This is a genomic window from Alkalicaulis satelles (assembly GCF_008630495.1).
GTDB classification, from domain to species: Bacteria; Pseudomonadota; Alphaproteobacteria; order Caulobacterales; family Maricaulaceae; genus Oceanicaulis; species Oceanicaulis satelles.
This window is the reverse complement of record NZ_VWOJ01000002.1, coordinates 520367-577280: the sequence shown is the minus strand read 5'-3', so window position 1 is coordinate 577280 and position 56914 is coordinate 520367. Positions and strand designations below refer to the sequence as shown.

Sequence of the window (56914 nt, the reverse complement as noted above, 5' to 3'; positions counted from 1 at the left end):
CGCCGGAACCGCTGGCGGCGGGTGAGCGGCTGTATCTCGATGCGCAGGTGCGCCCCAACCGCTCCCTGCCCAATTGGGGCTTTTACGCCCTGATGGCGGCCATCGCCCTGGTCAGCTTCACCGCAGGGATCGCCTTCATGCTCATCGGCGCCTGGCCGGTGCTGGGCTTTTTCGGGCTGGACGTAGCGCTGATCTGGCTGGCCTTCCGCCTGTCCTACCGGGACGGGCGGCGGCTGGAGACCATTCAGATCACGAAGCACGAGATCCGGGTGGGGCGGCGCTATCCCACCGGCCACCAGACCTGGTTCCGCCTGCCGCGGGCCTGGACAAGGGTGGAGATCGCCGGTGAGGGCGAGCCGGATGTGCAGGCGCGCCTGACCGCCAAGGGCAAGAGCCTGATCATCGGCTCCATGCTGTCCGGCCCCGAGCGCGAGAGCCTGGCCGCAGCCGTGCGCGAGGCCATCGAGGCGGCGGGGCAGGCGCCGCTTGCGCAAGAATCAGGTGGCGGCGCCCCTGTATGACAGGGCAGGGTCGCACCCATGAACCCGATTACATCCCCCGCCCCGCTGGACGAGCGCGCGCGCGACTATCCGCGCATCACCGCCGCCCTGGATTTTCTGCACGAAAACTGGCGCGATCAGCCTGATCTGGCCGCCGCGGCGAAGGCGGCAGGCCTGTCGCCGGCGCATTTCCAGCGCGTCTTCACCCGCTGGACCGGGGCCAGCCCCAAGCGGTATGTCCAGGCCCTGACCCACGCCAGCGCGCGCAAGCTGCTGGTGGACGGAGCCAGCGTGCTGGATGCGGCGCTGGAGACCGGTCTGTCCGGCCCTTCGCGCCTGCATGACGTGTTCATCGCCGAAGAAGCCGTGACGCCGGGAGAGGCCAAGGCGGGCGGGGCCGGGCTGGCGTTGCGCTGGGGCTGTGCGCCGACACCGTTCGGGACCGGCGTGTTCCTGATCGCGCCGCGCGGCTTGTCGGCGCTGGCGTTTGCGGGCGCAGACGGCGAGGACGCGGCCCTGGCCGATCTCGCTGCGCGCTTTCCCGGCGCGGCCTTCCACCGCGAGGATGGGCTGGCGCGCCAGTGGGCGGAGCGGATTTTCGACGCGCGCGCCGGTGAGGCGGCCCTGCCGCTGGCGCTCTATGGCACGCCCTGGCGCCGTCAGGTCTGGCGCGCGCTGCTGCGCATTCCGCCCGGCTGCACGGTCAGCTATGGCGATATCGCCCGCACGGTCTGTTCTCAGCGCGCCAGCCGTGCGGTGGGCGCGGCGGTGGGCGCCAATCCGGTCAGCTGGCTGATCCCCTGTCACCGCGTGCTGGCGGGCGACGGGCGCCTGACCGGCTATCACTGGGGGCTGGAACGCAAGCGCGCCATGCTCGCATATGAGGCTGCAAGGCGCTAAATAGCTCCCCATGATCGATGCCGGACTGATTGTTTTCGCCGCCGCCCTCGTGGCGTTTTCCCTGGCCTGCCTTGTGCGCTGGGCGCTGGCGGTGCGCGCCCTGCGCGCCGATGCTGCGGATGAATACGCCGGGCGCGCCCGCGACAAGCCGGCCAGCGTCAAGGGTGTCAGCGAGGACGCATTCATCCGCCTCTATGTGCAAAGCTTTCAGCCGCGCTGGGCGCTGTATGCGGCGCTGGCCACCGGGCTCACCCTGGTGCTGGCGCCGCTGATGATCGTCATCGCCGGGGCGGTCTATCATGTCCTGTGGACGCTGGGCGGAGCGCCCGAATGGGGCGGGCGTATCGGCTATGTGTTTCTGTTCAGCCAGTTTTTCGGCATGATCGCCCTGTGGGCCCTGGTCGCAGGCGTGGTGGCGCGCTTTTACTGGCTGCGCGCGCCCGAGCCCTGGACCCATGCGCTGGCGCGCGCCCGGGGCGAGCCCATCCCCGAGGAGTCCACTTGGCGCCGCCGGCCCAAATGGGCAAGGCGGGTGCGCCCCGATCCCGAACCGGACGCAGACAGCTGAGGACCTGATTAATGGAATATCTGCACGCCATGGTGCGCATCAGCGATGTGGACGCCTCGCTGCGCTTTTTCTGCGAGGGGCTGGGCCTGAAAGAGGTGCGGCGCAAGTCCAGCGAAAAGGGCCGCTTCACGCTGATTTTCCTGGCCGCGCCGGACGATCTGCGCCGGGCGGGGATCGAGGCGCTGGACGAAGGCCCGCTGCCTGCGGGTCTGCCCATGATCGAGCTGACCCATAACTGGGACCCGGAAGACTATGGCGGGGCGCGCAATTTCGGCCATCTGGCCTTCCGGGTGGCCGATATCTACGCCCTGTGCGCCCGGCTGCAGGCCCTGGGCTATGTGATCCACCGCCCGCCGCGCGACGGGCATATGGCGTTTGTGCGCAGCCCGGATGGAATCTCCATCGAGCTTTTGCAGCGCGGCGAGCATCTGGCGCCCGCCGAGCCCTGGGCCAGCATGGACAATACCGGCAGCTGGTAGAGTCCGCGCAAACGGAACATTAACCGAACATCCTTGACAGCGCCGCGTGTTCCGCCTATGTTCTGTTCTGGAAGGAGCAGACTCATGGCTTACAGCGCTTCGAATGGTGGATATGCGCGCAATGCCGGCAAGCGCTGGCGTGGCGAGGATCTGGCGCAATTGCGGGCTCTGGCGCGCAAGGGCGCCCCGGTGCGCCTGATCAGCCTGCGCCTGGGCCGGCCCGACAGCGCCATCCGCGCCAAGGCGGGCGAGCTGGGCCTGACCCTGTCGAACGCCGAGCCGGTGATCGCGCCTGCGCCGTCGCGCACCCTGTCGCGCACCCCGCGCCGGGATATTGCGCCGGCCATGGCGCCTGCGCGCGCCCCCCAGGGCGATCTGTTCGCTCACGCCTGACGCGCCTGCCTCGCACAGATTGCCCCTCCCGGCTGGCGGGCCTAGCTTGGCGTCCCTGCCCTGTTCGCCAGCCGGAGCCCTCCCATGGCCGTAACCCGCCCCGTTGACGCCCAGTCCCATGTCTATCTGGTGGACGGGTCGGGCTTCATCTTCCGCGCCTATCACGCCCTGCCGGCCCTGACCCGCTCCGACGGCGCGCCGGTGGGCGCGGTGCAGGGCTTTTGCGCCATGGTCTGGAAGCTGTTGAAAGACCTCAAGGGCGAGGATGCGCCGACCCATCTGGCGGTGATTTTCGACCATTCCGGCGTCACCTTCCGCAACGCGCTCTATGACGGCTACAAGGCCAACAGGCCCGAGCCGCCCGAAGACCTGGTGCCGCAATTTGCGCTGATCCGGGACGCCACCGGGGCCTTTGACCTGCCCTGCATCGAGCTGGAGGGCTATGAGGCCGATGATCTGATCGCCGCCTATGCGCGCCAGGCCGCCGAGGCCGGGGCGCGCGTCTCCATTGCGTCTTCCGACAAGGACCTCATGCAGCTGGTCAATGACCAGGTGACCCTGCTCGATCCCATGAAAGTACGCCGCATCGGGCGCGAGGAGGTGATCGAGAAATTCGGCGTGCCGCCCGAAAAGGTCATCGATGTGCAGGCCCTGGCCGGCGACAGCGTGGACAATGTGCCCGGCGTGCCGGGCATCGGGATCAAGACCGCCGCCCAGCTGATCACCGAATATGGCGATCTCGATACGCTGTTGGCGCGCGCCGAAGAGATCAAACAGCCCAAACGCCGCGAAAGTCTGATCGAACACGCTGAGAACGCCCGGCTGTCGCGCCAGCTGGTGACCTTGAAGGCCGATACGCCCACGCCTGCGCCGCTGGAGAGTTTTGGCGCCGCCGATCCCGATGGCGAGCGGCTGGTGGGCTTCCTCAGGGCCATGGAATTTCGCACCCTGACGCGCCGGATCGAGGAGGCGCTGGGCGCCGGCCCTGCGGACGAGACCGGCGACGCCACCGCGCCCATCGATCGCTCCGCCTACAAGACCGTTCAGACCCTGGAGGCGCTGGACGCCTGGATCGCGCGCGCCCGAGCAGCGCGCGTCGTGGCGGTGGACGTGGAGACGGACGCCCTGTCGGCGAGTGCGGCGCGCCTGGTGGGCGTATCGCTGGCGGTGCGCCCGGGCGAGGCCTGCTATATCCCGCTGGGCCATTCGGGCGGCGATCTGGCCGACGGGGGCGGGCGGCCCGAGCAGATCGATATGGCCAGTGCGTTGGGCCGTCTCAAGCCGCTCTTGGAAGACCCGGCGATCCTGAAGCTGGGCCAGAATTTCAAATATGATCTGGCGGTGTTCGCCCGCCATGACATCCACCCCGCGCCCTATGACGACACCATGCTGCTCTCCTACGTGCAGGAGGGCGCTTCCGGCGGGCATGGCATGGACGCGCTATCCGAACGCCATCTCGGCCACAAGCCCATGAGTTTCAAGGAGGTGTGCGGGTCTGGCAAGGCGCAGAAATCGTTCGACGAGATCGATCTCAAGACCGCCACGCAGTACGCCGCCGAAGACGCCGACGTGACCTTGCGCCTGTGGGAGATCCTCAAGCCGGCGCTGGCGCGCTCAGGGCTCTCCACCGTCTACGAAACGCTTGAGCGGCCCCTGCCGGCCGTGCTGGCGCGCATGGAGCTGAGCGGAATCAAGGTGGACGTGGCCCAGCTCTCGCGCCTGTCGTCGGAATTCGCCCAGAAAATGGCCGAGGCCGAGGAGGCCGCCTTCGAGGCTGCCGGAACCCGCTTCAATCCGGGCAGCCCCAAGCAGATCGGCGACATATTGTTCGGCGAGATGGGCCTGCCCGGCGGCAAGAAAACCAAGTCGGGCGCCTGGTCCACCGATGCGGCCGTGCTTGAGGAGCTGGCCGCCCAGGGCTATGATCTGCCGCGCGCGCTTCTGACCTGGCGTCAGTTCGCCAAGCTCAAATCCACCTATGCCGACGCCTTGAAAGACGCCATCAATCCCCAGACGGGGCGGGTGCACACCAGCTTTGCCCTGGCGGCCACCAATACCGGGCGTCTGTCGAGCTCCGACCCCAATCTGCAGAACATCCCCATCCGCACCGAGGAGGGGCGCAAGATCCGCGAGGCTTTCGTGGCTGAGCCCGGCCATGTGATCGTGGCGGCGGACTATTCCCAGATCGAGCTGCGCCTGCTGGCCCATATCGCCGGGGTGGAGGCGCTCAAAGACGCCTTCCGCGCCGGGCAGGACATTCACGCCATGACCGCGTCGGAAATGTTCGGCGTGCCGCTGGAGGGCATGGATCCGATGGTGCGGCGCAACGCCAAGGCCATCAATTTCGGCATTATCTACGGCATTTCCGCCTTTGGGCTGGCCAATAATCTGGGCATCTCCCGCGACGAGGCCAAAACCTATATCGACAACTATTTCAAGAAGTTCCCCGGGATCGCCGATTATATGGAGGCGATGAAAGCCGAGGCGCGCGAGCGCGGCTATGTGCAGACCCTGTTCGGGCGGCGCATCCATCTGCCGTCCATACGCGACAAGAACCCGTCCATGCGCCAGTTCGCCGAGCGCCAGGCCATCAATGCGCCCATACAGGGGGCCGCCGCCGACATCATCCGCCGGGCCATGGCGCGCATGGATGCGGCGATGGCGAAGGCGGGCCTGAGCGCGCGCATGCTGTTGCAGGTCCATGACGAGCTGGTGTTCGAAGCGCCCGAGAACGAAGCCGACGCCCTGATCGCGCTGGCCCGCGAGGTCATGAGCCAGGCGCCCTTGCCGGTCATATCCCTGTCCGTGCCGCTGGATGTGGATGCGCGCGCGGCCGCCACCTGGGGCCAGGCGCATTAAAGCCAGGGGTGTTCGCCGGGCGATTGCGCTGGCGCGCGCAAGGCCCTAACTCTTGAATGTGATGAGCGATCCGGTCCGTCTGCCCAGTCTTGCCGAGCTTGATGCGCGCTCGCGCGACGTGTTCCGCGAGCTGGTGGAGACCTATCTGGACACCGGCGAGCCGGTGGGTTCGCGCACCCTGTCGCGCAAGGGCGCTTTCACGCTTTCGCCGGCCTCTATCCGCAACACCATGGCCGATCTGGCCTCGGCAGGGCTGCTGACCGCGCCCCACGCCTCGGCGGGGCGCATGCCCACCCATGCAGGCCTGCGCTTGTTCGTGGACGGGTTGCTGCAGATTGGCGATCTCGATTCCGACGACCGGCGCGAGATTGACGAGCGCGTGGCCGCGGCAGGCCGGCGCACCGAGGACGTGCTGGGCGAGGCCTCAACGCTTCTGTCCGGGCTCGCCGGCGGCGCAGGTCTGGTGGCCTCGCCCGCCAGCGAGGCGCCTTTGCGCCATGTGGAATTCGTCACCCTGGCGCCGGGCGAGGTGCTGGCGGTGCTGGTGAGCGAGGGCGGGTCGGTGGAGAACCGGCTGATGCGCGCGCCGTCCGGCCTGCCGCCCGCAGCCCTGATCGAGGCGGGCAATTATCTCTCCGCGCGCCTGCGCGGGCGCACGCTGGCCGAGGCGCTGGCCGAGATCCAGACCGAGATCGCCGAGCGCCGCGCCCAGCTGGACGAGGCGGCCGCCGAACTGGTGGAGCAGGGCGTGGCCGACTGGAGCGGGCCGGAAACCCGCCAGCTGATCGTGCGCGGCCAGGCGCGCCTGCTGGAATCGGTGGAGGCGGCGGGCGATCTCGAACGCATCCGCATGCTGTTTGAGGATATCGAGCGCAAGGAGGGGCTGCTGGCCCTGCTGGACGAGGCGCGCAACGGCCAGGGCGTGCGCCTGTTCATCGGCTCGGAAAACCCGCTCTTTTCGCTGTCGGGCTCCAGCGTCATCGTGGCGCCCTACCGCAATCGCGATAATCGCATCATCGGCGCCATCGGCGTCATCGGCCCCACCCGGCTGAACTATGCCCGGGTGATCCCGCTGGTCGATTACACCGCCCGCGTCGTCGGTCGGCTGCTCGCCTCACGCTGAGGCACGGCCCTTGACCTCAACGCCTGCTCGCATCAAGACCACATCCCATGACCCAGACCGATCCAGAGACCCCCGACATGGACGCCGCCCCGGAAGAGCTTGAGGCGCAAGACGCTGCGGCCGAAGAGGCTGAGGCGGCTGAGCCTGACGCCGATGAGGCCATGCCGGACCCTGAAGCGGTGATCGCGGGCCTGCGCGATCAGTTGCTGCGGGCGCTGGCCGAAGCCGACAATGCCCGCAAGCGCGCCCAGCGCGATGTGAAGGATGCGCGCGAATACGCCGTCACGGGCTTTGCCCGCGACATGCTGGATATCGCCGACAATCTCGCCCGCGCTCTCGGCGCAGTCAGCGAGGAAGCGCGCGCCTCGGCCGGTCCCGCCCTGACCACGCTGCTGGAGGGGGTGGAGCTGACCGAGCGCCGGCTGGCCAGCACGCTGGAGCGCCATGGCGTGCGCAAGGTGGAGCCCCAGCCGGGCGAGCCGCTGGACCCCAACCGCCATCAGGCCGCCGCCCAGGTCCCCGCGCCCCAGCCCAAGGGCGCCATCGCCCATGTGATGCAGCCGGGCTATGTGATCGGCGAACGCACGCTGCGCGCCGCCATGGTGGTGGTGAGTGCGGGGCCTGCCGAGGGCGAAGCAAGCTCCGCCGACGAGTCCCAGCGCCCCGCCCGCCCCAATGGCGGTGTGGATGTGAGCGCCTGAAGCGCGCCCCGCTACTCAGCCGATCGCTTCTAATGCAAACAGGGCGGCCCTTGAGGGCCGCCCTGTTCACGTCATCGGGGGAGTAAAGCGGCAAAAGCCTCTAGCGGCGGCGGGCTGCAGTGCGCGGTTCGCCGTTCTGCCAGAAGGTGGCGCCGGTGTCGTAATCCTCATACCAGTAGCGGCCCGAATACTGGTCGTAATAGAGCTGCGAGTGGCGCGGATTGTTGGGGTTGTGCGAGCACCCGCCCTGGCGCTGGCAGGCGATGGCCGCGCCGGCGACCGCGCCGCCCACCGCGCCGATCAGGGCGCCGGTGCGTGCGTCGCCGCGGCCGGTATTATTGCCGATGATGGCGCCGCCGGCTGCGCCGATGGCGGCGCCGGTGGCGGCCCCGCCCACGGCGGGGGAGGTGGTGGCGCAGGCCGTCAGCACGAGGGGAGCGGCGGCGGCGAGAGCTAGCATGCGGATCATTGGGACCCTCTTTGTTGGTCGCGAATGGGTTCTCTAGCGGCCGGACGCGCCCGACCGTCAGGGCATACTCTATCACGTCCAAGGCTGAATTGAGGCTGAATGGTTTCACGCGGGCAAAAAACTACCGCACCCGGCGCAGGGTCAGATTGATGCGCCCGGGCCGCCAGGCCTCCGGCAGCAGGGCGGAGCTTGCCGGATAAATCCGGTCCACGCCGTGATGGCAGCGCCGGGCCGCGCCGCCCAGCACCACTACATCGCCTGACGACAGCACCAGCGAGCGCGTGGGATCAGTGCGGCGCAGGCCCCCGATGCGGAACCGGGCCCGGTCGCCCAGGCTCACCGAGACCACCGGCGCATCGCGCGCATCCTCATCAGCGTCCACATGAAGGCCCAGCCGGCTGTCCGCGCCATAGACATTGACCAGGCAGGCCTGCGGCGGGTCCGGCCAGTCCGATACGGCCGCCCAAAGCGCCAGCAGGGCGTCCGGCATGGGCGGCCAGGGCCGGCCGGTCACCGGGTGGGCCGGCTCATAGCGATAGCCGCCCCGGTCGCTGATCCAGCCCAGCGGGCCAAGATTGGTCATCTCGACGCTCAGCGACGCGCCGGTGCGCGGCATGGACGGGCGGTAGAGGGGCGCGTGCGCGATGGCCGCGATCACGTCATCGGCCAGCTTTCGCTGCTCATCAGGACCGAGAAAGCCCGGCAAAAGGCGGAAGCCGTCCGGGGTCTGGAAGCGCGGTCTGTCCGTTTGCGCTCCTGCTTCAGCGGCCATGGCCAATATCTGACAGCACGCGCTGGCGCGGGTAGAGGGCGTCATGGAGGGCGTAGGAATCCGTGCACTGCACAACCGCGCCTGATGTGAGCGCCGCTTTGAGATGCTCATAGAGATAGCGCGCGCGTTCTGGCGTCAGCCATTCGGGCGGCGCTGCGGCGTCCAGCCCGCCCGCCCAGCCGGTCAGGGCCAGCGCATGGCGCTGGACCGGCCGCTCCAGGCAATCGGCGCTGAGCGTGTCGATCTCCGGCGCCAGCGCGAGATCGTCCAGCATCACAACGACCACATCCATGCTGGCGTCCGGCTCGCCCAGCCCGTTGATGTAAAAGGCATGACCCCATCCGTCCGGCATGCCGGGCGCGCTGACGCGCACCGGGGCGGCGTCCGCAAACACCCCGCCGACGCCGAAAATGCGCCGCCGCTCGCCCATGCGCGCGCTCAGGGCAAATGCGCCATCGGGGCCGGTCTGGACAATTTGCGCATCCTCCAGCCCGTCATAGCGCACCTGCGCCCCTTCAACCGGCGCGCCGTCCGGGCCGATGACATGGCCGGCGCTGTTGGGCGCCAGGGCGTATTCATGCTGGCTGAGACAGGCGGTGAGGGCGAAGGCGGCGCTCAGGGATGCGATCAGGACGGGGATGAAGCGGGCGATGGCGGCCTCCCATGCGGTCGAGGGCCAAAGGGTCGGGCTTCAGACCGGTCAAGTCAATCAACCCTGCTTTGACGTTCCGGGTCGCCTTGCCCGTGGCCGTGCGCGCGGCCTAGCTTGGCGCCATGCTCCTGTTCGCTATCCAGTTGGCGCATTTCCTGATCTATGTGGCGGCGCTGGCCATGCTGGCGGGCATGGCGGTTTATGCGCTCAGCGGGCGCCTGGCGCGCTATATCCCGCTGTTTCTGGGATATCCGCTGGCGATCCTGGCGGGCTATCTGGCCAACGGCAATCGCTGCATTCTGCAAACCTGGGCGCGGGCGCTGACCGGCGTGGAGGACGGCTGGGCGCGCGATATCCTCTTCCTGCCCGAGATCGTGGCGGTGAACACCATGGCGGTGTGCATCCCGGTCTTTGTTCTCGCCGCCCTGGCGGTGATCGCGCGCTGGGCGCTGACGCGGCGGGCGCCGATTTCCTGACGGGCTCTTGCGCTGCGGCGCGCTGCTACCTAAATCGCCGCATGACGCGCGTGGGTATTGACTGTTTCATGCCCGCGCCCGAACACGAACGCGAGCCAAACCGGGGGGCGGCTCCCGGCCGGACGCAGGCGCTTCGGGCCTGGCGCACGGCCCCGCCCCGCCGCACAAACAGGAGACACGCACGCGATGAGCAAGGTAATCGGCATTGACCTGGGCACGACCAATTCGTGCGTGGCGGTCATGGAAGGCGGCCAGGCCAAGGTGATCGAGAACGCCGAAGGCATGCGCACCACCCCGTCCGTGGTGGCGTTCAGCGAGGACGGCGAGCGCCTGATCGGCCAGCCCGCCCGGCGCCAGGCGGTGACCAACCCTGATCACACCTTCTTCGCCATCAAGCGCCTGATCGGGCGCAATATGGCTGACCCGATGGTCAAGAAGGACAAGGACATGGTCCCCTACGCCATCGTGGAAGGCGCCAATGGCGACGCCTGGGTGAAGGGGCGCGACAAGTCCTACGCGCCGTCCGAAATTTCCGCCTTCATCCTGCAGAAGATGAAAGAGACCGCCGAGAGCTATCTGGGCGAGAAGGTGGAAAAAGCCGTCATCACGGTTCCCGCCTATTTCAACGACGCCCAGCGTCAGGCCACCAAGGATGCGGGCAAGATCGCCGGCCTTGAGGTGCTGCGCATCATCAACGAGCCGACCGCGGCCGCGCTCGCCTATGGCCTGGACAAGGACGCCAACAAGACCATCGCGGTCTATGACCTGGGCGGGGGCACGTTCGACGTGTCCATCCTGGAGATCGGCGACGGCGTGTTCGAGGTGAAGGCCACCAATGGCGACACCTTCCTGGGCGGCGAGGACTTTGACCTGCGCATCGTGGATTATCTCGCCGACGAGTTCAAAAAGGACAACGGCATTGATCTGCGCAAGGACAAGCTGGCCCTGCAGCGCCTGAAGGAAGAGGCCGAAAAGGCCAAGAAGGAGCTGTCCAGCGCCACCGCCTACGAGGTCAATCTGCCCTTCATCACCGCCGACGCCTCGGGTCCCAAACACCTGACCATGAAGCTGTCGCGCGCCAAGCTGGAAAGCCTGGTGGAGGACCTGATCAAGCGCACCATCGAGCCGTGCAAGGCCGCGCTGAAGGATGCGGGCGTGTCGGCCAGCGATATCGACGAGGTGGTGCTGGTCGGCGGCATGACCCGCATGCCCAAGGTGCAGGAGGCCGTGAAGGGCTTCTTCGGCAAGGAGCCGCACAAGGGCGTCAACCCGGACGAGGTGGTCGCCATGGGCGCGGCCATCCAGGCCGGCGTGCTGCAGGGCGATGTGAAGGACGTGCTGCTGCTCGACGTGACCCCGCTTTCGCTGGGCATCGAGACACTGGGCGGGGTGTTCACCCGGCTCATCGACCGCAACACCACTATCCCCACCAAGAAATCCCAGACCTTCTCCACCGCCGACGACAACCAGACCGCGGTGACCATCCGCGTGTTCCAGGGCGAGCGGGAAATGGCGGCGGACAACAAGCTGCTGGGCCAGTTCGATCTGGTGGGCATTCCGCCCGCCCCGCGCGGCCTGCCCCAGATCGAGGTGACGTTCGACATCGACGCCAACGGCATCGTGAACGTGTCGGCGCGTGACCAGGCCACCGGCAAGGAGCACGCCATCCGCATCCAGGCCTCGGGCGGTCTGTCGGACGCCGATATCGAGAACATGGTCAAGGACGCCGAGGCCAATGCCGAGGCGGACAAGAAGCGCCGGGCGCTAGTGGACGCGCGCAACAATGCCGAAGCGCTGGCTCACCAGACCCGCAAGCAGGTCGAGGAGTTCGGCGACAAGGTCTCGGCCGAGGACAAGTCGGCTATCGAGAGCGCCATTGCCGATCTCGAAAGCGTCAAGGATGGCGAGGATGTGGACGCCATCCAGCAGAAGACCCAGGCCCTGATGCAGGCGGCCATGAAGCTGGGCGAGGCGATGTACGCCGCTCAGCAGCAGGGCGCAGGTGAAGCGGGCGCGTCTGAGGACTCTCCGGCGGAAGACGGCGTGGTCGACGCCGAATTCACCGAGGTCAAGGACGACGACGAGAAGAAGAGCGCTTAAGGGCGTTTCAGGGCAGAGCCTGACGGGCGGCCCCGTCCCGGGTGGGGCGGGGCCGCTCGCCATGACAAGGCTGGCGTGATCGGACGGGTTTATGAGCAAGCGTGATTATTACGAGGTTCTGGGCGTCGCCCGCGATGCGGACGCGAAGGCGGTCAAGAGCGCCTATCGCAAGCTCGCCATGCAGTTCCACCCCGACCAGAACCCGGACAATCCCGAGGCCGAAGCCAGGTTCAAGGAAGTGGGCGAGGCCTATGCGGTCCTGTCCGATGCCGACAAGCGCGCCGCCTATGACCGTATGGGCCATGCCGCCTTCCAGAATGGCGGCGGCGGGCGCGGGCCCTTCGGGGGCGGCGGGGCCTCTGCGGCTGATTTTGCAGACATTTTCGAGCAGGTGTTCGGCGACGCCTTCGGCATGGGCCGGCGCGGCGGCGCCCGGCGCGGCGGGCCGTCGCGCGGCTCGGACCTGCGCTATGACATGGAAATCACGCTGGAAGAGGCGTTCAACGGCAAGGACACCGTGATCCGCGTGCCCACCACGGTGACCTGCGAACGCTGCGAAGGCTCGGGCGCCGAGCCGGGCACGGGCGTGACCACCTGCACCACGTGTTCGGGCACAGGGCGCATCCGGCGCACCCAGGGCTTCTTCACCATGGAGCAGACCTGTCCGACCTGTGGCGGGCGCGGCTCCTATGTGGAAACGCCTTGCCGCGCCTGCGACGGGGCGGGGCGCGTGCGCCAGACCCGCGATCTGCGCGTGCAGATCCCGGCCGGCGTCGAGGACGGCATGCGCATCCGCCTGTCCGGCGAGGGCGAGGCGGGCGCCCAGGGCGGGCCGCGCGGCGATCTCTACATCTTCGTGTCGGTGCGCCCGCACGATCTCTATGAGCGCGACGGGCCCAATCTCTATTGCCGCGCGCCGGTGCCCATGGTCACCGCGGCGCTAGGCGGGAGTATCGATGCGCCCACGATTGATGGCGGCAAGGTGCAGATCAAGGTGCCCGAAGGCGCCCAGACCGGCGAGCGCATGCGCCTGAAACAGAAGGGCATGGTGCGGCTCAATGGCGGCGGCGCGCGCGGCGACATGTATGTGGAGCTGTTCGTGGAGACCCCGCGCAAGCTCACCGAGCGCCAGCGCGAGATCCTGCGCGAGTTCTGTGACATCTCCGGCGAGGGCTGCAATCCCGAAAGCGACGGCTTCCTGCGCAAGGTGCGCCGCTTCTGGGACGATGTGCGCGGCGAAGACCATCCCGACGGGCCGAGGACGGGGGCTTAAGGGCGGCCGCAAGCGCGGGCGGGATACGCTTTCTTCACCGCTTCGGGCGAGGACTTGAGCCTCATGACCTGGTGAGGAGCGCATGACCGACACCCCATTCAAAATCTGCGTCGCCGGCGTGTCCGGGCGGCTGGGCCGCTCCATCGCCCATGAGGTGATCCGCCGGCTCGACACCGTACTGACCGGCGCGCTGGTCAGCGCTGATTCGGTCCATCGCGGGGCCGATGCGGGCGAAATCGCCGGGACCGGCTTTCTCGGGCTGGAGGCGGTAGTGTCGCTGGAAACCGCTTGTGAGGGCGCGGACATGGTGATCGACGCCAGCCTGCCCGATTTCACCGCCGCCATGGCCGGGCGCCTGGCCGCGCGCGGCGGGCCGGGACTGGTGACCGGCGTGACGGGGCTCTCGTCTGAGCAGCAAAAGGCCGTCGAAACGGCGGCGCGCATGATCCCGGTGCTCCAGGCGAGCAATTTCTCGCTGGGCGTGGCGGTGATGGAGCGCCTGCTCGCGGACGCCGCCCGGCTTCTGCCCGCCAGCGAGTTTGATCTGGAAATCGTGGAGACTCATCACCGGCGCAAGACCGATGCGCCCTCGGGCACCGCGCTGATGCTGGGCCGCGCGGCGGCGCGCGCGCGCGGCGAGGCGCTGGAAGACCGGGCCGTCTATGCCCGTCCGCGCACAGGCGGCGCGCGCAAGAGCGGCGAGATCGGGTTCAGCGCGGTGCGCGGCGGCGGCGTGACGGGCGAGCACGAGGCCCGTTTCCTGGCCGCGTTCGAGGAAATCACCCTCACCCACCGCGCGTTTGACCGCTATATCTTTGCGCGCGGGGCCGTGGAGGCCGCGCTTTGGCTGAAGGACCGCCCGGCCGGACTCTATTCCATGCAGGACCTTCTGGGGGCGGCGTGACCGGCGCAGCGCGTCTTTATCATTTCGCCCTCGACCCCGCCTCGCGCCAGGCGCGCCTGGCGCTGGCGGAAAAAGGCGCGGCTTTCGAGCCCGTGCCCGCCTCGCCCTGGGAGGCCGATAGCGCGCTGGCCGCGCTCAACCCGGCCGGCCTGCCGCCGGTGCTGGAGCATGAGGACGAGGGCGGGATGCTGCGCATCTGCGGATCGCGCGCCATTTTGGAATATCTCGAAGAGATCTCGCCCGAGCCTGCGCTCCTGCCCGGCGGGCCGGCCGAGCGCGCCGAGACGCGCCGCCTCATAGACTGGTTTGACCGCAAATATGATGGCGAGGTGAACGCCTGGCTCTTGCACGAGAAGATCGAAAAGCGCCTGCAAGGGCTGGGCGCGCCCGATCCGGCGGCGATCCGGGCGGGCCGCGACGCCCTGCGCTGGCATCTCGATTATGTCGGCGCCCTTCTGGAGACGCGCGAGGGGCTGGCCGGGCCGCGTTTTTCGCTGGCTGATATAGCGGCGGCGGCGCATTTGTCCTGCGCCGATTATCTCGGCGAGGCGCCCTGGGACTCCTGCCCTCCGGCCAAGGCGTGGTATCAACGCATCAAGTGCCGCCCGTCCTTCCGCGCCATCCTGGCCGACCGCCTGCCCGGCCTGGCGCCCGCAGACGGCTATCAGGACCTGGATTTTTGAGGGCTCCAGCAAGGGGGCTTCATACGGCTAGAGAGGGCGGATGAATGTGCAGCCTCTCCATACTGCCTTCCCGGAATCCGCGCAGCGGATATCCGGGACCCATCCCGGCGCATCTGAACCGCTCTGGCGGCGGAGCGGGCTGGTGGATGGATCCCGGCTCTCCCTCCGGTCGGCCGGGAAGACAGTGTGGGCTGACTTTGATGAAGCCACATGACCGCCGCCGCTGAATCCCTCGCCAGCCGCGCCCGCGCCCTCGCGCTGGAGGCCGGCTTCTCCACCGCGCGCATCGCGCGGGCGGACGCGCCCTGGGCGGCGGGGGCGCATTTGCGCGACTTTGTCGCCGCGGGCCGTCACGGCGCCATGGGCTGGATGGAGGAGACGCTGGAGCGGCGCGTCCATCCCACCGCCATGTGGCCGCAGGCGAAATCGGCGCTGGTGGTGGGGCTCGACTACGGGCCCGAGCATGATCCGCTGGAGGCCCTGCAGCGCACGCGCGAGCCGGTGATTTCGGTCTATGCGCAGAACCGCGATTATCACGACCTGATGAAGAAGCGCCTCAAGGCGCTGGCGCGCGCCTTTCACGCCGAGACAGGCGCGGGCGTCAAAGTGTTCGTCGACACCGCCCCGCTGATGGAAAAGCCGCTGGCCCATCGCTCGGGGCTGGGCTGGCAGGGCAAGCACACCAATCTGGTCAGCCGTGAATTCGGCTCCTGGCTGTTTCTGGGCGTCATGCTCACCGAGGCTGATCTGGCGCCCGATGCGCCCGAAACCGATCATTGCGGCTCATGCCGGGCCTGCCTTGATATCTGCCCCACCAACGCCTTTCCGGCCCCCTATCAGCTCGATGCGCGTCTGTGCATCTCCTACCTCACCATCGAGCACAAGGGGCCGGTGGCGCGCCATCTGCGGCCTCTCATGGGCAATCGCATCTATGGCTGTGATGACTGCCTGGCGGTGTGTCCGTGGAACAAGTTCGCCCGCGTCAGCGCCGAGATGGCCTTCCAGCCGCGCGAAAGCCTGACGGGGCTGACCCTGGCGGGGCTCTGCGAGCTCGATGATGCGGGCTTCCGGGCGCTGTTCACGGCGTCTCCGGTCAAGCGCATCGGGCGCGAGCGCTTCGTGCGCAACGTGCTCTATGCGCTGGGCAATTCCGGCGCGGGTGATCTGGCCGATGCGGCGGCGGCGCGTCTTGATGATGAGAGCGCGCTGGTGCGCGGCGCGGCGGTCTGGGCGCTCTCCCGGCTCGATCCTGGGCGCTTCGAGGCCGAGCGCGCAGCGCGGCAGGGCGCTGAAGGCGATCCAGACGTGCGTGAGGAGTGGGCGCTCAGCTCGGCCCCGCCGGGTCCATGATCTGCGGCGGGGGCGCGTCCTCGAATTGCTCGGGCGCCGGCGAGATCACCCGGAACTGACCGCCCTGTATGGTATAGACCGCCAGCGCCCGCTCGATCGTGCCGTCAGGGCGGAAGCGGAACAGCCCGTCCACCCCGTCAAACCCGCTGGGGCGCTCCAGCAGGCTGCGCGGATCCCCGCCCGGCTCCCGCGCCATCATCGCCGCCAGCGCCACGGCGTCATAGCCCAGACCCGCCAGGCGCGAGGGGCGTTCGCCATACATGGACTGAAACACGCTTTCAAAGCGCGCGCGGGCTTCCGGCTCGGGGCCGGCGAACCAGCCATGGGCCAGGGCGGGCTCGCGCACCAGCGCATTATCGCGCCACAGGCCCGTGCCGATGAATTTCACCAGCAGGGGGTCAATGTTTTCAAACACCAGCACCGGCCCCAGCATGCGCAGCCGGTCGCCGCCCTCGGGCAACAGCACCACCTGGAAGGCCGAGCCGGGCGTGGGGGTCCAGTTGGCGCCGCTCATGCGCGCCGCCTCGCGCGGATCCAGCCGCTCCACGCCCAGCCGGGCCAGGCGTCGGGCGGCCTGGGTCATGGAGTCCACCCCGCCTTCATAGAATTCACTGGCCACCAGGCCGGTGCGGAAGCTGCGCTCGATACGGCGCGGCTCAGCGTCCTCCGGCGCCCCGTCGGGCGGGGGGATGGTCACCGTGGAGATTTCCGGCAGCGGGTCGGATCCCAGCCGGGCGGTGATGGTTTGGGCGTAAGCGTCGCGCGCCACCCGGCCATAGGCGGTGTCCGGCGCCACCACGGCGAAGCGGGTTGCACCCTGATCGAGCACATGCTCGGTCACCCGGCGCACCTCTTCCTGGGGCGGAAAGCTCAACAGATAAAGCCCGTCCCCTGCGATGGCCAGATCGGTGGAGAAGGCGATCAGCGGCTTGCGCGCGGCCCGGGCCGCCTCGCCGGCGGCCTCGGCGGCGGCGCTGAACAGCGGTCCGATGATCAGATCGGCGCCATCGGCCAGCGCCGCTTCAGCCGCATCGCGCCCGCCTTCGGCCGTGCCGCGCGTGTCCTTGGGCAGAAGCAGCACGTTATCAGCACCCTGTTCGAACAGGGACAGTTCCGCTGCGCGCAGGATCTGGGAGGCCTCCGAGCGCGCCGCCTCGCTGCGCGCGCCGAACGGCAAGAGCAGGCCCACGCGCAACAGATCGCGCTCGCGCCCGGCCAGATGCGCCGGCGTATAGGCCCGGTCGGTCATCTCCACCGCGGCGACCGCCGGTTCGGGCGGCGCGCCGATCACCGGGCGTACAGGCTCCAGCGGCGTTTGCGCGCCCGGCCCGGCCGCGCCGCAGGCGGACAGCGCCAGCAGCGCGGCGCCCGCCATGATCGCGGTCAGGCTTGGCCGCACGTGCGGAGTGGTGGACACTGGCCCTGTCATGATGCGCATCCCGTCTCGTCTGAGCGCCGTCTGCGCGGCGCGCCCCTGCCGGCCTGAAGCTAACCGCGCGCGCGTTGAGGGGCAACCGCGCGGCGCCCGGGAACGGCGCCCATGAACCGTCCGGCTGGGACACGCAGGGACCGGCGGGCCGCCGAACGCCGGGGCCGGCGCGCCGAGGCGCTGGCCGCACTCTGGCTGCAGCTGACGGGCTGGCGCATTCTGGCCCGGCGCGCGCGCACGGCGGCAGGCGAGCTCGACCTGGTGGCGCGCCGCGGCGATGTGCTGGCTTTCATCGAGGTCAAGGAGCGCGCCACTGTAGAGGCGGGGCTGGAGGCGGTGGGGACGCGCCAGCGTGCGCGCCTGATCCGCGCGGGCTCTCTCTGGCGGGCCCGGCGCGATGATCTGGCCCGCTTGCAGCCGCGCTATGACCTGATGGTGATCGCGCCCTGGCGCTGGCCCTTGCACGTGACCGGCGCGTTTGACGCCGATGCGCCGGGGCTGCGCGATCTGATCTGAGGCGGCGCCCGCCCGCGCCCGCAGGGTGAACAGCGCGTTAACCGCTTTTTCGCGAAGCCGCGCGAGACTGAATTCCGGGGGGAAATGCGCATAGCGCCGGAAGGGTTCACACAAATGCCGCCCAGATTCATGCCATCCAGACCGTTTCTCGTGCTCGCAGCGTGCATATTCATCCTGCCCGCCTGCGCGGCCATGCAGGACCAGCGCTCGGCCGTGCGCCAGGTGGATGACGCCAACGCCTCCATCGCCATCAAGTCGGCGATGCTGCGTGCGGAAGGCTTCGCGCTCTCGGGCGTGGATGTGGAGGTGACCGAAGGCGTGGCGCTGCTGGGCGGGAGCGTCCCGCGCGAGGAAGACCGGGTCTATGCCGAATGCCTGGCCTGGTCCGCCCCGGCGGTGCGCAGCGTGGCCAATCACCTCAAGGTGGGCGAAGGGCGCGGCATGCGCCGGGCGGCGGGGGATGTGTGGATCACCCAGCGCGTGCGCGCGCGCCTGGCCGGGGACGGCTCGGTGCGCTCGGTCAATTACAATATCGAGACCCATCGCGGCGTGGTCTATCTCCTGGGGTTCGCCCGCGACGCCACCGAGCGTGACCGCGCCGCACAGCTGGCCTCGCTGGTGGGCGGGGTGGAGCGGGTGGTGGTGCTGGTGCGCACCGGCGGCGAGGCGCCCGACCTGCCGCCGCGCGGGGAGATGCGCGCGGAGCTGTGCGACGCTGTGGCCCGGGGCGAACCCCTGACGCCGGCGGAAGAATCCGGCGCGCCGGACACAGACGCCGGCACGCCCTGAGGGGGTGAGACCGGGTTAATTTTCCCCCTCGGGTTGACAGGCTCCCGGCTCTGTTCCATTAATGTTCGTGCTTTGATCGCTCCGTGAGGGGCGGGCTGTGGAAAGCTGCGGTGCAGCGCCCACATCTGAAAACACGTTCATTGAACGGAGCGCATGATGAGCTACCGCACCCATTCCGCCGCTTTTGAAGGCGCGCTGGCGCGGCCTGTGGACGTGCAGGTCCAGATCGCAGGCGGTCAGCCGAATTTCATGGTGGTGGGGCTGGGTGACAAGGCGGTGGCCGAAAGCCGCGAACGCATACGCGCGGCCTTCGCGGCCATCGGGCTGGCCCTGCCCAGCAAGCGCCTGATCGTCAATCTCGCCCCGGCCGACCGGCCCAAGGAAGGCGCCCATTACGACCTGCCCATCGCCATGGGCCTGCTGGCGGCCGTGGGCGTCTTGCCGCGCGATGCGCTGGAGGGCCATCTGGTGATGGGCGAGCTGGGGCTGGACGGCTCCATAGCGCCGTGTCCGGGCGCCTTGCCCGCCGCCATGCTGGCCAGCGAGATGGAGCTCGCCTTCATTTGCCCTGAAGCCAGCGGGCCGGAAGCGGCCTGGGCGGGCGGGGATCTGGCCATACTGGCGCCGGGCTCGCTCATCGCGCTGGTCAATCATTTCAAGGGCGCACAGGTGATCGCCCGCCCGGCGCCGGGCGATCTGATCGAGGGCGGTCCGGCGCCCGATCTGTGCGATGTGCGCGGCCAGGAAACCGCCAAACGGTCGCTGGAGATCGCGGCGGCGGGCGGTCATAACCTCTTGATGGTCGGTCCGCCCGGCGCGGGCAAGTCCATGCTGGCGGCCCGCGCGCCGGGCCTGTTGCCGCCGCTGGATGCGCGCGAATTGCTCGAATTGTCCATGATCCAGTCCGTGGCCGGGCTGGTGGAGCGCGGCCGGCTCTCGCGCACCCGGCCCTTCCGCGCGCCGCATCACTCGGCCTCCATGGCCGCCATGGTGGGCGGCGGCTCGCGCATCAGGCCAGGCGAGGCCTCGCTGGCCCATCATGGCGTGCTCTTCCTGGATGAGCTGCCCGAATTTCACCCCCAGGTGCTCGACAGCCTGCGCCAGCCTCTGGAGACCGGAGAGATCGCCGTGGCGCGGGCCAATCAGCGCGTCACTTTTCCGGCGCGTTTCCAGCTCATCGCGGCGATGAATCCCTGCCGCTGCGGCTGGGCCGGCCAGAACGGGCAGGCCTGCGGGCGCGGGCCGCGCTGCGTGGAGTCCTATCAGGCGCGCGTGTCCGGCCCGATGATGGACCGCATCGATCTGCAGATCGACGTGCCGCCGGTGACGCCCGCAGACCTCGCCCTGCCGCCCGCGCAAGAAGGCACGGCGGAGGCGGCGGCCCGGGTCGCCAGGGCGCGCGACGCCCAGACAGAACGCGGCGAGCTCAATGCGCGATTGTCAGGGGAGCTGCTGGACCGCGCCACGGCGCCCGATGCGGCGGGGCGCGATCTGTTGGCCCGGGCCAGCGAGGCCATGGGCCTGACCGCGCGCGCCTATCACCGGGTGCTGCGGGTGGCGCGCACCATCGCCGATCTGGACGGAGCCGGGGGCGTGCGCCGCATTCATGTGGCCGAAGCGCTGAGCGCGCGCCGGGTGCGGTCAGCGCCCCAGGCCGTGTCGAGGCCCGGCATGCCGGCCGCCGCCGCGCCTGCGGGACGGGCCGGATAGGGCCATGGAGCCGGTCACAGGCAGCGATAGGCCGCCTCGATCAGCGCCCTGGCCCGCGCATCGCCCACCAGCACGTCCATCTGGCGGTTCATCACATAGGCGCCCGACAGACCGCGCACCGGATCGGCGAAGGCGCAGCTGCCGCCAAACCCGTAATGGCCCACTGCAGACGGTTCTGGCCCGAAGGCGGCGCTGTCCCGGTTGATCATCACGCCCGCCGCAAAGCTCAGATCAAAGGGCAGCACCCGGTCCGGTCCCGAGATCCGCGGCTTCAGCGCGGCGGCGAGGGTGTCAGCGCCGAGGAAAGTCTCGCCGTCGAGGCGCCCGTTGCAAGCGAAAGGCGCCATCAGCCGGGCCAGCGACAGCGCTGTGGCGTGGGCGTTGGCGGCGGGCAGCTCGGCGCTGCGCCAGGCCGCGGCGCCCCGGCGGCCCGGAGACGCACCCGGGCGCAGGAAGGCGGCGGTCTTTTCCGCATTGATCTTCCCCAGATGGGGCGGGCGCGGCGGCAGGACATGCTCGGCGGCGCGCGCGTGCTCGCTTTCGGGCAGGCCGATATGACAATCAATCGCGCGCGGGCCTGCGATCACCTCGCGCAACAGCTCGCCCACCGTGCGTCCTTCCGGGTCGGCGCGGCGCACGGCGGCGTCGGCCAGCACGCCAAAGCTCAGCGGGTGATAGCCCGACCCCTTGCCCAGCGGCCACATGGGCGCGCGGGCGGCGAAATGGGCTTCCATCTTCTCGCGGTCGAACCAGTCATCGGGCGCGATGTCATCGCCCGGACCGGACAGGCCGGCCTGATGGGACAGCGCCTCGGCAAGCGTCACCGCGCCCTTGCCCTGGGCGGCGAAGTCCGGCCACACCGCGCTCAGCGGCGCGTCATAATCAAGACGCCCCTGATCAACCATCCAGGCCACAACCAGGGCCGTTACCGCCTTGCCGGTGGAGAAGACCGGGACCAGCGTATCGGCGCTCCAGGGCCGGGTGCGGGCCTTGTCGGCCCAGCCGGCGCGCAGATCGCACAGGATCTCCCCGTCACGCATCAGCGCAAAGGCCGCGCCCAGCTCGCCGCGTTCGGCGACATTGTCTTCAAACGCCGCGCGAACCGGCTCGAAGCCGGGCGCCAGCGCGCCATGGACCGTGATGCTCATGGATGCGAGCTAACGCGCGCGCGCGGCCTCTGCAAGCCTTCAGACCCAGATCGCCATGCGCAGGCCCCGGCCATCGCGCGGCGGATCGTCCGGCAGACATATCGCTTGGGCTGCAGCGATGCGCAGGGCGGTCAGCAGGCACAGCCCGGCATCCACCAGGTCATCGGGCCTGGCCTGCCTGGTGTTGAACGGGTGGGGCTCGAACAGGGTGCGCGGCAGGCCGTGCGCCTCCAGAAGCGCCAGCCGTTCGGCCCGGCCTTCGGGCGTGGTCTTGCCGTGTACCGCCGGGGCGCCGGTGAGCACCGCGATCAGGGTTTCGGGGTGGGTCTCGTGCACGCAGCCCTCAAGCTGCGCGGTCATGAGCGCATCGATCTCGCGGATTTTCGAAAACAGGGCGAAGGATTGGGCGGCCACGCCCTTGCCCCCGGCCGCCCGGCTCAGCGCATCGGCTTCCGCCCGGCTGGCGCCCGCGAAGGCGGCGCGCAGGGGCGTAGGGAAGATGGAATTGCGCCGCACGCCCAGACGCTCACGCGCCGCCTGCTCGCACGCCCGCCCCGCCCGGCCATCGGGCAGGGGCTGGTCGGGCAGGCCGATGGGCATGTCCACCGCGATCAGTTGCGCGCCGGTGTCCAGCGCGTCCTGGAAGCGGGCGAAAAGGGCGGTGCGGGGCGGTTCAAGGGCGTTGAGATCATAAAACACCCCGGCCCAGCCGCCCGGCGCGCCGTCCAGTCCCAGCGCATAGGCGGGCCGCGCCGCACGCCCGGTGCGCGCATGGGTAAAGGGCATGGGCCGGAAGACAGCGGGCGCCTCCAGCGTCTCGCGGGAGATCGCCAGCGCCCGATCGCCTGCAGGGGTATGGGCCAGCACATGGCTGACCCGCCCGGCGGCGGCGCGCGCGGCGTCGGTCCAGCTCGCGCCGGCCAGCTGTGCGGCGAGCGCGCTGGCGGCGAACAGATCACCCGTCCCGTTGGGCGCGCGCCCGCCCGGCGCGGCGTCCGGGGTTTCCAGATGCACGCAATCGCCGGGCTCAATGGCGAGCATGCCGATGGCGCCGTCGCGCGCCGGGGCCGAGGTGACAAGGGCGGCGGGCGCCAACGCACGGGCGGCGGCTTCAGCGCCCTCCCGGCTGGTGATGGCGCGTCCGGCCAGCCAGGACAGCTCATAGAGATTGGGCGTGATGATGTCGGCGAGCGGGACGATCTCCTCGGCCAGCGCCCGGGCGGCGTCGCGGCGCAAGTACAGCCCGGCATCGCGCCCGTCCGGCGCGCCGTCACCCAGAATGGGGTCCGCCATCACCAGAACGCCCGGATTGACGGCGCGGGCTGCGCGGATGAAGTCCGCCGCCGCCCGGGCCTGACCCGGGCTGGCGATATAGCCGGTGAGGATGGCGCGGGCGCGTTGCGGCGCGCCGGTGGCCTTGAGCGCGTCCAGAAGGCTCGCAAAGGCCGCGTCGTCCATCACCGCGCCGCCGGGCGCGCCAAGGCCGGGATGGCGGCCGAAACTGACCGTGGGCGCCAGGCAGGTTTCGATCCCGGCGCCATGCAGCACGCGCACGCTCAAACTCCCGCCCACCGGGCTGCCGGCCAGCTGCGAGCTGATCACGATCACCGGACCGGCGGGGCCGGAGGGTGAGGACGGGTGCGGGGGGAGGCTGGCGCGGCTCATCGCCCTCTTGTAATCCTGACAAGGATGACTGGCGAGGCGTTCTCCCCACCCGCGCGGCTGCGCTCGGCGCTTTATGTGCCCGGCGACAAGCCGCGCGCGATTGCAAAGGCGCAGGATCTCGGCGCGGACGCGCTGATCCTGGATCTCGAAGACGCCGTTGCGCCCGAGGCCAAGCATGCAGCGCGCGCTGCGGCGCCGGACGCCATCACGGCGTTTCGCAAGGCGGGCGCCTATAGCGTTCTGCGCATCTGCGCGCCGGGCGAAACCGGCCATGAGGCCGATCTGGCCTGCGCCGCCGCCGCCCGCCCTGATGCGGTCCTTGCCGCCAAGGCCGAGGATGCCGGCGCGCTCGCGCAAGTGCGCCAGCGCCTGCAATCACAGGGCTGGAGCGGCCCGCTCTGGCTGATGATCGAAACCCCTTTGGGGATGTATCTCGCCGACCGGATGGCGACCGATCGTTCGCTCGTTCACGTGCTGGGCGCCAGCGTAATGGTGGCCGGGAGCAATGATCTGGCCGAGGGCCTGCGCCTGCCTGAAGGCGCGGGGCGGCGCGCCGCGCTGCTCCCTCATCTCTCCCGGCTGGTGCTGGCGGCCCGCGTGGCGGGGCTTGGCGTGCTGGACGGGGTATGGAACGCCTATGGTGATGAAGACGGCTTCAGGGCCGAGGCTGCGGAAGGCCGGGCCATGGGATTTGACGGCAAGACGCTGATCCACCCGTCCCAGGCCGGGCCCTGCCACGACGTGTTCGCCCCCTCGCCGGACGAGATCGCGCGGGCGCGCGCCATCATCGCCGCCTTCGCCGCGCCGGGCGCCGCCGGGCGCGGGGCGCTGGCGTTTCGAGGCGGCATGATCGAGCGGCTGCATCTTGACGCTGCGCGGCTGACGCTGGCCGCCGCCGGGCTGGACCCGGACCAGGCACACACAGGAGAGAGCTGATGGAATTCTGGCACAATCCGCGCTGTTCAAAATCGCGCCAGGCGCTGGCCCTCCTGCGCGAGCGCGGGGTGGAGCCCGATGTGCGCGCCTATCTCGACGCCCCGCCCACGGCGGATGAATTGCGCCGGCTGGTGGCCGCGCTGGATCTGGCCAGCGCTCATGATCTCATGCGCACCGGCGAGGCCGAGTACAAGGAGCGCGCCCTGTCGGCCTCGTTGGATGAGGAAACCCTGATCGCGGCCATGGCCGAAGCCCCGCGCCTGATCGAGCGCCCGGTGCTGATCGCCGGCGCGCGCGCCGTGATCGGACGCCCGCCCGAACGGGTGCTGGCGCTGATCTGAGCGCCTAGCTGTCCAGGAAGCTGCGCAGCTTGCGGCTTCGGCTGGGCGTCGCAATTAAACTTTAGCCTTGAGGATTCCTTCGCCCTGGCATTTTTCAACCTGTCTTATCAAGCGCCCTTGGGCGCTCAGGTGCGCTTCATCTCCCATGAAGACGAGAGTTTCGGCTAGGAAGGCGAAGACCTCAGCCTAGGAATTCGCTTTAAATCGGCGTTACGGATTTAGGTCGATGCTACCACTAGTATTGATAGCTCAATATATTGCCAGTGAATTTTTAGGGGTCAATTTTTACGATTTCCGGGTTTCACTGCGCACTCAAACACATCATTCTCTGTCAGTATATGCATGTAATCGACAAATTGGAGATTTTCGATGTCGAGGCCATCTGCATCAGCGGCACTGGCAAGCCTGACTTCGAAGGCTTCCATTTTCTCAATGATTATCTTGTGGCCGTATAGCGCCCTATCCGCCGCGCAGTCCTTGGCTAGGAAATCACGGATATGCTTGCAATAAAGGTCCGAGCGTCCGTCATAGGCATGAAAATCGCTGCCAGCCATATCTGACAGAAAGCGTTGATATTCATAGGCTTTTTCGTGCAGCACCATGGCCTTTTTGGCCTCGTGCTCCGATCCGCCAAAATGGCGCGCCGCCACGAACAATCCCAGTTCAAATGGCATATTGAACCGGATGTCCTCTCCAGTCTTTGCGCGGCAGAGATCGTGGACAGACAGGCGGCATTGGTCGATCAGTCCCAGGATTCCTGTGACTCTCTGTGCTGCAGCGTCACCGAGCTCCCAAGCACAGCGAGGAGTATAGCCGCATGCAAATATCGTAAAGGCTGCAAGGTAGAAAAGCTGCCTGTAGTTCTCATCAAATGGACAATTTATAAATACGAACTTATTTTCGGAAATTCCGTTCATAAATCAACTTCCCGCGCCCACGAGCCTGATAAGGGTTTATAGATGGACGCCCGGAAAGCTTCTTGACCGGCAAGCTGGCGAATTTGGCGTCTATTGACTGATAACGCCCGCGATACTTGCGAACCAGCGCAACCTTTCCATCTTCAAAAGTTACACGATAGATGATGCCAAGGTGGGGATCATGCCGAACACGTTCGACCTTTGCGACTTTTCGCATGCGCTCGGCAACAACAGCAGCAGCGCTCGAGGGCTTTTGATGCTCAAACATAGACGTCACTTTCATGTTCCCATATGACGCGATTCAGTAATGGGGCGCAACTGTAAATTCTTCGTGTTCACCCTAACTATCCAAAAAGCTCCTCAGCTTGCGGCTCCGGCTGGGGTGTTTGAGCTTGCGCAGGGCCTTGGCCTCGATCTGGCGGATGCGCTCGCGCGTCACCGAGAATTGCTGGCCGACCTCTTCGAGTGTGTGATCGGTGTTCATGCCGATGCCGAAGCGCATGCGCAGCACGCGTTCTTCACGCGGGGTGAGGCTGGCGAGGACCAGCGTGGTGGTCTCGCGCAAATTCGAGTGGATCGCCGCATCGATGGGTAGAACCGCGTTCTTGTCCTCGATGAAATCGCCCAGATGGCTGTCTTCCTCGTCCCCGATGGGGGTTTCCAGGGAGATGGGCTCCTTGGCGATCTTCATCACCTTGCGCACTTTTTCCAGCGGCATGGAGAGCTTTTCGGCCAGCTCCTCCGGGGTCGGCTCGCGGCCGATCTCGTGGAGCATCTGACGGCTGGTGCGCACGATCTTGTTGATCGTCTCGATCATGTGGACCGGGATGCGGATGGTGCGCGCCTGGTCGGCGATGGAGCGGGTGATGGCCTGCCGGATCCACCAGGTGGCGTAGGTGGAGAATTTATAGCCGCGCCGGTATTCGAACTTATCGACCGCCTTCATCAGGCCGATATTGCCCTCCTGGATCAGATCTAGGAATTGCAGGCCGCGATTGGTGTATTTCTTGGCGATGGAGATCACCAGGCGCAGATTGGCCTCCACCATCTCCTTCTTGGCGATACGCGCCTCGCGCGCGCCCTTCTGGACGGTGGCGACGATGCGGCGGAAATCATCCACCGGCACGCCTGATTCCTGGGCCAGCGACGAAATCTCGTCGCGGATCACGCCGGCTTCCTTGGCTTCGCGTTCGACAAAGCGCGTCCAGGCCGCCGAGCGCCCGGCCATGTCCTCGATCCAGGCCGGGTCAAGTTCGTGACCCTGATAGGCGGCCAGGAAATCGGTGCGCGCCACGCCATGGGCCTCGGCCATGCGCAACAGCTTGCCTTCCAGGCCCACCAGGCGCTTGTTGATGGCGTCCAGCTGCTCGACCAGCGCCTCGATACGCGCATTGTTCAGGTGCAGCGAGTTGAGATTGGCCACGATGCGCTCGAACACGCCCTCATAGGTCTCGCGGTCCTTCTTGGACAGGTCCTTGCCCTCCAGGCGCAGGCCCACCAGCTTGTCCTGCAGGCGGCGGAAGGCGTCGAAGTCAGAGGCGATGGCGTCCAGCGTGGCCATCACGCCGTCGCGCAGCTCGGCCTCCATGGCCGCCAGCGACATATTGGCGCCGTCATCCTCGTCATCCTCGTCCTCGCTTTCGCGGGCCGAGGCGCCGTCCTCGCTCTCGCCGTCCTTGGCGCTTTCACCCTCTTTGGCGCTGTCGCCGCCCCGGGCCTTGTCTGCGCCGGCTGTGCGGGCCTCGCCGCCAGCGGGCGCTGCGGCGCTGTCTTCGCCCTCGCCGTCCGCGTCCTCGTCTTCGGTTTCGCCCGCGGCTTCGGCGCGCACCCCGCCCAGCGTGGCGTCCAGATCGATAATGTCGCGCAGCAGCACCTGACCGGTCTGCAGCTCGTCGCGCCAGACCATGATGGCTTCAAAGGTCAGCGGGCTCTCGCACAGGCCGCGGATCATGGCGTTGCGGCCGGCCTCGATGCGCTTGGCGATGGCGATCTCGCCCTCGCGCGAAAGCAGTTCCACCGAGCCCATCTCGCGCAGATACATGCGCACGGGGTCGTCGGTGCGGTCCTGGGCCGAGGTGGTGTTCTGGCCGGCAACCTCGGACTTGGTTTTCTTGGCCACGGCGCGCGGGCGCGCCTCTTCATCCTCGTCCTCGCCGTCCTGCGGCGCGGCGTCGTCGGCTTCGAAATCCTCTTCGGAGTCCACCACCGTAATGCCCACTTCAGACAGCTGGGCCAGGATGTCCTCGATCTGCTCGGAGCTGTACTCCTCGCTGGGCAGCACCTTGTTGAGCTCGTCATGGGTGACGTAACCGCGCTTCTTGGCGGTCTTGATCATCGCCTTGACGGTGGAATCGGTCAGATCAAGCAGCGGCCCGTCCTGGGTCTCGGCGGGCGCTTCGGCGGTGTCGGCGGCGGCTTTCGTCATGCGGCGGCGGGCTCCCAGAGGGCGGCTTACAGCGCGGCTGTCGCGCGCTAACGCAGTTTGCCCCGCCGCACGGCGGCGAGGCAGGATTTGAAGGCGTCAGGATCGCCGCTGTTGAACGCATCCTCAAGGCGGGCGCGATCCTCGGCTTTACGGACGTCGTGCGCAACTTGCTCCATATAGGAAGCCGACAGCCTGCGCCAAGCCTCGGCGCGGCTGCGGGCGTCCGATTCCTCACCGCCAAGAGCCGCGCGCGCGGCGGCCCGGTCGGCGGATAAACGCGCCAGAGCGCCCGTCATGCCGCGTGCGGCGAGTCGGGCGCCCAGCCCCTCTTCCGGCGAAAACGCCGGATCGAGGCAGGCGTCTAGAACCGCGTCCCTAAGGCTGTCAAGCGGTCCGAAGTCCAGCTCTGCGAGAGTTTCGGCTTCGCTGCAGGCGATTTCGGGGAATTCGACAGCCCCGGCGAGCAGTTGGCGGGCCAGGGGCGCGGCGCGCTCCGGGCGCGGCTTGCGCGCCGCCTCCACCAGGTCGCGGCTGGGGGCGGCGGGCGGCTGATACTCGCCGGCGCGCCGCCCAGATCCGCCGCGCCGGGCGGGCGTGCGGGCGAACAGCGTATTGAGCCGGGCGTCGAACTCGGCGCGGTATTCGGCGCGCACGTCAGGGTCGGCGATGCGCGCGCACAGGGCGCGCAGGCGCTTGCGGAAGGCGGCGCGCCGGTCGGGATCGTCCAGCGGGCCGGCCTGCACCTCACGCTCCCACAAGACATCAATCAGCGGGCGGGGCTTGGCGAGCGCTGCCTGCAGGGCCTCGGGCCCCTTGTCGCGCAACAAATCGTCGGGGTCCGCTCCGTCAGGCAGGAACACAAAGCGCAGCGTCTTGCCCGGCGCCAGCAAAGGCAGGGCGCGATCGGCGGCCAGCGCCGCGGCGCGCTGACCGGCGCCATCGCCATCCAGGCACACCACCGGCTCGCCGCCCGCGCGCCAGAGCAGCGCCATCTGGTTTTCCGTCAGCGCCGTGCCCAGCGGCGCCACCGCATGGGCGAGCCCGGCGCGGGCGAACGCGATCACGTCCATATAGCCTTCGGCCACAATGAGGCCGCCGGCGCCGGATTTGGGATCGTTCGCCGCCGCGCGCGCCTCGCGATAGCGGTACAGGGTCGAGCCCTTGTGGAACAGGGCGGTCTCGGGCGAGTTGAGATATTTGGCGCGCTGATCCTTGGACAGGGCGCGCGCGCCGAAGGCGGTCAGGCGCCCGCGCGGATCGCGGATGGCGAATGTGATGCGTCCGCGGAACCGGTCATAGGCCTCGCCGCCATCATCGGGCGTAATGATGAGCCCCGCCGTCTGCAGATCGCTGACGCTGGCGCCTTTCTGCATCAGCGCCTGGGTCAGGCCCCGGCGCTGGTCCGGCGCGAAGCCCAGCTCGAAGCGTTCGCAGTCTGCGGGCGTGAGGCCCCGGCTTTCCAGATAGGCGCGCGCATGGGCGCCCGCCGGGCTTTGCAGCTGGCGCGCAAACCAGGCATGGGCGGCCTCCATCCAGTCCAGCGCGCGCTGGCGGCGGGCCTCGCGTTCGGGATCGGCGGGCTGATCCCGGGGCACGTCCAGCCCGGCCTCGCGGGCCAGCGCCTCGACGGCCTCCATGAAGCTCAGCCCTTGGGTCTTTTGCAGCCAGGTGAAGATGTCGCCATGTTCCTGGCTGGCGAAGCAATGATAGAAGCCCTTCTCGTCATTGACGAAAAACGAGGGCGTACGCTCTTTCTTGAACGGCGAGAGCCCGGCGAACTCACGGCCCTGACGCTTGAGCGCCACCGTCCGGCCGATCAGCTCGGACGGGCGGATGCGCGCCTTGATCTCGTCGATGAAACCGTCGGGTATCGCCATGCCTGCCGCCGCTTGCTCTGGCCCAGTATACGCCCGCGCGGGGGCGAGCGCATCCGCGCCGGGTGCGTCAGGACGCGTTTTGCAACAGGGCGCGGATCTCCTTGCCTGCGCGGGAGAAATCCATACGCCCGGCATAGCGCTCTTTCAGGGCGCCCATGCATTTGCCCATATCCTTGAGGCCCTCGGCGCCCAGCTCGTCCACCACAGTGCGGGCCGCTTCAGCGATGGCCTTGCCGTCCATGGGTTCGGGCAGATAGGCGCGTACGATTTCCGCCTCGCGGCGCTCGCGCTCGGCCAGATCGAGCCGTCCGGCGGTCTCGTAAACGCCTGCGCTCTCCTCGCGCTGTTTGACCAGCTTTTGCAGCAGGGCGAGGATTTCCTCATGCCCGCAGCCCTCGCAGCGGTCCTCGGCGCGCGCGGCGATATCGCGATCCTTGATGGCCGCCTGGATCAGGCGCAGGGTCGACAGGCGCACCTCGTCGCGCGCGCGCATGGCGTCCTTGAGGTCGTGGGTGATCTGCTCACGCAGGGTCATGTAAGCGTGTCCGATTTGCGGGTGGCCTGCATATGGCGGCCAAGCCCTTGAAAACCTTGGTGTTCATGCCGGTCAGCCATGCTTGACCGGGGCGCCGTGCGCGCGTAGGTTCCGCGCGTTTGTCCGCGAGGGCGTCCGTCCTTGCGCATCCGGTCGCGGAGGCGGTGAGGTATGGCATCAGCGGTCGAGAATCAAGACCTCAGCACGACTGGCGCGGACGGGGCAGGCCATGCTGGCGCCAGCGCGGCCCTGGTGCTGGCTGACGGCACGGTGTTCTACGGCCAGGGCGCGGGCGCGTCGGGCATGGTCACCGGCGAGCTGTGCTTCAACACAGCCATGACCGGCCATCAGGAAATTCTCGCCGATCCGTCCTATGCCGGCCAGATCGTGTGCTTCACCTTCCCCCATGTGGGTAATGTGGGCGCCAATAGCGAGGACGAGGAAGCCGCCAGCGATCCGGCGCGCCAGGCCGCCGTGGGCATGGTCTCGCGCGCAGCGATCACGCCGCCGGCCAATTGGCGCGCCGCCCAGAGCTTTGATGAATGGCTGGCCGCGCGCGGCATCGCCGCCATCACCGGGGTGGACACCCGGGCCATCACGCGGCGCATCCGCGAGACCGGCATGCCCCTGGCCGCTATCCAGCACGCGCGCGACGGCAAGCTGGACATTGCCGCCCTCAAGGCCCTGGCCGCCGGCGCGCCGTCCATGGAAGGGCGCGAGCTGGCCCGCCCGGTCTCGCGCACCGATATCGCCGACTGGGACGAGGCGGGATGGGACTGGCCTGCAGGCCATATGGCCGGGCCGGAGAACGGCCCGCTGGTGGTGGTGCTCGATTACGGGGTTAAGGCCAATATCCTGCGCCGGCTGGTGAGCGCGGGCGCTCGGGTGCGCGTGGTCCCCGGCTCCACCCCGGCCGCTGACGTGCTGGCGCTCAAGCCGGCGGGCGTGGTGGTCTCCAACGGGCCGGGAGATCCGTCGGCCACAGGCGAGTATGCGCTGGAGACGCTGCGCGGCGTGATCACGGCGGGCGTGCCGGTGCTGGGCATTTGCCTGGGCCATCAGATGCTGGCGCTGGCCATCGGGGCGAAGACCGTGAAAATGGCCCAGGGCCATCACGGCGCCAATCACCCGGTCAAGAATATCGAAACCGGCCAGGTCGAGATCGTGTCCATGAACCATGGCTTCGCCGTGGACCGCGACAGCCTGCCTGCAGACGCGGTGGAGACCCATGTCTCGCTGTTTGACGGCTCCAATTGCGGTTTCCGCCTGACCTCGAAGCCGGTCATGGCCGTCCAGCACCACCCCGAAGCCAGCCCCGGCCCCCAGGACAGTTTCGGCGTGTTTGACCGGTTTGTGGGCGGGCTGCGCTAACCGGGCGTCAATTATCCTGTCATCGCACGGCCTTGGCTGGCGCACTATTCGTTTGGCGCGCGCGCCGGGCCGGGCTAGCCTTGGATGTGACAGGGGCGCAATGCGCGCGGGCGAGGGGCCGCGGCGCTGACCGGAGACAGAATATGACCCGTTCAAGAAAGCTGCGCCATGCACTGATGGCGGCTGTGTTCACCGCTGCGGCCGCAGTCGTGGTGACAGGGTGTGGCGGCGGGGGCGGCGCGTCCGGTCCCATCACCAGTCCCACGCCGCCCCCTCCGCCGCCTCCGCCACCGCCACCTCCGCCTCCCCCGCCACCGCCGCCTCCGCCGCCATCGGGCAATCCGGCGGATTTCGAAACCGCAGAATACAATCGCCAGTACGGGCTGGGCCTGATCAACGCCTCCACGGCCTATGCCGAAGGGGCGACGGGTGAGGGCATAATCGTGGCGGTGGTCGATACCGGCATTGTTCAGGATCATCCCGAATTTACCGGGCGCATAGATCCCAATAGCCGCGACATCGTCGGTTCACGTGATGATCTTGAGGATATTGACGGTCACGGCACGGGCGTGGCCGGCGTCATTGCGGCCAACAAGAACAATATTGGCGGCCATGGCGTGGCTTTTCAGAGCACGATCCTGGCCTTGCGTGCGGACACGCCGGGCACGTGCGAAGATGACGATCCCGATGATGGCGGCTGCCGGTATTCCGACGCCAATATCGCCGCAGCCATTGACTATGCCGTGGCCAATGGCGCGCGGGTGATCAATCTGTCACTGGGCCGGGATGTGGGCGCCACTGACGCGCTCACCCAGACCTTCGCCGCCATGCGCCGGGCGGCGCAGGCGGGCATTTTCATGGTCATCTCCGCAGGCAATGACGGGGATGATGAGGATAAGGACGCCAGCAATCCCAATTTCCCGGCGAATTTCGCCATCCGGGCGGATTCACTGGGCTTCGCCGTCGCTGTCGGCGCGGTGGGCTGCCCGGGCCAGCCCCAGGGCGGCTGCGAACCCGGTGAGACGGTGCTCACCAATTTCTCCAACCGGGCGGGCGATTCGGCGGCTGCGTTTCTGGTGGCCCCGGGCCGCAGCATATTGACGCCCTTCCTGGATTCTGAAGAGGGCAATCCGCAGCTGGCGCGCTATTCGGGCACCAGCTTCTCCGCGCCGCATGTGGCCGGCGCGCTGGCGCTGCTATTGCAGGCCTTCCCCAATCTGCAGGGCAATGAAGCGCTCCAGATCCTGTTCGAAACCGCGCTCGATCTCGGTGAGCCGGGGGTTGACGAGATTTACGGGTGGGGCCTGATCGATCTGGCCGCCGCCTTCCAGCCTGTGGGCAATTCCTCGGTGAGCTTCGCGACGGGTGAAGCCGTGCCGCTGGGCGCGCTGTTGCAGGCGCCGTCCGGGCCTTACGGCGACTGGATGTGGCGCAGCGGGCTGGTGGACGGCGCAGTTCTGCGCGACAGGTTCCGCCGCCCGTTCCGCTTTGATGCGGCCCGGCCGGAGACCGGCGCCATCGACGGCGCCATGGACGCCATGGAAAGCGCGGCCGCGGCCAGTCTCGCCCGGACCGGCGTGACGCGCGCCGGCCCCGCCCAGGTGATGATGCGCATGACGCCTGACCGGCCCCATGCCCTGCGCAACCTGCCTGAAGAGCTCTACCACGCTCAGCCCGATCTGTCCTTCTCCTTCCGCCAGGGCGGGCTGAACCTGCAGGCGGGCCGCGGTTTCGCCGCGCCGTCGCCGGCGGGCGGAGCGGGGATGTCGGTGCTCTCCGAGACCCAGTTCTCCGGCGCGCTGGCGCGTCTGACCAGTCAGCGCGACTGGGCGGCGATCAGCTATGACGTGGCGGCCATGGGCGGCGCGCTGGGTTTCCATGTGCGCGCTTCGGGCGGGGAGGCTTCAGCCTTCCAGGCCACGGCCCTGACCTATACCCGCGAGGGCCAGACATTCGGTTTCGAGACCGGCTCGGGCCGGGAGAATCACCGCGCGCTGGGCGGCTTCCTGGCGGCGCGCTTCGGCGAGCAGGACGGATCGGACACGCGCTTCGTGGCCGGGCTGTGGTCCGGCGCCCTGCCCCTGGGCTGGCGCGGCGCGGCGCGTGTCGAGCACATTACGGGCGAGCTGAGCCTGCCCCTGGCGCTGCAGCGCGAACAGGCCCTGGGCGCGAGCGCCTGGAGCCTGGGCGCGGACCGGGCGCTGGCGGGCGGCCGGTTCGGACTGACGCTGGCCCAGCCGCTGCGCGTGGAGCGCGGGGCGGTGTCGGCGCTGGTGCCGGTGCTGGTGGACGAGGACGATGTGACGGTGTTCGAGCGCCGCCATGCCAGCCTGGCCCCGTCGGGCCGGGAGATCTCCATGGAGGCCGCCTGGCGCGTGCAGCTCAGCGATGAGGCCGTGGCCAGCTTCGCTGCGCGCCTGACCCGCGAACCCGGCCATATCGCCGGCGCCCGCCCCGAAGGCCTGCTCTGGGCGGGGGTCAGGACGCGGTGGTAGGCGGAGCTTCCAGCCCTGTTAAATCGGGCAAATGGGCTTTAGCGCGCCCTGCCCGCGGTGTGGATTGCCAGACCGGGGGGAATTGGTGAAATTGCGGCGCATGGGTGTTCGTTTGGATCAACCCTATCTTACGACTGTCCGTGCGGCGCCTGTCGCTGGTGTGACAGGCTGGGCGCGCGCGCTCACGGCCCTCCCTTTTGGACGTCTGCGGTGACCTGCGCTCCATACTTCAGGTGGCGAGCCCGCGCCCTGGCGTCAGACTGCGTGTCGTGGATCGGACGGCATGTGCTACCTGGCAAAGCCGTCCTCGCATGTGCAACCGGGTACTCTTTCGAACAGCTCGCCGTGTTCCTGCACACGCTGCGTGCGCATCATGACGGCCCTATCGGGCTTGTTGTCCATAATGATGAGGCGTTGCTGGCAAGGCTGGACGAGCTGGCAATTGACGTCATGATTGTGCCGCGGTCGCGATGGAATGAACCGCACATTGTCGTGCAGCGCATCGCCTTTGCGGCGGCTTTCATAGAGCAGAGGCCGGAATGGACGCATGTTTTCATGTGCGACAGCCGGGATGTCGCCTTTCAGCGCAGCCCGTTTGAGGACCCTCTTCAAGGAGAGCTGGAAGCACATATCGAGCGCGAGGTTGGCGTCTTGAGCGATCATGCGGCGACCAGCAAGTGGATACGGCGCTGTTTTGGAGCCGACATTCTAGAACGCATTCACCACAGACCTGCGCTGTGTGCCGGGACAATGCTGGGCACACGCAAGGGCATGCTTCAAATTTGCGCCGCGATGGAATTCCTGATGGCCATACCCCGCTATTCGGTCGGCGGTAGTTTTGGAGCCGATCAAGCGGCATTCAATGTTGCGATACATCTTGGGCTGATCGATGCGGATATTGCCGAAAATTACGGGCGCGTGGCCACGGTGGGCGCGACGGCCCCGCAATTGACGGCGGCGGCCGGTGAGCCTCTTGCGCGCCCGGATGGCTTCGTCCCGGCTGTCATTCATCAGTATGACCGGCATCAGCAGATTTTGGCCCATCTGGAAGAGACTAGCGGAACCCGCTTCGTCGATGGCGGCAAGCAGCAGACAATTGGCAACCGCCTGAAAAGATTGTTGACCTCTGTGAGGTATAGGCTGCCGGAGCTGAGGTAGGATGTCGCACCATATTGGACCCAACCCGCCATGCCAGCCTGGCCCCGTCGGGCCGGGAGATCTCCATGGAGGCCGCCTGGCGCGTGCAGCTCAGCGATGAGGCCGTGGCCAGCTTCGCTGCGCGCCTGACCCGCGAACCCGGCCATATCGCCGGCGCCCGCCCCGAAGGCCTGCTCTGGGCGGGGGTCAGGACGCGGTGGTAGGCGCGCTCACGGCTCCCCGCGTCCTGCCTGCGGGTGCTTTCCGCGTTTGTGCGGATCGCGCTAGCATGCAGCCTGGACAGGTCATGATCGACGGGAGCAAGCAATGACGGGACGGGCAGGCTGGTCGCGCCGGGGCGTAATGGCGTCATCGCTGGCGCTGGCGGGCGCCGCGGCGTGCGGGCCGCGCGGCGGGGAAGAGGCTGACCTCCTGCGCGTGGCCATTGATGGCGAGCCCGACAGCCTGGACCCCATCAAGGGCCAGTTCGCGTCCGCGGCGCTGATGTACAAGCAGCTCCATGCCCCGCTGACCGAATACTCGCCTTCGGGCGGGCTGGCGCCGGGGCTGGCTGAATCCTGGCGCAGCGCGGATGCGCGCAGCTGGACCTTCAAGCTGACCCCGGGCCTGATGTGGTCGGACGGGGCGCCCATCACATCGGATGATGTGGTCTGGACCGCCCGGCGGGCGGTGGACCCGCGCACGGGCTTTGCCGATCTGGGCGATTTCTTCGCGGTGATCGGCGCGCGCGAGGCGCTCCTGGGCCAGATCCCGCCCGACCAGATCGCCGTCAGCGCCCCGGACGACACCACCGTGGTGTTCGAGCTCGACCGCCCGGTGAGCCTGTTCCCGGTGCTGATGCGCGAGTTTTATCCGCTGCCGCGTCATGCCGTGGAGGCCCGGCCCGATGACTGGACGCGTGCGCGCCACTGGGTCGGGGCGGGGCCTTACGTGCTGGCCGAGCAGGGCGCGCTCACCTGGCGGCTGGAGAAAAACCCCAATTTCGCCGGCGCGGCGGGGGTGCGCATCAAATCCATCCGGGTGGATGTGATCGATGATGCGGCGGCGCGCGCGCGGCGGTTCCGGGCGGGCGATTATGATCTCGCCGACCGGCCGCCAGGCGACCAGATCGGCCTTTTGCGCGAGCGCGTGGGCGCCCAGCTGCGCAGCTTCCCGGCGCCGATCCTCACCTATATCAAGGTCAATTGCGCCAGCCCCCGCCTGCGCGATGCGCGCGTGCGCCGGGCGCTGAGCCTGGCCATCGACCGGGACCATATCAATACCCATTTCTTCCATGGCGAGGCGCGCCCCGCCGCGCTGGTGATCCCCGATCCCGAGGCGCCGTCTCCGGCGCCAGACCCCGATCAGGCGCGCGATCTTTTGGCCCAGGCCGGGCACGGGCCGGACAACCGCCTGCGCGTCACACTGCGCGCAACGGCCGGGGACCGCGACCGGGTGGCGCTGGCCATCATTGATGACTGGCGGCGTGCAGGCGTGGACGCCGAGCTCTTGTCCACCTATCCGCTGGATCTCTACGCGGCGGTGGATGGCGGTGATTATGACCTGGCGCTGGCGCGCTATGACCGCGGGCTGAAGACCGATCCCGACTTCATGCTCCAGCCCTTCGCCCGGGAAGGCTTCGCCGACAACACCAATTGGGAGGGCGGGCGCCGGCCCGAATTTGACCGGCTGATGGGCGCAGCGCGCGGCGAGCTGGATCGCGCCGCCCGCGCCGCCCTGCACCGCGAGGCCGAAGCCGAGTTGCTCGCTGACATGCCCAATATCCCGCTCCTGCACGAGCGCGCCTGGTGGCTGGTGGGCCCGCGCGTGCGCGCCCGAGACGACATCCCGCCGCATCTGTGGCGCGATTTGCGGCTGGGGTAGGGGCGCCCCTGTAAACCGGCACTCGCCAAGCGGGTCCGCAGGCGCTAGACACGGATTTCAGCGACCGAACCCGCGCCGCATGCTCCTCCCGGACCGCTCCGGGGGCCGGGCGTGCGCGCGCCTGACGTGAAAAGGCCTCCCCCATGCCCAGACGCACTGATATCCAGTCCATCCTGATCATCGGCGCCGGGCCTATCGTGATCGGTCAGGCCTGCGAGTTCGACTATTCCGGGGTGCAGGCGGTCAAGGCGCTGAAAGAAGAGGGCTACCGGGTCATTCTGGTCAACTCCAACCCGGCCACCATCATGACCGATCCGGGCCTGGCCGACGCCACTTATGTGGAGCCGATCACGCCGGACATGGTCGCCAAGGTGATCGAGAAGGAGCGCCCGGACGCGCTTCTGCCCACCATGGGCGGCCAGACCGCGCTCAATTGCGCGCTGGAGCTGGACCGGCGCGGCGTGCTGGAGCTGTTCGGGGTGGAGATGATCGGCGCCAAGGCCGATGTCATCGACAAGGCGGAAAACCGCGAGCGCTTCCGCAACGCCATGGATTCCATCGGGCTGGAAAGCCCGCGTTCGCGCACCGCCCATACCCTGGCCGAAGCCGAGATCGTGCTGGAGGAGCTGGGCCTTCCGGCCGTGATCCGGCCCTCCTTCACCATGGGCGGCACGGGCGGGGGCATCGCCTATAATATCGAGGAATTTCGAGAGATCGTCGCCTCGGGCCTGTACAACTCGCCGGTCACCGAAGTGCTGATCGAAGAAAGCGTGGTCGGCTGGAAGGAGTTCGAGATGGAGGTGGTCCGCGACCGCGCGGACAATTGCATCATCGTATGCTCCATTGAGAATATCGATCCCATGGGCGTGCATACCGGCGATTCCATCACCGTGGCGCCGGCCCTGACCCTCACCGACAAGGAGTTCCAGCGCATGCGCTCGGCCTCCATCGCGGTGCTGCGCGAGATCGGGGTGGAGACCGGCGGCTCCAACGTGCAGTTCGCGGTCAATCCCGCGGACGGGCGCATGGTGGTGATCGAGATGAACCCGCGCGTGTCGCGCTCCTCGGCGCTGGCCTCCAAGGCCACCGGCTTTCCCATTGCGCGCGTCGCAGCCAAGCTGGCGGTGGGCTATACGCTCGACGAGATCGATAATGACATCACCGGCGGCGCCATGCCCGCCAGCTTCGAGCCGGCGATTGATTATGTGGTCACCAAAATCCCGCGCTTCGCGTTCGAGAAATATCCTGGCGCCAAGGCGTCCCTGACCACCTCCATGAAATCGGTGGGCGAGGCCATGTCCATCGGGCGCACTTTCCAGGAGAGCGTGCAGAAGGCGCTGCGAAGCCTGGAGACCGGCCTGAGCGGGTTTGACGAGGCGGTGATCGACCGGCTGGACGCCGCCGAGGACGCCGCCGCGCGCCGCCAGGCGGTGCTGGCGGCGCTGGCCGAGCCCACCCCGGACCGGCTGCGCGTCATCGCCCAGGCTTTCCGCGAGGGGCTCAGCGTGGACGAGATTCATGCGGCCTGCGCCTATGAGCCCTGGTTCCTGCGCCAGATCGAGGAGATCGTGGCGGTCGAGGAAGACGTGCGCATGCTGGGCCTGCCCGGCGATGCGCAAGGCATGCGCCGGCTCAAGTCCATGGGTTTTTCCGATGCCCGCCTGGCGGTGCTGACGGGCCAGGCCGAAACCGATGTGGCGGCGGCGCGCCGGGCGCTGGGCGTGCGCCCGGTCTACAAGCGGGTGGACACCTGTGCGGCCGAGTTCGCGGCGGTGACGCCCTATATGTATTCCACTTACGAGACCGGCGGGGCGTGCGAGAGCGAGCCTACGGGCCGCAAAAAGGCCGTGATCCTGGGCGGCGGGCCGAACCGGATCGGACAGGGCATCGAGTTTGACTATTGCTGCTGCCACGCCGCATTTGCGTTCGCCGACATGGACATCGAGTCCATCATGGTCAACTGCAATCCCGAAACCGTCTCCACCGACTATGACACCGCCGACCGGCTGTATTTCGAGCCGCTCACCGCCGAGGACGTGATCGAGCTGATCGAGGCCGAGCGCGCTCGCGGCGAGCTGATCGGCGTGGTGGTGCAGTTTGGCGGCCAGACGCCCCTGAAGCTGTCAGCCGATCTGGAAGCGGCGGGCATTCCCATCCTGGGCACCAGCCCGGACGCCATCGATCTGGCCGAGGACCGCGAGCGCTTCAAGGCGCTTCTGGACGAGCTGGAGCTCAAACAGCCGCCCAACGTCATCGCCCGCTCGGTGGAAGAGGCCGCCGAAGCGGCCCAGTCGCTGGGCTTTCCGCTGGTGCTGCGCCCCTCCCACGTGCTGGGCGGGCGCGGCATGGAGATTGTGCGCGAGACCGAGAGCTTCGAGCGCTATATCCGCGAGGCGGTGCATGTCTCGGGCAAGGCGCCGCTCCTGCTGGACCGCTATCTCTCTGACGCTTCGGAAGTGGATGTGGACGCGGTGTGCGATGGCGAGCGCGTCTGGGTCGCAGGTGTGATGGAGCATATCGAGGAGGCCGGGGTGCATTCAGGCGACAGCGCCTGCGCCCTGCCGCCCTATTCCCTGCCGCCGGAGACCGTGGCCGAGATCAGGCGCGAGACCGAGGCGCTGGCGCGCGCCATTGGCGTGAAGGGCCTCATGAACGTGCAGTTCGCGGTCAAGGACGGCGAGATTTTCCTCCTCGAGGTCAATCCGCGCGCCAGCCGCACCGTGCCCTTCGTGGCCAAGGCCATTGGCGCGCCGGTGGCGCGCATCGCCGCTCAGGTGATGGCCGGGCGCATGCTGGATGCGTTTGACCTGCCCCAGGGCGATCCTGATCATGTTTCGGTGAAAGAAGCGGTGATGCCGTTCGCCCGCTTTCCCGGCGTCGATCCGGTGCTGGGCCCGGAAATGCGTTCCACCGGCGAGGTGATGGGCATTGATGCGCGCTTCGAGGCCGCCTTCGCCAAGGCCCAGCTGGGCGCCGGGGTGAAGCTGCCGCGCTCGGGCGCGGTGTTTGTCTCGTTGAAAGATTCCGACAAGGCGGGGATGATCGAGCCCTGCCGCACGCTTACCGAGCTGGGCTTCAGCCTGCTGGCCACCGGCGGCACGGCGGAGGCGCTGGAGGCGGCCGGCGTGCCGGTGCGGCGGGTGCTCAAGGTTTATGAGGGCCGGCCCCATATCGTGGACGCCATCAAGAATGGCGAGGTGCAGCTGGTCTTCAACACAACCGAAGGCCAGCGCTCGATGATCGACAGCGCCTCCATCCGCCGCACGGCGCTGGAAATGCGCGTGCCGTGCTACACCACGGCCTCGGCCTCGCGTGCGGCGATAAAGTCGATTGCGGTGATTGATGCCGGCCAGCTTGAACCGCGCTCGCTGCAATCCTATTCTAGGTAATCGTATTGAGGCCTGCCCCTGCCGGGCAGGCTTTGATTTTCAGGCGTCGATATACGCGAAACGGGACATCCATGCAGAAGATCCCCATGACCGGCGAGGGCCATAAGGCGCTCGACGAAGAACTCCGCCACCTCAAAACCGTGGAGCGCCCGGCCGTGATCCAGGCCATTTCCGAGGCGCGCGACCACGGTGACCTGTCGGAAAACGCCGAATACCACGCCGCCAAGGAGCGCCAGGGCTGGATCGAGGGCCGGGTGCAGGAGCTTGAGGACAAGCTGGCGCGCGCCCAGGTGATCGACATCACCAAGCTGTCCGGCGATACGGTCAAGTTCGGCGCCACCGTCACTGTTGTGGACGAGGACACCGACGCAGAAGCCACCTACAAGATCGTCGGCGATGACGAGGCGGACGTGAAATCGGGCAAGATCTCCATCTCCTCGCCCATCGCACGCGCCCTGATCAACAAGGAAACCGGCGATGTGGTCGAAGTGGCCGCGCCGGGCGGCGTAAAGAGCTACGAAATCCTGAAGGTGGAGTGGGTCTAGCGCCGAACCTCAGGAAGGATCGCCGTCATGACCAGGGTCTGGGCGTTGACGACAGGCGAGGCGGGGATGCGCAGCCAGGCGCGCGGACTGGCGCTGCGGACCGGCGAGGCGTTTGAAGAGAAGGTGTTTCCCCTGCCCGCGCCCTGGTCGTGGATGCCGGGCCATCTGGCGCCGTTTGCGCTGATGCGCGCCGCGCCCCACGGGCTTGCCGCGCCCTGGCCCGATCTCCTGATCACATGCGGGCGCCGCTCGGTGGCCGCCGCGCTGGCGATCCGCAAGGCGTCCGGCGGCCGCACGCGCCTGGTCCACATCCAGAACCCGCAAGCGCCGCTGCATCTGTTCGATCTGGTCATCCCCATGATCCATGACCGGCTGGAGGGGCCCAATATCCTGCCGGTGGCCACCGCCCTGCACCCGTTCACGCCGGACGCTCTGGCGCAAGCGCGTAATGAGTGGGCGCACACGCTCAAGCCTGATGCGCGCCCGCTGCTGGGTGTCATGGTCGGCGGCCCGGCCGGGCGCATGGAGCTGACGGAAGGCGCGGTGGATGAAATCCTCGCCGCCATTACCGGTTTTCGCAATCAGACCGATGGCCGGGTGAGGGTCACGCCCTCCCGCCGCACGCCTGAAGGCGCGCGCGCCCGCCTGATGGAACTGGCCGCGCCGGACCCGCTGGTCGAGGTGTGGAACGGTGAGGGGCCCAATCCTTACGCCGGCATGCTGGCGTGCTGCGACCGGTTCCTGGTCACGGGCGAGTCGGTGTCCATGGTGTCAGAGGCGTTGAGCGCAGGCGCGCCGGTCCATACGCTCTGGCTGCCGGGCGTGCGCGGGCGCCATCTGGCGTTTCTGGAAAAGCTTCAGGATGATGGTCTGATCTCGCGCCTCACCGGCGGCGTGCTGAATCTGGCCCATGCGGGAACCGGCCCTGTTGATCCGTGCGAGCCGGCCGCGGCGCGCGCGCGCGCGCTTCTGCCCGGCTGATCAGGCGGCTTTGACCAGCGATTCGGGGAAGGCCAGCTGATCGCGAGCGCGCCATTCAGGCGTGACATAATTGATGATGATGGACTGGCGCACGCCCGGGATCGGGCGGGGCTCGAAGCCGTGCCAGGTGCGGTCCGACGGAATGAACACCATGGCGTGATTGGGCCGGAAGGCGGTGCGCGCGGCGTGGGTGTCGCGGTCGAGATAGATATCGGTGCCCAGATCGTCATGGCCCGGCGCGCCGGACAGATAGAGCAGCATGGTGAACACCTTCACCCCGATATCGGTATGGGGATGAAGCCAGAAGCCGTCCGTATCCTGGGCGTATTCAATGCGCAGATAATTGCCGTCCAGAGAGGCGCCGAACATGTCATTGAGCGTGGCGATCATGTCAGGCGCCTGGAAGGCGCCGGCCACATCGGCGAAGGCGGGGAAGCGCGCCTGGTTTGGCGTGTCGAAATACTGGCGGGTGGAGTTGTTGGCCTCACGCGTGCCGGACACATCGACTTCCTGCGCGGGCAGGGGCACAGCCTGCAGCTCGCTGACGATATCGTCCGGCAAGAGCCCGTCCAGGAACCAGTGCCGGTAGGGCGTTTCGCGCATATCTGCGGCCGCGAAGGCGGCGCGTAGCGCGGATTTGACCGCGTCGACCCGGCTCATGGCGTGTCCCCTTGGCAATAAAACAGGTTCCGGCTTTATAGCGGGCGGATATGGCGGTCAACCAAGCCCGGCGGCCCGGCCAGTCTTGCACCAGTAATCGCTGGCCGTTTCAGCGCGGCGAGTACAGCAGGTTACGCGGCGGCGTCTGTGCCGCGACTGGGCGCATGCTCAGGCGCCGCCGGGGGGCGCAGCGCGGCAGCTGGCCAGGCCGGGCTCGGATGTTCAAGGCGCTGCGCGGTCCGCCCCTCACGCCTGGGCCCAGGCGGTCTCCGGTCTATGTCTGGCGTTCACAAAGCCGGAAGGGCGCACGGGTCCGGCTTGAAATCCCGCCTTGGCGCTGCGACATGTGCCCTGTGCATGCGCCGCCATTCTTGACGACAGGAGCTGTCCGCCATGATCCGCCTGACCGCCATGCTGGGCGCCGCCCTTCTCTTCGCAGGCGCTGCAATCGCTGAGGCCCTCGCGCTGGATAAGGCGCCCGGCGACGTCCCGGGTGCAACCGTGCGCCAGGATATCAGCCTGGAGGCGCGACCCGGCCCCGGCGCCCCTGCGCGCTGGTCGCGCGAGCGCCAGACGCTGGTGGTCAATCTTCTGACGCAGGCCGAGATCACAGCGCTGGGTGATGACTATCCGGTAGAGGTGATGAGCCAGGGCCTGGCCTACGCCCATATTCCCGTCAGCCGGATGACCGGTCCGGAAGCGGCTGATGCACTGGCCGCCCTATTGGCTGAGACCGAAGGCCCCGCCGTGATCCATTGCGCCAGCTCAGCGCGGGCGGCTCATCTCTTTGCGGCCAGCCAGATCCGCTCGGGCGCCCTGACCCGTGACCAGCTTGACCGGATTGATCCGGACCGCGCATGGGATATGGACCTGCTCGACCGCCTGTCGGGCGAGACTCCCGCAGGCGAATCCGGCCAGTAACCTTGCAGCGCCCCTGAGCGAAACAGCTATCAGCGCCAAACTGACAAAGGACATCGCCGCCATGAGCCAGACCCGTCACGCCAAACTCGTCATTATCGGATCGGGCGCTGCGGGCTATACGGCGGCGATATACGCCGCGCGCGCCATGCTGGAGCCGCTGCTGATCACCGGCATCCAGCCGGGCGGGCAGCTGACGATCACCACCGATGTGGAGAATTATCCCGGCTTCGCGGACGTGATCCAGGGACCCTGGCTGATGGACCAGATGCGCGCCCAGGCCGAGCATGTGGGCACGCAGTTCGCCCAGGACACCATTCTGGAGGCCGATCTCACAGCCCGCCCCTTCCGGCTCACCGGGGATTCAGGGACTGTGTACACTGCAGATGCGGTGATCATCGCCACCGGCGCCAGCGCCAAATGGCTGGGCCTGCCCAGTGAAGAGGCCTTCCAGGGCTTCGGGGTGTCGGCCTGCGCCACTTGCGACGGCTTTTTCTACCGCGGCAAGGAGGTCGTGGTGGTGGGCGGCGGCAACACGGCTGTTGAGGAGGCGCTGTTCCTGACGAATTTCGCCTCCAAGGTCACGCTGGTGCACCGGCGCGACAGCCTGCGGGCGGAAAAGATCATGCAGGACCGTCTGTTCAAGCATCCCAAGATCGAGGTGGTCTGGGACCATGTGGTGGATGAAATCCTGGGCGATGCAGAGCCCGTGCGCGGCGTGACGGGCGTGCGCCTGAAACACGCCCAGAGCGGTGAAACCCGCGAGCTTGCAGCCGACGGCGTGTTCGTGGCCATCGGCCACGCCCCGGCGACGGAATTGTTCAAGGATCAGCTGGACACCAAGACCGGGGGCTATCTGGTCACCGCGCCCGATTCCACCGCCACCTCCATCCCCGGCGTGTTCGCGGCGGGTGATGTGACCGATGACAAATACCGCCAGGCCGTGACCGCGGCGGGCATGGGCTGCATGGCGGCGCTGGAGGCCGAACGTTATCTGGCCGCGCGCGAGCATGACAGCGCGGCGGATGCGGCCTGAATCCGCGCCGGGTTACGCAGATTTCATGACCATGTAACATCTAAGCGCGCACCGCCTGCGTATAAGCCGCGAAACAGCCATTATCGGGGAATGCGACATGCCAAGCTCTATCCGCACCGTCCGGCGCTTCGCCGCTTCTGTTCTGGCGGGTTGTGCGCTCGCTGTTTCGCCCGCCGCCCTGGCCCAGCCCTCGGGCGAATTCGCGCGTTTTGCTGACGCCGATGAGCGCAGCCGGGTGGTGATTGACTACAATGTCTGGACCGAGCTTCTCAACGGCATCGTGTTCGATGTGGGCCATTCCAACCGCCGCCCGGCCATGGGCCGCGCCCAGGTGACCGGCTCCTTGCTGTCGCCGGAGACCAACAGCCGGTACCGCTATGAGAACAACCGCGTGGTTTATCACCTCATGGAGGATGACCACCGCGAGCTGATTTCGGCCTACCGGGCCGAGCTGGAGGCTCTGCCCTCCCAGACCCCCCTGTCCGGGCTGAGCCCGAACGAGCAGCTGGCTTACTGGCTCAACCTGCACAATGTGGTGGTGATTGACGAGCTGGCCCAGCGTTACCCGGTGCGCCGGCTGGACACGCTGCGCATTAATGGCCAACCCTTCCATGACGCCAAGCTGATCACCATCGAGGGCGTGCCGCTCAGCCTCAATGATATCCGCCTGCGCATTGTCGGGGCGGGCTGGGACGACCCGCTTGTCATGTACGGCTTCTTCTCCGGCGCCATTGGCGGTCCGGCCGTGCGCAACGAGGCCTTCACCGGCGCTCGGGTCTGGGATCAGCTGCGTCTGAATGCGCGCGAGTTCGTCAACGCCCTGCGCGGCATCGACACGAACCGGCGCCAGACCATGATCTCGCCGCTCTATGGCGAACATCGCGATCTGTTTGCGGACTGGCCCATGGGGCTTTACGCCCATCTGTCATCAATCGCTGCGGCGGCCTCCGATGATCTCGCCCCCTTTGAAGGGGAGCCGGCCTACATCAATTATGACTGGGCGATCGCGGATCTGACCAATGGGCGTATGGGTTGCGAGGGCGCGATCAATACAAGTCCGGTCACGGTTGTCAGCTCGGGCGGCTCCACATCGAATGCGATTGATTGCCGCGTTTTGCCCGTCCAGGCCCGCGCCCTGGTCGAGGTTGTCGTGAACCGCCGCCTGGAGTTCTTGCGTCAGGGCCGTCTGGGCCAGGTCACCATCCGTGACGTTCCCACTGCAAGCGAACGCGGCGACAGCGAAGGCGACGGCGAATCGCGTTGAGGCCATGGCGGGGGCGCGCCGCGCAAGCCCTTGGCGGGGCAGGCGGTCCGGGGTAGTTCAAAGACCATGACCCGTTCCGCCGCCTCACCAACGCCCGGTTCAGCGCCCGCCGTGGATCTGGAGGCCCTGCGCTTCGCCTATGAGCGCAAGGGGCCGGACGTGATCGACATCCCCCGCTTCACCGCCGCCGCCGGTGAGCGCGTCTTCCTGAAAGGCGCGAGCGGATCGGGCAAATCCACCCTTCTGGGCCTGATCGCAGGTATTCTGGACGCCCGCTCCGGGGCGGTGCGGGTGCTCGGCGAAGACCTCTCGGCCCTGAGCGCGGCGCGCCGCGACCGGTTCCGGGCCGAGCGCTTAGGCGTGATTTTCCAGATGTTCAACCTGCTGCCCTGGCTGCCCGTGGGCGCCAATATCGTCCTGCCCGGACGGTTTTCGCCGGCCCGGCGTGCGGGCGGACTGGAGGCTGAAGGCCGCAGGCTTCTGACCCGGCTCGGACTGGACCCGCAGGCGGTGTGGGATCGCCCGGCCCGCGCCCTGTCGGTGGGCCAGCAGCAGCGCGTTGCCGCCGCGCGCGCCCTCATCGGCCGGCCTGGCCTGATCCTGGCTGACGAGCCCACCAGCGCCCTGGACGCCGACAGCCGGGACGCCTTCATCGCCTTGTTGATGGAGGAATGCGCCGCCTCGGGCGCAGCTTTGATCTTTGTCAGCCATGATGGCGCGCTGGCGCGCCATTTCGACCGGGCCGAGGATCTGGCCGTTCTCAACCGCGCGGGCCTCGCCGAGGCGGCGTCATGAGCGCGGCGCCGATCCTGTCGCTGGCCTGGCGCTCCATCCTCAGCCGGGGCGTCACCGCGCTTCTGACCGTGGCCACGGTGGCGGTCTCGGTAATGCTGTTCCTGAGCGTGGAAAAGGCCCGCCACGGCGCCCGGGCGAGCTTTGAAAACACGATTTCAGGCGTGGACCTGATCGTCGGCGCGCGCTCCAGCCCGGTCAATCTCCTGCTCTATTCGGTGTTCCATATCGGCGACGCCACCAACAACATCACCTGGGACAGCTATCAAGAGGTGGCGAACGCGCCGGGCGTGGCCTGGACCGTGCCCATCAGCCTGGGCGATTCCCATCGCGGCTACCGGGTGGTGGGCACGACGCAAGGCTTTTTCGAGCGCTATCAATACGCTGGGCGCCGGCCGCTACGCTTTAACGAGGGGCAGCCGTTCGAACGTTTGTTCGATGCGGTTGTCGGCGCCACAGTGGCGCGCCAGCTGGGTTATCAGACAGGGGACGAGATCATCGTCGCCCATGGCGCAGGCGCGGTCAGCTTCATCGAGCATGACCTGAACCCCTTCACCATCACCGGCATTCTGGCGCCGACAGGAACACCGGTCGACCGTTCGGTCTTTGTTTCTCTGGAGGCCATCGAGGCGATCCATCTCGACGGCGCCACGGGGCGGGGCACGGCGCGTTCGCTGGAAGAGCTGGAGGCGATGGACCTGCGGCCTGACCAGATCACCGCATTTCTGGTGGGACTGGACAGTCCGGTGGGCGCTTTGCGCCTGCAGCGGGCGGTCAACACCTATCCGCGTGAACCCTTGCAGGCGATCATGCCCGGCGTGGCGCTGGCCCAGCTCTGGCAGGTGGTCGGCGCAGCCGAAACCACGCTGGCGGCCGTGGCGGCCTTTGTGGTGCTGACCGGTCTGATCTCCATCCTCATCTCCATCCTCACCAGCCTCAATGAGCGCCGGCGCGAAATGGCGATCCTGCGCGCGCTGGGCGCGCGCCCCGGTCATATCTTTGCACTTCTGGTGATGGAAGCGGCCCTGCTGGCGCTGGCCGGCGCCCTGATCGGCGCCGGCCTGACCCATGGCGCGCTGCAGCTGGGCGCGCCGGTGCTGGAAGCGCGCTACGGCATTCTCATCGCGGGGCTGGCGCCGGGGCTTACCGATGCGGTGGTGGTGGCGGGCGTGACGCTGGCGGCCGCCGTGCTGGGCGCGTTTCCCGCCTGGCGGGCCTATCGCCAGTCGCTGGCCGATGGCATGACGATCCGGGTTTGACATAAGGCGCGCACCATGGACTGGGACAAGCTCAAGACTTTCCACGCTGCGGCCGAGGCGCGCTCGCTCACCGGAGCGGCGGAAACGCTCAACCTGTCCCAGTCGGCGGTAAGCCGGCAGATCTCCGCGCTGGAGGACTCGCTTGGCGTGAAGCTGTTCCACCGCCATACCCGCGGGCTTCTGCTGACCGAGCCGGGCCGGGTGCTGTTTGAAGCCGCCGGCGAGATCGCGGGCCGCGTGGCGCTGGCCGAAGGCGCGGTGCAGGACGTGCGCGACGAGCCCAGCGGGCTGTTGCGCGTCACGGCGCCCACCGCGCTGGGCTCCATCTGGCTGGCCCCGCGCCTGGCGCGCTTTCATGAGGCCTATCCCAATATCCGTCTGCGCCTGTTGCTGACCGATCACGAGCTGGATATCGCCCGGCTGGAAGCCGACGTGGCGATCCGTCCCTGGGCGCCGACCCAGAAGGATGTGATCCAGCGCAAGCTCATGGACGCCAGCCAGCACCTCTACGCCGCCCCGTCCTATCTCGCCCGCAAGGGAACGCCCCAGAGCGAGGGCGATCTCGACGCCCACGCCTTCATCGCCTACGGGCCGCGCCATCTGGCGCCGATTCCGCAGCTGGGCTGGCCGCTGGCGCTGGGCCGGGCGGGCAAGGCGCCGCGCGAGCCTGTAGCCGAGGTCAACACCATCAAGGGCGTGATGCGCCTGTGCGAGGCCGGGATCGGCATTGCCGGCCTGCCCGCCTATGTGGCGCGGGAGAACCCGAATCTGGAGGTCGTTCTGCCCGAGGTCAGCGGGCCGGATTTCGAGACCTATCTGATCTATCCCGAGGAGCTGCGCGGCTCGCGGCGCGTGGCCGCCTTCGCCAGCTTCGTCATCGAGGAAGCCCGCCGCTGGCAGGACTGATCACTCCCCGGGCGCTTTCGCCTTGATCACAAGCGCATGCACCGGCCCGGCCAGCAGATCCGCCAGCGCGGTATTGACCAGGCGGTGGCGCGCCACCCGGCTCCGGCCTGTAAAGGCGGCGGCGGTGATCTCCACGGTGAAATGGCTTTCCCCGCCCGGGCGCGCCCCGGCATGACCGGCGTGCAAGTGGCTGTCGTCAATGACGGCCAGGTGATCGGGGGAGAGGGCCGCGCTCAGGGCGGCCTCTATCTGCTGCGCCACTGTGGTCATTGTCATCATCCGTTCATTGCCCGCAAACCCGCAGCGCCCCATACTTGTAGGCATGGACGGCGATTACAAATACCGCCCGCGGTTCGTCGACATCCGCATCAAGCCGCCGCGCGACCAGGCGGGGCCGCGCGAACGCGTGTGCGAATACCCCGGATGCCGGGCCAAGGCCACTGCGCGCTCGCCGAAAAACGCCGGCATGCCGGGCGAGTTCTATCATTTCTGTCAGGCCCATGCGGCCGAGTACAACAAGGCGTGGAACTATTTCGAGGGTATGAGCGAGGACGAGGCGCGCGCCCATATCGCCGCCGATCACTACGGTCACCGCCCCACCTGGAGCTTCTCGGCCGGCTCCAGCGCCCGGCGCAAGGCCGAGCGGGCCGCCAAAAGCTTCCATGAGGGTTTTTTCGATCCCTTCTCGCTGTTCGGCGACCGCCCGCCCGGCGCCGAGCGCACCACGCCCAAACAAGCCGAGCCGTCCATTGGCCGGTTGCACCAGCGGGCGCTGGAAACCCTGCGCCTGGAGCGCAGCGCAACCCGCGCCGAGGTGCGCCGGCGCTATGCCGAACTGGTGCGCGCCTATCACCCCGACGCCAATGGCGGCGACCGCTCCATGGAAGAACAGCTCCAGAAAGTGGTGGGCGCCTACCAGATCCTGAAAAACGCCGGCATGGCGTGAGGGCGCATGGCTGATGGCGCCTTGACGGTGGCGCCACGGGCGTGTGCGCGCTAGGTAAGGCGGGACAGCCGCTTTACGGCCCTCACTTCCCGCCAGCCGGACCGCTCATGACCGAAGACGCCCTGATTTCCGCCCAACCTGACACGACCGCCGACTGCAAGGCCCTGTTCGGGTTTGATCCCGGCTTCAAGGTCCCGGCCTTCTCCGCGCGCGACACCCATGTGCCGGCAATTGATGAGGCCTATGTGTTCGATCCGGCGACCACGCGGGCGATCCTGGCCGGGTTCGCCTTCAACCGGCGCGTGATGATCCAGGGCTATCACGGCACCGGCAAGTCGACCCATGTGGAGCAGGTGGCCGCGCGCCTGAACTGGCCGATGATCCGGGTCAATCTCGACAGCCATGTCAGCCGCATCGACATGGTGGGCAAGGACGCCATCGTGGTCCGCGACGGCCAGCAGGTGACCGAGTTCCAGGAAGGCATCCTGCCCTGGGCCGTGCAGCGCCCGGTGGCGCTCCTGTTTGACGAATACGACGCCGGGCGCCCGGACGTGATGTTCGTCATCCAGCGTGTGCTGGAGGCGTCGGGCTCGCTGACCTTGCTGGACCAGAACCGGGTGATCCGTCCCCACCCCCATTTCCGCCTGTTCGCCACCACCAATACGGTGGGTCTGGGCGACACCACGGGTCTTTATCACGGCACCCAGCAGATCAATCAGGGCCAGATGGACCGCTGGTCGCTGGTGGCGACGCTGAACTATCTGCCCGCCGAGACCGAGCGCGCCATCGTGGCCGCCAAGATCGGCGCTTCGGGCCAGACGCCCGAGGGCGCCAAGCGCATCGCCGACATGGTCAAGGTGGCCGAGATGACCCGCACCGCCTTCATGGCGGGCGATCTGTCCACCGTGATGAGCCCGCGCACCGTGCTCACCTGGGCGGAAAACGCCGAGATTTTCGGCGATGCGGGCCTGGCCTTCCGGCTCACCTTCGTCAACAAGTGCGACGAGCTGGAGCGCCCGATCCTGGCCGAGTTTTACCAGCGCGTCTTTGGCGAGGATCTGCCCGAAAGCGCGGTCAAGCCGGTGGCGGCTGCCTGATCACGCCGGGCATGACGGTGGACAATATCGAAGGCGCCGCAGTGGTGACGGTGGATGGCCGGCAGCGGCTCCATCTCATCTCCGACGACAATTTCAGCGCCTCCCAGCGCACGCTCCTGATGAGCTTTGATCTGCCGCAATAGGGGTGGCGCGCGCTCCCTACAGGTTTAACAGCTCCGGGTCCCCGCCCTGGGCGGCGATATTGACCGTGACAGCGCGCTCGGCGGCGAAGCGGACGAGATAGTTCGGCCCGCCCGCTTTCGGCCCTGTGCCTGACAGGCCTTCCCCGCCAAAGGGCTGGACGCCCACCACCGCGCCGGTCATGGAGCGGTTGACATAGAGATTGCCCGCCGGCACCGCCGCACGCACCGTTCCCACGAACCGCTCCAGACGCGAGTGCACGCCCAGCGTCAGCCCATAGCCCTTGTCGGCCAACTGGCGGGAGAGTTTGGGCAGGTCGGCGCGCTTGTAGCGCAGCACATGGAGGATGGGTCCGAATTTCTCCTCGGTGAGCTGGTCCAGGCTGTCGATCTCTATGAGCGCCGGGGCGAAATAGCGGCCCTTCGCCTTGAGATCATCGCTCAGGGGCGCGCGGTGCAGAACGCGCGCGCCAGCGGCGGTGATGGCCTCGACATGCTCTTCCAGCATGGCGCAAGCGTCGGCATCAATGACCGGACCGATATCCGTGGCCGGATCGGACGGATCGCCCAGGGTCAGCGCATTCATGGCGCCCTTCAGCCCTTCGATCAGGCCGCCAGCGGTTTCCTTCGGAACGAACAGCAGGCGCATGGCCGAGCAGCGCTGTCCCGCCGATCCGAAGGCGGAGAGGATGGTGTCGTCAATCACCTGTTCCTTGAGGGCCGAGGTGTCGACAAACATGGCGTTGAGCCCGCCGGTCTCGGCGATCAGCGGAATGATCGGCCCGTCCTTGGCCGCCAGCGCCCGGTTGATCAGGCGCGCCACCAGCGTCGAGCCGGTGAACGCCACACCCTCAATATGCTCCAGCCCGGTGAGCGCAATGCCCACATCCGCCCCGCCGGGCAGGAGATGGAGCGCATCTGCGGGCAGGCCGGCCTTGAGATAGAGTTTGACCGCCTCGAACGCGATCAGCGGGCTTTGCTCGGCGGGCTTGGCCAGCACGGTATTGCCCGCCGCCAGCGCTGCGGCGACCTGGCCGGTGAAAATCGCCAGCGGGAAGTTCCACGGGCTGATGCACACAAACACGCCGCGACCGGAGAGCTCGAGATGATTGGTCTCGCCCGCCGGGCCGGGCAGGCGCGCGGGGCCGGCGAACTTTGTTTCAGCCTCGGCGGCGTAATAGCGCAGGAAATCCACCGCCTCGCGCACTTCGGCCACGCCATCGGACAGCGTCTTGCCGGTCTCGCGCGCCATCAGGGCGATCAGGCGGTTGGTGTCGGCCTCCAGCGCATCGGCCATGGCGCGCAGAACGTGCGCGCGTTTGGCCCCGCCCAGCGCGTTCCAGCCCGGCTGGGCGGCGCGGGCCGCTTTCAGCGCGCGCGCGATATCATTCTTGTTCGCTTCGCGCAGGCGCACCATGGGGAAAGAGAGATCAGCGGGGCTGGAGAGGGTGAGCTTGGCGTCTTTCGTCAGCGCTTCGCCGCTGATCACCGGGCCGCACGGCCAGGGCGCCCTGGCGTCAACGTGTTTCTGGGCGTCTGCGAGCGCGGCGCGCACCCCGGCCTGTGTGAGATCGGTTCCCGCCGCATTGACCCGGCCGGCGCCGTACAGCGCGGGTGGCGCCGGGATGAAGGGATGGCGGTCCAGGCTTGCGGCCGCCTCGAACGGGCCGCGCGCCACGTCGGCGGCGGGCACGTCCGGGTCCAGGAAGCTGTGCACGAAGGAGGTGTTGGCGCCGTTCTCCAGGAGGCGGCGCACCAGATAGGGCAGCAAATCTTCATGACTGCCCACCGGCGCGTAGACGCGCACGCGGTTCATATCGCCATAGGATGCGGCGGCGGCGTTATAGAGCGGCTCGCCCATGCCGTGCAGGCGCTGGAATTCGTAATCGGGCCCGCCTGCTTCAGCGGCCAGTGCGCGCACGGCGGCCAGGGTGTGGGCGTTATGGGTGGCGAACTGGGCGTAGATGGCGCCGGGCGCGCCCAGCATCAGGCGCGCGCAGGCCAGATAATTGAGATCGGTGGCCGGCTTGGTGCTCCAGACCGGAAAATCGGGATGGCCCGCGATCTGGGCGTATTTGATCTCGGTGTCCCAGTAAGCGCCCTTGACCAGGCGCACCATGAGGCGCCGGCCGCTCAGCTCCGCCAAATCGATCAAACGTTCGATCACTGATGCAGCGCGTTTCTGATAGGCCTGCACGGCCAGTCCCAGCCCGTTCCAGCCCGCCAGGGAGGGCTCATGGGCCAGGCGTTCCAGAATATTCAGCTGCAGCACCAGCCGGTCGGATTCCTCGGCGTCGAGGCAGAAGCCGATATCGGCCGCGCGCGCGGCTTCAGCCTGTTCCAGCACCATGGGATAGAGCTGGTCCATCAGATCGGCCAGCTTGACCATGTGATAGCGCGGGTGCAGGGCGGAGAGCTTCACGCTGACCCCGTCGACCTGCTCCACCGGCCCGTCCTGGCGCTTGGCGGCGACGGCGGCGATGGCGCCCAGATAGCGCTGATGATAGCGCGCGGCGTCCTCATGGGTGCGCGCGCCCTCGCCCAGCATGTCGAAGCTGAATAGCGGCGCGATGCCGCCGGCGCTCTTCCACGCCCGCCCGCGCTTGATGGCCCCGGCCATGGTGCGCCCGAGCACGAATTGCTCGCCCAGAATGCGCATGGCCTGACGCACCGCGCCGCGGATCACCGGCTCGCCCATCTTGCCGGTCAGGCGCTTGAAATAGCCCGCCGGGTCGCGCTTGGCCGCCGGGTCCACATCCACCAGCGAGCCGGTGAGCATCAGGCCCAGCGTGGAGGCGTTGACCAGCCAGCTGTCCGACTTCCAGGCGTGTTCGGCCCAGGCGCCGGAGCCCAGCTTTTCCGCGATCAGCGCGTCGGCGGTCTTGGCGTCAGGCACGCGCAGGAGCGCCTCGGCCAGGCACATCAGCGCCAGGCCCTCCTTGTTGGACAGGCCGAACTCCTGGAGGAAGCTTTCCATCAGCCCGGCTGACCGCTTGGCGCTGCGCGCGCGCTCCACCAGCGCCACCGCCGCTTCGCCCACGCCGGCCCGGGCGCGCGCATCCAGCCCCACAGCCGCGTCCAGCTTCCGGGCCGCTTCGCGCTCATCTGTAAATTTCAGGACGTCCAGCAAGTCCCAGTCGATTGCGGCGGGGCGCGGGTAAGCAGCGGCGGGTGCAGCCATGACGTGAACCTCCCAACGAGCGTTTTTATAGGCGACATTGCGCACGCGCACCGCCGCCACGCAAGTGAATCACGCTCTGGCCCCGCCCCTGCGGCGCCGGGATCGCTTCGCCTTGGCGGGAAAACGCGCTAGACACCGGCCTTGCTTGTGAAAACAGGGCCGGAGCCTGCCTGATGGACGATTCACCGCTGCGCATCCTCGTAGTCACCGATGCCTGGGAACCCCAGGTCAATGGCGTGGTGCGCACCCTGTCGCGCACGGTCGATGAGTGCCGGGCCATGGGCCATGAGGTGGAGGTGATCCATCCCGGCCTGGGTTTCCGGACCATCCCGCTGCCCACCTATCCCGACATCAAGCTGGCGCTGGGCGCGCGCTCCGATCTCGAGGCGCGCTTCAAGGCGTTCGAGCCTGAAGCCATCCATATCGCCACCGAAGGCACGCTGGGCCATGTGGCGCGGCGCATCTGCATGGACTGGAAGCTGCCCTTCTCCACCAGCTACCACACCCAGTTTCCCGAGTATGTGAACGCGCGCTTCCCCTTCATCCCGCTCTCGGCGGGTTATGCCTTCATGCGCCGTTTCCACAATGCCGGCAACCGGATGATGGTGGCCACGCCCACCATGCGTGACGAGCTGGCCAAGCGCGGCTTCAACAATATCACCGCCTGGACGCGTGGCGTGGACACCGAGCTGTTCCACCCCGGCAAGCGCCATATGGACGGCGAAAGCGTCTATGCCGGCCTTGAGGGGCCGGTCTTCGCCTATATCGGCCGGGTGGCGGTGGAGAAGAATATCGAGTCTTTCCTCAAGACCGATCTGCCCGGAACCAAGGTGGTGGTCGGGCCCGGCCCCCAGCTGGAAGAGCTCAAGCGCAAATATCCCGATGTGGTGTTCCCCGGCGGCAAATCGGGCGTGGAGCTGGCGCGCTATTTCGCCGACGCCGATGTGATGGTGTTTCCCAGCTTCACCGACACGTTCGGCCTGGTGATCCTTGAGGCCATGGCCTGCGGCACGCCGGTGGCGGCCTATGTGGCCCCGGGGCCGAAGGACATCATCCCCGGTTCCGGTGCGGGCGCAGTCAATGATGATCTGCGCACGGCCTGCCTGGAAGCGCTGACCATGGACCGGGCGCGCTGCCGCGAATACGCCGAAGGCTTCTCCTGGCGCAATTGCGCAGAAGAATTCGTGCGCAATCTCAAGCCCCAGCCCCGCCCCGAGCGCAAGCGCTTCTGGCGGCGGCTGCGCCGTCTGCGCAAGCGGGGCTAGCTGTTTCGGAGGCGAGCGGGCATCAGCTCTTCTTGCGCCCGAACCGGAACCAGCGCTTGAAGCTGTCGGCGTCAGCCTGGCGCAGCGCGCCCTGGCGGAACACGCTGGCCGCACCCCACAGCACCAGGGCGGTGGTCGCCACCATCAGCGCGCCGGAACCAAGGAGCTCCCACAGGGGCGGTTCCGACGGCAGGCGCGCCATCATCAGGAAAGGCGTCCATAGCGGCACCCAGCTGGCGGCGCGCACCACCAGGGAATCGGACGCCTCCAGCGAGAAGAACAGGAAAAGGAGCGGCAGAATCAGGGTCCAGATCACCGGCCCCATCAGTGTCTGGGCGTCCTGCAGCGTGTCGCACAGCGAGCCCAGCGCCAGGAAGATCGCGCCGAACATCAGATAGCCGGCGATGAAGAAGACGAAGGCGGCCAGCAACAGGCCGGGATCGGCGATGGCCAGCAATATCTCCATCAGGCGCGGATCCACGCCCGCCAGCATGGTCCCGGCGAACACCGCCAGCCCTGCGCCCACAAGGCCCCAGACCGCAAACAGGGTCATGGACACCGCCGCCACACCGGCCAGTTTGCCGATCAGAATGTCCTGGAAGCGGGCGGTGGACAAAAGCACCTCGATGATCTTGCCGCCCTTCTCCTCGATGAGGCTGGTCAGGAGCATGTTGGCGACCGAGAACACCGCCATCCACAATACGAAGGCCATGATCACCGCGATGACGAAGGGCGCGCGGTCGGCTTCGGTCACTTCCGCATCCGCCGCCGCGCCGGGGCGCGCGTCCAGCGTGGTCACTTCCGGACTCAAGGTCAGCAGGCCGCGGGCCTCGTCGGCGCTGAGGCCGAGATTGACCAGCGCGTCGCGGCGCAAATACTCGCGCACATGGCCGGTGATCTCGCTGCGCAGGCCCGTGCTGGTCAGATTGGCCGAGAGATAGTCGATGGCCACCGAGCGGGTCTCGTGGGGACGCAGCACGAAGACGGCGAACAGGGCGCGTTCTCCCTCGGGCGTATCCACTGTGGCTTCGCCGGTGAGATAGGGGCGCAGATCCTCCAGCGTGGCGCCCGGAGCGCTCACCATCACGCTGCGCGCGCCCGCCGCCAGTGCGGCTTCGGCGCCGGTGAGGCCCGCCGCGTCCAGCGCCTCATCCAGGC

At 68.0% G+C, this 56914-nt stretch carries 52 protein-coding genes (2 of these 52 cut by a window edge); 37 read left to right on the top strand and 15 right to left on the bottom strand.

Translation table 11 applies throughout. The features are described from left to right. From F1654_RS08375 to grpE, 8 genes are all read left to right on the top strand, one after another. Positions 1–521: the 3' portion of a DUF2244 domain-containing protein gene (locus F1654_RS08375; RefSeq protein ID WP_150023072.1), read on the top strand. 43 nt of this gene lie to the left of the window's left edge; the window shows 521 of its 564 coding nt (coding positions 44–564); its start codon lies off the left edge, out of view; it ends in the stop codon at positions 519–521. Between the two features lie 18 nt (positions 522–539). Next, positions 540–1400 carry a methylated-DNA--[protein]-cysteine S-methyltransferase gene (locus tag F1654_RS08370; RefSeq protein WP_150023071.1) on the top strand — a complete coding sequence of 287 codons (861 nt, stop codon included), beginning with the start codon at positions 540–542 and terminating at the stop codon, positions 1398–1400. A 10-nt stretch (positions 1401–1410) separates the two neighbouring features. Next, the gene (locus tag F1654_RS08365) at positions 1411–1968 is read left to right on the top strand and encodes a hypothetical protein (RefSeq protein WP_150023070.1); all 558 of its coding nucleotides are present in this window, start codon (positions 1411–1413) and stop codon (positions 1966–1968) included. A gap of 11 nt (positions 1969–1979) precedes the next feature. Beyond that, a complete protein-coding gene (locus F1654_RS08360) occupies positions 1980–2447 on the top strand; it encodes a VOC family protein (RefSeq protein ID WP_150023069.1) in 468 nt (155 codons plus the stop codon). 84 nt (positions 2448–2531) lie between these two features. Beyond that, a complete protein-coding gene (locus tag F1654_RS08355; protein WP_150023068.1) occupies positions 2532–2840 on the top strand; it encodes a hypothetical protein in 309 nt (102 codons plus the stop codon). Between the two features lie 84 nt (positions 2841–2924). Next, positions 2925–5699 (top strand): DNA polymerase I, encoded by a 2775-nt coding sequence (gene polA, locus F1654_RS08350; protein ID WP_150023067.1) that lies wholly within the window; start codon positions 2925–2927, stop codon positions 5697–5699. Between the two features lie 61 nt (positions 5700–5760). Further along, on the top strand, positions 5761–6822 hold the full coding sequence (hrcA, locus tag F1654_RS08345; RefSeq protein WP_150023066.1) for a heat-inducible transcriptional repressor HrcA: 1062 nt from the start codon (positions 5761–5763) through the stop codon (positions 6820–6822). A gap of 47 nt (positions 6823–6869) precedes the next feature. Then, entirely contained in the window at positions 6870–7523 is a 654-nt protein-coding gene (grpE, locus tag F1654_RS08340) for a nucleotide exchange factor GrpE (protein ID WP_150023065.1), read from the top strand. Between the two features lie 100 nt (positions 7524–7623). Here grpE and F1654_RS08335 read toward each other — a convergent pair whose 3' ends face one another. From F1654_RS08335 to F1654_RS08325, 3 genes are all read right to left on the bottom strand, one after another. Then, a complete protein-coding gene (locus F1654_RS08335; RefSeq protein WP_150023064.1) occupies positions 7624–7992 on the bottom strand; it encodes a YMGG-like glycine zipper-containing protein in 369 nt (122 codons plus the stop codon). A gap of 121 nt (positions 7993–8113) precedes the next feature. After that, positions 8114–8764 carry an alpha-ketoglutarate-dependent dioxygenase AlkB gene (locus F1654_RS08330; RefSeq protein WP_150023063.1) on the bottom strand — a complete coding sequence of 217 codons (651 nt, stop codon included), beginning with the start codon at positions 8762–8764 and terminating at the stop codon, positions 8114–8116. Then, positions 8754–9269 carry a hypothetical protein gene (locus F1654_RS08325; protein WP_199200514.1) on the bottom strand — a complete coding sequence of 172 codons (516 nt, stop codon included), beginning with the start codon at positions 9267–9269 and terminating at the stop codon, positions 8754–8756. The genes F1654_RS08330 and F1654_RS08325 overlap by 11 nt, the downstream gene beginning before the upstream one ends. A 269-nt stretch (positions 9270–9538) precedes the next feature. Here F1654_RS08325 and F1654_RS08320 point away from each other — a divergent pair, with 269 nt between their 5' ends. The 6 genes from F1654_RS08320 (at position 9539) to queG (ending at position 16202) form a co-directional block, all read left to right on the top strand. Continuing rightward, entirely contained in the window at positions 9539–9892 is a 354-nt protein-coding gene (locus F1654_RS08320) for a hypothetical protein (RefSeq protein WP_150023061.1), read from the top strand. 57 nt (positions 9893–9949) lie between these two features. Then, positions 9950–11992: a molecular chaperone DnaK gene (gene dnaK, locus F1654_RS08315; RefSeq protein ID WP_269844609.1), complete on the top strand. Its 2043-nt coding sequence runs from the start codon at positions 9950–9952 to the stop codon at positions 11990–11992. 91 nt (positions 11993–12083) lie between these two features. Next, positions 12084–13265 (top strand): molecular chaperone DnaJ, encoded by a 1182-nt coding sequence (dnaJ, locus tag F1654_RS08310; RefSeq protein WP_150023059.1) that lies wholly within the window; start codon positions 12084–12086, stop codon positions 13263–13265. Between the two features lie 82 nt (positions 13266–13347). Then, complete coding sequence (gene dapB, locus F1654_RS08305; RefSeq protein ID WP_150023058.1) at positions 13348–14169, top strand: 4-hydroxy-tetrahydrodipicolinate reductase; 822 nt, start codon at positions 13348–13350, stop codon at positions 14167–14169. Then, positions 14166–14852, top strand: a complete 687-nt coding sequence (gene fzlA, locus F1654_RS08300; protein WP_150023057.1) for an FtsZ-binding protein FzlA — start codon at positions 14166–14168, stop codon at positions 14850–14852. The genes dapB and fzlA overlap by 4 nt, the downstream gene beginning before the upstream one ends. 210 nt (positions 14853–15062) lie before the next feature. Further along, positions 15063–16202: a tRNA epoxyqueuosine(34) reductase QueG gene (gene queG, locus F1654_RS08295; protein WP_150023056.1), complete on the top strand. Its 1140-nt coding sequence runs from the start codon at positions 15063–15065 to the stop codon at positions 16200–16202. Here queG and F1654_RS08290 read toward each other — a convergent pair. Further along, on the bottom strand, positions 16177–17631 hold the full coding sequence (locus F1654_RS08290) for a penicillin-binding protein activator (protein ID WP_150023055.1): 1455 nt from the start codon (positions 17629–17631) through the stop codon (positions 16177–16179). The two genes, queG and F1654_RS08290, sit on opposite strands and share 26 nt — an antisense overlap. A gap of 111 nt (positions 17632–17742) precedes the next feature. Here F1654_RS08290 and F1654_RS08285 point away from each other — a divergent pair, with 111 nt between their 5' ends. The 3 genes from F1654_RS08285 to F1654_RS08275 all read left to right on the top strand — a co-directional run bounded on the left by F1654_RS08285 (position 17743) and on the right by F1654_RS08275 (position 20646). Further along, on the top strand, positions 17743–18147 hold the full coding sequence (locus F1654_RS08285; RefSeq protein ID WP_150023054.1) for a YraN family protein: 405 nt from the start codon (positions 17743–17745) through the stop codon (positions 18145–18147). A gap of 129 nt (positions 18148–18276) precedes the next feature. Further along, positions 18277–18936 carry a BON domain-containing protein gene (locus tag F1654_RS08280; RefSeq protein WP_150023053.1) on the top strand — a complete coding sequence of 220 codons (660 nt, stop codon included), beginning with the start codon at positions 18277–18279 and terminating at the stop codon, positions 18934–18936. A gap of 156 nt (positions 18937–19092) precedes the next feature. Beyond that, entirely contained in the window at positions 19093–20646 is a 1554-nt protein-coding gene (locus F1654_RS08275; protein WP_150023052.1) for a YifB family Mg chelatase-like AAA ATPase, read from the top strand. Positions 20647–20660: 14 nt separating this feature from the next. Here F1654_RS08275 and F1654_RS08270 read toward each other — a convergent pair whose 3' ends face one another. Continuing rightward, a complete protein-coding gene (locus F1654_RS08270) occupies positions 20661–21794 on the bottom strand; it encodes a serine hydrolase domain-containing protein (RefSeq protein ID WP_150023051.1) in 1134 nt (377 codons plus the stop codon). Positions 21795–21833: 39 nt separating this feature from the next. Then, complete coding sequence (locus tag F1654_RS08265; RefSeq protein ID WP_199200513.1) at positions 21834–23459, bottom strand: PfkB family carbohydrate kinase; 1626 nt, start codon at positions 23457–23459, stop codon at positions 21834–21836. 24 nt (positions 23460–23483) lie between these two features. On the opposite strand from F1654_RS08265, the gene F1654_RS08260 reads away from it, so the two are divergent. Then, positions 23484–24395 carry an HpcH/HpaI aldolase/citrate lyase family protein gene (locus F1654_RS08260; protein ID WP_150023049.1) on the top strand — a complete coding sequence of 304 codons (912 nt, stop codon included), beginning with the start codon at positions 23484–23486 and terminating at the stop codon, positions 24393–24395. Next, positions 24395–24736, top strand: coding sequence for an arsenate reductase (glutaredoxin) (gene arsC, locus F1654_RS08255; protein ID WP_150023048.1), 342 nt, complete (start codon positions 24395–24397; stop codon positions 24734–24736). Before F1654_RS08260 ends, arsC begins: the two co-directional genes overlap by 1 nt. Before the next feature lie 278 nt (positions 24737–25014). Here the strand turns inward: arsC and F1654_RS08250 are convergent, their stop codons facing one another. From F1654_RS08250 to F1654_RS08230, 5 genes are all read right to left on the bottom strand, one after another. After that, a complete protein-coding gene (locus tag F1654_RS08250) occupies positions 25015–25653 on the bottom strand; it encodes a hypothetical protein (protein WP_150023047.1) in 639 nt (212 codons plus the stop codon). Further along, the gene (locus F1654_RS08245; protein ID WP_150023046.1) at positions 25631–25936 is read right to left on the bottom strand and encodes a hypothetical protein; all 306 of its coding nucleotides are present in this window, start codon (positions 25934–25936) and stop codon (positions 25631–25633) included. Before F1654_RS08245 ends, F1654_RS08250 begins: the two co-directional genes overlap by 23 nt. 57 nt (positions 25937–25993) lie before the next feature. Further along, entirely contained in the window at positions 25994–28078 is a 2085-nt protein-coding gene (gene rpoD, locus F1654_RS08240; protein ID WP_150023045.1) for an RNA polymerase sigma factor RpoD, read from the bottom strand. A 47-nt stretch (positions 28079–28125) separates the two neighbouring features. After that, a complete protein-coding gene (dnaG, locus tag F1654_RS08235) occupies positions 28126–29955 on the bottom strand; it encodes a DNA primase (RefSeq protein WP_150023044.1) in 1830 nt (609 codons plus the stop codon). A 67-nt stretch (positions 29956–30022) separates the two neighbouring features. Continuing rightward, entirely contained in the window at positions 30023–30490 is a 468-nt protein-coding gene (locus tag F1654_RS08230) for a GatB/YqeY domain-containing protein (RefSeq protein ID WP_150023043.1), read from the bottom strand. A gap of 171 nt (positions 30491–30661) precedes the next feature. Between F1654_RS08230 and carA the strand changes: the two genes are divergently transcribed. The 8 genes from carA (at position 30662) to F1654_RS08190 (ending at position 42292) form a co-directional block, all read left to right on the top strand. Beyond that, entirely contained in the window at positions 30662–31861 is a 1200-nt protein-coding gene (gene carA, locus F1654_RS08225) for a glutamine-hydrolyzing carbamoyl-phosphate synthase small subunit (RefSeq protein WP_150023042.1), read from the top strand. Between the two features lie 143 nt (positions 31862–32004). Beyond that, entirely contained in the window at positions 32005–34356 is a 2352-nt protein-coding gene (locus F1654_RS08220) for a S8 family peptidase (protein ID WP_199200511.1), read from the top strand. Positions 34357–34701: 345 nt separating this feature from the next. Then, positions 34702–35514, top strand: coding sequence for a hypothetical protein (locus tag F1654_RS08215; protein WP_150023040.1), 813 nt, complete (start codon positions 34702–34704; stop codon positions 35512–35514). 14 nt (positions 35515–35528) lie between these two features. Continuing rightward, positions 35529–35717: a hypothetical protein gene (locus tag F1654_RS08210; RefSeq protein WP_150023039.1), complete on the top strand. Its 189-nt coding sequence runs from the start codon at positions 35529–35531 to the stop codon at positions 35715–35717. A gap of 103 nt (positions 35718–35820) precedes the next feature. Then, positions 35821–37377 carry a peptide ABC transporter substrate-binding protein gene (locus F1654_RS08205; protein WP_150023038.1) on the top strand — a complete coding sequence of 519 codons (1557 nt, stop codon included), beginning with the start codon at positions 35821–35823 and terminating at the stop codon, positions 37375–37377. A 143-nt stretch (positions 37378–37520) separates the two neighbouring features. Next, the gene (gene carB / locus F1654_RS08200; protein WP_150023037.1) at positions 37521–40766 is read left to right on the top strand and encodes a carbamoyl-phosphate synthase large subunit; all 3246 of its coding nucleotides are present in this window, start codon (positions 37521–37523) and stop codon (positions 40764–40766) included. A 71-nt stretch (positions 40767–40837) separates the two neighbouring features. Beyond that, positions 40838–41311, top strand: a complete 474-nt coding sequence (greA, locus tag F1654_RS08195; protein ID WP_150023036.1) for a transcription elongation factor GreA — start codon at positions 40838–40840, stop codon at positions 41309–41311. 27 nt (positions 41312–41338) lie between these two features. Continuing rightward, on the top strand, positions 41339–42292 hold the full coding sequence (locus F1654_RS08190; protein WP_150023035.1) for a mitochondrial fission ELM1 family protein: 954 nt from the start codon (positions 41339–41341) through the stop codon (positions 42290–42292). On the opposite strand, the gene F1654_RS08185 is transcribed toward F1654_RS08190, so the two are convergent. After that, positions 42293–42952, bottom strand: coding sequence for a 2OG-Fe(II) oxygenase (locus tag F1654_RS08185; protein ID WP_150023034.1), 660 nt, complete (start codon positions 42950–42952; stop codon positions 42293–42295). Positions 42953–43345: 393 nt separating this feature from the next. On the opposite strand from F1654_RS08185, the gene F1654_RS08180 reads away from it, so the two are divergent. The 6 genes from F1654_RS08180 to F1654_RS08155 all read left to right on the top strand — a co-directional run bounded on the left by F1654_RS08180 (position 43346) and on the right by F1654_RS08155 (position 49127). Next, the gene (locus tag F1654_RS08180; RefSeq protein ID WP_150023033.1) at positions 43346–43873 is read left to right on the top strand and encodes a protein-tyrosine phosphatase family protein; all 528 of its coding nucleotides are present in this window, start codon (positions 43346–43348) and stop codon (positions 43871–43873) included. A 61-nt stretch (positions 43874–43934) separates the two neighbouring features. Continuing rightward, positions 43935–44906 carry a thioredoxin-disulfide reductase gene (trxB, locus tag F1654_RS08175; protein ID WP_150023032.1) on the top strand — a complete coding sequence of 324 codons (972 nt, stop codon included), beginning with the start codon at positions 43935–43937 and terminating at the stop codon, positions 44904–44906. A 97-nt stretch (positions 44907–45003) separates the two neighbouring features. Further along, positions 45004–46170 (top strand): DUF547 domain-containing protein, encoded by a 1167-nt coding sequence (locus F1654_RS08170; RefSeq protein ID WP_150023031.1) that lies wholly within the window; start codon positions 45004–45006, stop codon positions 46168–46170. Positions 46171–46236: 66 nt separating this feature from the next. Next, positions 46237–46965, top strand: a complete 729-nt coding sequence (locus F1654_RS08165) for an ABC transporter ATP-binding protein (RefSeq protein WP_150023030.1) — start codon at positions 46237–46239, stop codon at positions 46963–46965. Beyond that, positions 46962–48221 (top strand): ABC transporter permease, encoded by a 1260-nt coding sequence (locus F1654_RS08160; RefSeq protein ID WP_150023029.1) that lies wholly within the window; start codon positions 46962–46964, stop codon positions 48219–48221. Before F1654_RS08165 ends, F1654_RS08160 begins: the two co-directional genes overlap by 4 nt. Positions 48222–48236: 15 nt before the next feature. Then, a complete protein-coding gene (locus F1654_RS08155; RefSeq protein ID WP_150023028.1) occupies positions 48237–49127 on the top strand; it encodes a LysR family transcriptional regulator in 891 nt (296 codons plus the stop codon). Here the strand turns inward: F1654_RS08155 and F1654_RS08150 are convergent, their stop codons facing one another. Continuing rightward, positions 49128–49397 carry a BolA family protein gene (locus F1654_RS08150; RefSeq protein ID WP_150023385.1) on the bottom strand — a complete coding sequence of 90 codons (270 nt, stop codon included), beginning with the start codon at positions 49395–49397 and terminating at the stop codon, positions 49128–49130. 52 nt (positions 49398–49449) lie between these two features. Between F1654_RS08150 and F1654_RS08145 the strand changes: the two genes are divergently transcribed. The 3 genes from F1654_RS08145 to F1654_RS14100 all read left to right on the top strand — a co-directional run bounded on the left by F1654_RS08145 (position 49450) and on the right by F1654_RS14100 (position 51313). Further along, a complete protein-coding gene (locus tag F1654_RS08145; protein WP_150023027.1) occupies positions 49450–50073 on the top strand; it encodes a J domain-containing protein in 624 nt (207 codons plus the stop codon). A 107-nt stretch (positions 50074–50180) separates the two neighbouring features. Continuing rightward, positions 50181–51170 carry a cobaltochelatase subunit CobS gene (gene cobS, locus F1654_RS08140; RefSeq protein WP_150023026.1) on the top strand — a complete coding sequence of 330 codons (990 nt, stop codon included), beginning with the start codon at positions 50181–50183 and terminating at the stop codon, positions 51168–51170. Between the two features lie 11 nt (positions 51171–51181). Next, positions 51182–51313 carry a hypothetical protein gene (locus tag F1654_RS14100; RefSeq protein WP_269844607.1) on the top strand — a complete coding sequence of 44 codons (132 nt, stop codon included), beginning with the start codon at positions 51182–51184 and terminating at the stop codon, positions 51311–51313. A gap of 16 nt (positions 51314–51329) precedes the next feature. Here the strand turns inward: F1654_RS14100 and putA are convergent, their stop codons facing one another. Beyond that, the gene (gene putA / locus F1654_RS08135; RefSeq protein WP_150023025.1) at positions 51330–54491 is read right to left on the bottom strand and encodes a bifunctional proline dehydrogenase/L-glutamate gamma-semialdehyde dehydrogenase PutA; all 3162 of its coding nucleotides are present in this window, start codon (positions 54489–54491) and stop codon (positions 51330–51332) included. Between the two features lie 188 nt (positions 54492–54679). Between putA and F1654_RS08130 the strand changes: the two genes are divergently transcribed. Then, positions 54680–55756 (top strand): glycosyltransferase family 4 protein, encoded by a 1077-nt coding sequence (locus F1654_RS08130; protein ID WP_150023384.1) that lies wholly within the window; start codon positions 54680–54682, stop codon positions 55754–55756. A 22-nt stretch (positions 55757–55778) separates the two neighbouring features. Here F1654_RS08130 and F1654_RS08125 read toward each other — a convergent pair whose 3' ends face one another. Beyond that, positions 55779–56914 carry the 3' portion of an ABC transporter permease gene (locus F1654_RS08125; protein ID WP_150023024.1) on the bottom strand. It continues 328 nt past the right edge of the window, so 1136 of the gene's 1464 nt are visible here — the last part of the coding sequence; its start codon lies beyond the right edge, outside the window; its stop codon occupies positions 55779–55781.

Bases quoted from the DNA above. Each gene is read 5' to 3' on its own strand.
- F1654_RS08275 (WP_150023052.1), top strand. From the start codon at position 19,093: ATGAGCTACCGCACCCATTCCGCCGCTTTTGAAGGCGCGCTGGCGCGG.
- F1654_RS08185 (WP_150023034.1), bottom strand. From the start codon at position 42,952: ATGAGCCGGGTCGACGCGGTCAAATCCGCGCTACGCGCCGCCTTCGCG.
- rpoD (WP_150023045.1), bottom strand. From the start codon at position 28,078: ATGACGAAAGCCGCCGCCGACACCGCCGAAGCGCCCGCCGAGACCCAG.
- queG (WP_150023056.1), top strand. From the start codon at position 15,063: ATGACCGCCGCCGCTGAATCCCTCGCCAGCCGCGCCCGCGCCCTCGCG.
- F1654_RS08220 (WP_199200511.1), top strand. From the start codon at position 32,005: ATGACCCGTTCAAGAAAGCTGCGCCATGCACTGATGGCGGCTGTGTTC.
- carA (WP_150023042.1), top strand. From the start codon at position 30,662: ATGGCATCAGCGGTCGAGAATCAAGACCTCAGCACGACTGGCGCGGAC.
- F1654_RS08370 (WP_150023071.1), top strand. From the start codon at position 540: ATGAACCCGATTACATCCCCCGCCCCGCTGGACGAGCGCGCGCGCGAC.
- F1654_RS08250 (WP_150023047.1), bottom strand. From the start codon at position 25,653: ATGAACGGAATTTCCGAAAATAAGTTCGTATTTATAAATTGTCCATTT.
- F1654_RS08170 (WP_150023031.1), top strand. From the start codon at position 45,004: ATGCCAAGCTCTATCCGCACCGTCCGGCGCTTCGCCGCTTCTGTTCTG.
- carB (WP_150023037.1), top strand. From the start codon at position 37,521: ATGCCCAGACGCACTGATATCCAGTCCATCCTGATCATCGGCGCCGGG.
- F1654_RS08145 (WP_150023027.1), top strand. From the start codon at position 49,450: ATGGACGGCGATTACAAATACCGCCCGCGGTTCGTCGACATCCGCATC.
- F1654_RS08360 (WP_150023069.1), top strand. From the start codon at position 1,980: ATGGAATATCTGCACGCCATGGTGCGCATCAGCGATGTGGACGCCTCG.
- F1654_RS08150 (WP_150023385.1), bottom strand. From the start codon at position 49,397: ATGACCACAGTGGCGCAGCAGATAGAGGCCGCCCTGAGCGCGGCCCTC.
- F1654_RS08190 (WP_150023035.1), top strand. From the start codon at position 41,339: ATGACCAGGGTCTGGGCGTTGACGACAGGCGAGGCGGGGATGCGCAGC.
- cobS (WP_150023026.1), top strand. From the start codon at position 50,181: ATGACCGAAGACGCCCTGATTTCCGCCCAACCTGACACGACCGCCGAC.
- dnaG (WP_150023044.1), bottom strand. From the start codon at position 29,955: ATGGCGATACCCGACGGTTTCATCGACGAGATCAAGGCGCGCATCCGC.
- trxB (WP_150023032.1), top strand. From the start codon at position 43,935: ATGAGCCAGACCCGTCACGCCAAACTCGTCATTATCGGATCGGGCGCT.
- greA (WP_150023036.1), top strand. From the start codon at position 40,838: ATGCAGAAGATCCCCATGACCGGCGAGGGCCATAAGGCGCTCGACGAA.
- F1654_RS08355 (WP_150023068.1), top strand. From the start codon at position 2,532: ATGGCTTACAGCGCTTCGAATGGTGGATATGCGCGCAATGCCGGCAAG.
- F1654_RS08165 (WP_150023030.1), top strand. From the start codon at position 46,237: ATGACCCGTTCCGCCGCCTCACCAACGCCCGGTTCAGCGCCCGCCGTG.
- F1654_RS08205 (WP_150023038.1), top strand. From the start codon at position 35,821: ATGACGGGACGGGCAGGCTGGTCGCGCCGGGGCGTAATGGCGTCATCG.
- F1654_RS08260 (WP_150023049.1), top strand. From the start codon at position 23,484: ATGACTGGCGAGGCGTTCTCCCCACCCGCGCGGCTGCGCTCGGCGCTT.
- F1654_RS08230 (WP_150023043.1), bottom strand. From the start codon at position 30,490: ATGACCCTGCGTGAGCAGATCACCCACGACCTCAAGGACGCCATGCGC.
- F1654_RS08320 (WP_150023061.1), top strand. From the start codon at position 9,539: ATGCTCCTGTTCGCTATCCAGTTGGCGCATTTCCTGATCTATGTGGCG.
- F1654_RS14100 (WP_269844607.1), top strand. From the start codon at position 51,182: ATGACGGTGGACAATATCGAAGGCGCCGCAGTGGTGACGGTGGATGGC.
- F1654_RS08265 (WP_199200513.1), bottom strand. From the start codon at position 23,459: ATGAGCCGCGCCAGCCTCCCCCCGCACCCGTCCTCACCCTCCGGCCCC.
- F1654_RS08365 (WP_150023070.1), top strand. From the start codon at position 1,411: ATGATCGATGCCGGACTGATTGTTTTCGCCGCCGCCCTCGTGGCGTTT.
- dnaJ (WP_150023059.1), top strand. From the start codon at position 12,084: ATGAGCAAGCGTGATTATTACGAGGTTCTGGGCGTCGCCCGCGATGCG.
- F1654_RS08285 (WP_150023054.1), top strand. From the start codon at position 17,743: ATGAACCGTCCGGCTGGGACACGCAGGGACCGGCGGGCCGCCGAACGC.
- grpE (WP_150023065.1), top strand. From the start codon at position 6,870: ATGACCCAGACCGATCCAGAGACCCCCGACATGGACGCCGCCCCGGAA.
- dapB (WP_150023058.1), top strand. From the start codon at position 13,348: ATGACCGACACCCCATTCAAAATCTGCGTCGCCGGCGTGTCCGGGCGG.
- F1654_RS08245 (WP_150023046.1), bottom strand. From the start codon at position 25,936: ATGAAAGTGACGTCTATGTTTGAGCATCAAAAGCCCTCGAGCGCTGCT.
- polA (WP_150023067.1), top strand. From the start codon at position 2,925: ATGGCCGTAACCCGCCCCGTTGACGCCCAGTCCCATGTCTATCTGGTG.
- putA (WP_150023025.1), bottom strand. From the start codon at position 54,491: ATGGCTGCACCCGCCGCTGCTTACCCGCGCCCCGCCGCAATCGACTGG.
- F1654_RS08270 (WP_150023051.1), bottom strand. From the start codon at position 21,794: ATGAGCATCACGGTCCATGGCGCGCTGGCGCCCGGCTTCGAGCCGGTT.
- arsC (WP_150023048.1), top strand. From the start codon at position 24,395: ATGGAATTCTGGCACAATCCGCGCTGTTCAAAATCGCGCCAGGCGCTG.
- F1654_RS08155 (WP_150023028.1), top strand. From the start codon at position 48,237: ATGGACTGGGACAAGCTCAAGACTTTCCACGCTGCGGCCGAGGCGCGC.
- hrcA (WP_150023066.1), top strand. From the start codon at position 5,761: ATGAGCGATCCGGTCCGTCTGCCCAGTCTTGCCGAGCTTGATGCGCGC.
- F1654_RS08180 (WP_150023033.1), top strand. From the start codon at position 43,346: ATGATCCGCCTGACCGCCATGCTGGGCGCCGCCCTTCTCTTCGCAGGC.
- F1654_RS08280 (WP_150023053.1), top strand. From the start codon at position 18,277: ATGCCATCCAGACCGTTTCTCGTGCTCGCAGCGTGCATATTCATCCTG.
- F1654_RS08160 (WP_150023029.1), top strand. From the start codon at position 46,962: ATGAGCGCGGCGCCGATCCTGTCGCTGGCCTGGCGCTCCATCCTCAGC.
- F1654_RS08290 (WP_150023055.1), bottom strand. From the start codon at position 17,631: ATGACAGGGCCAGTGTCCACCACTCCGCACGTGCGGCCAAGCCTGACC.
- F1654_RS08335 (WP_150023064.1), bottom strand. From the start codon at position 7,992: ATGATCCGCATGCTAGCTCTCGCCGCCGCCGCTCCCCTCGTGCTGACG.
- F1654_RS08330 (WP_150023063.1), bottom strand. From the start codon at position 8,764: ATGGCCGCTGAAGCAGGAGCGCAAACGGACAGACCGCGCTTCCAGACC.